This window comes from Streptomyces sp. NPDC002835 (genome assembly GCF_053591995.1).
This window is the reverse complement of sequence record NZ_JBSFUW010000004.1, coordinates 169,936-226,622: the sequence shown is the minus strand read 5'-3', so window position 1 is coordinate 226,622 and position 56,687 is coordinate 169,936. Positions and strand designations below refer to the sequence as shown.

At 71.4% G+C, this 56,687-nt stretch carries 50 protein-coding genes and 2 pseudogenes (2 of these 52 only partly in view); 15 read left to right on the top strand and 37 right to left on the bottom strand.

The genetic code is table 11. The features are described 5' to 3' along the window. The 5 genes from ACWD01_RS06625 to sigE form a co-directional block, all read right to left on the bottom strand. Positions 1-665, bottom strand: partial view of a hypothetical protein gene (locus ACWD01_RS06625; RefSeq protein ID WP_451158754.1) — the 5' portion only. 31 nt of this gene lie to the left of the window's left edge; 665 of the gene's 696 nt are visible here — the first part of the coding sequence; the start codon lies at positions 663-665; its stop codon lies off the left edge, out of view. Positions 666-783: 118 nt separating this feature from the next. After that, complete coding sequence (locus tag ACWD01_RS06620; RefSeq protein WP_451158752.1) at positions 784-1,245, bottom strand: sec-independent translocase; 462 nt, start codon at positions 1,243-1,245, stop codon at positions 784-786. A 154-nt stretch (positions 1,246-1,399) separates the two neighbouring features. Continuing rightward, positions 1,400-3,181: a trypsin-like peptidase domain-containing protein gene (locus ACWD01_RS06615; protein WP_451158750.1), complete on the bottom strand. Its 1,782-nt coding sequence runs from the start codon at positions 3,179-3,181 to the stop codon at positions 1,400-1,402. Positions 3,182-3,305: 124 nt separating this feature from the next. Then, positions 3,306-4,262 (bottom strand): anti-sigma factor family protein, encoded by a 957-nt coding sequence (locus tag ACWD01_RS06610; RefSeq protein ID WP_451158748.1) that lies wholly within the window; start codon positions 4,260-4,262, stop codon positions 3,306-3,308. After that, positions 4,259-5,029, bottom strand: a complete 771-nt coding sequence (sigE, locus tag ACWD01_RS06605) for an RNA polymerase sigma factor SigE (protein WP_451158746.1) — start codon at positions 5,027-5,029, stop codon at positions 4,259-4,261. The genes ACWD01_RS06610 and sigE overlap by 4 nt, the downstream gene beginning before the upstream one ends. A 174-nt stretch (positions 5,030-5,203) precedes the next feature. Between sigE and ACWD01_RS06600 the strand changes: the two genes are divergently transcribed. Beyond that, a complete protein-coding gene (locus ACWD01_RS06600; RefSeq protein ID WP_451158877.1) occupies positions 5,204-5,839 on the top strand; it encodes an O-methyltransferase in 636 nt (211 codons plus the stop codon). A gap of 321 nt (positions 5,840-6,160) precedes the next feature. Here the strand turns inward: ACWD01_RS06600 and ACWD01_RS06595 are convergent, their stop codons facing one another. Further along, positions 6,161-6,328, bottom strand: coding sequence for a DUF3117 domain-containing protein (locus ACWD01_RS06595; protein WP_003966491.1), 168 nt, complete (start codon positions 6,326-6,328; stop codon positions 6,161-6,163). 334 nt (positions 6,329-6,662) lie between these two features. Between ACWD01_RS06595 and chcB the strand changes: the two genes are divergently transcribed. Then, entirely contained in the window at positions 6,663-7,466 is an 804-nt protein-coding gene (gene chcB, locus ACWD01_RS06590) for a 2-cyclohexenylcarbonyl CoA isomerase (protein ID WP_451158744.1), read from the top strand. Here the strand turns inward: chcB and ACWD01_RS06585 are convergent. Both ACWD01_RS06585 and ACWD01_RS06580 read right to left on the bottom strand, forming a co-directional pair. Continuing rightward, positions 7,463-8,074, bottom strand: coding sequence for a DNA-3-methyladenine glycosylase I (locus ACWD01_RS06585; protein WP_451158875.1), 612 nt, complete (start codon positions 8,072-8,074; stop codon positions 7,463-7,465). The two genes, chcB and ACWD01_RS06585, sit on opposite strands and share 4 nt — an antisense overlap. Before the next feature lie 5 nt (positions 8,075-8,079). After that, positions 8,080-8,433 (bottom strand): DivIVA domain-containing protein, encoded by a 354-nt coding sequence (locus ACWD01_RS06580; protein ID WP_451158742.1) that lies wholly within the window; start codon positions 8,431-8,433, stop codon positions 8,080-8,082. A gap of 161 nt (positions 8,434-8,594) precedes the next feature. On the opposite strand from ACWD01_RS06580, the gene folP reads away from it, so the two are divergent. Continuing rightward, positions 8,595-9,455: a dihydropteroate synthase gene (folP, locus tag ACWD01_RS06575; protein ID WP_451158740.1), complete on the top strand. Its 861-nt coding sequence runs from the start codon at positions 8,595-8,597 to the stop codon at positions 9,453-9,455. A 63-nt stretch (positions 9,456-9,518) separates the two neighbouring features. Here the strand turns inward: folP and ACWD01_RS06570 are convergent, their stop codons facing one another. Beyond that, positions 9,519-10,268, bottom strand: coding sequence for an LOG family protein (locus tag ACWD01_RS06570; protein WP_451158738.1), 750 nt, complete (start codon positions 10,266-10,268; stop codon positions 9,519-9,521). Positions 10,269-10,365: 97 nt separating this feature from the next. Beyond that, on the bottom strand, positions 10,366-11,445 hold the full coding sequence (gene dapE / locus ACWD01_RS06565) for a succinyl-diaminopimelate desuccinylase (RefSeq protein WP_451158736.1): 1,080 nt from the start codon (positions 11,443-11,445) through the stop codon (positions 10,366-10,368). 82 nt (positions 11,446-11,527) lie between these two features. Here dapE and ACWD01_RS06560 point away from each other — a divergent pair, with 82 nt between their 5' ends. Together ACWD01_RS06560 and ACWD01_RS06555 are read left to right on the top strand one after the other, a co-directional pair. Next, positions 11,528-12,499, top strand: a complete 972-nt coding sequence (locus tag ACWD01_RS06560) for a hypothetical protein (RefSeq protein ID WP_451158734.1) — start codon at positions 11,528-11,530, stop codon at positions 12,497-12,499. 295 nt (positions 12,500-12,794) lie between these two features. Further along, the gene (locus ACWD01_RS06555) at positions 12,795-13,211 is read left to right on the top strand and encodes an ATP-binding protein (protein WP_451158732.1); all 417 of its coding nucleotides are present in this window, start codon (positions 12,795-12,797) and stop codon (positions 13,209-13,211) included. A gap of 86 nt (positions 13,212-13,297) precedes the next feature. Here the strand turns inward: ACWD01_RS06555 and ACWD01_RS06550 are convergent, their stop codons facing one another. Both ACWD01_RS06550 and fdxA read right to left on the bottom strand, forming a co-directional pair. Beyond that, the gene (locus tag ACWD01_RS06550; protein WP_451158730.1) at positions 13,298-14,404 is read right to left on the bottom strand and encodes a bifunctional succinyldiaminopimelate transaminase/glutamate-prephenate aminotransferase; all 1,107 of its coding nucleotides are present in this window, start codon (positions 14,402-14,404) and stop codon (positions 13,298-13,300) included. A gap of 159 nt (positions 14,405-14,563) precedes the next feature. Further along, on the bottom strand, positions 14,564-14,884 hold the full coding sequence (gene fdxA, locus ACWD01_RS06545; protein ID WP_003985062.1) for a ferredoxin: 321 nt from the start codon (positions 14,882-14,884) through the stop codon (positions 14,564-14,566). Positions 14,885-14,998: 114 nt separating this feature from the next. Here fdxA and ACWD01_RS06540 point away from each other — a divergent pair, with 114 nt between their 5' ends. After that, positions 14,999-16,006, top strand: a complete 1,008-nt coding sequence (locus tag ACWD01_RS06540) for a GNAT family N-acetyltransferase (protein ID WP_451158728.1) — start codon at positions 14,999-15,001, stop codon at positions 16,004-16,006. A gap of 199 nt (positions 16,007-16,205) precedes the next feature. Beyond that, a complete protein-coding gene (locus ACWD01_RS06535; protein ID WP_451158727.1) occupies positions 16,206-17,030 on the top strand; it encodes a transglutaminase family protein in 825 nt (274 codons plus the stop codon). A gap of 27 nt (positions 17,031-17,057) precedes the next feature. Here the strand turns inward: ACWD01_RS06535 and ACWD01_RS06530 are convergent, their stop codons facing one another. Then, positions 17,058-18,200: an isoafricanol synthase gene (locus ACWD01_RS06530; RefSeq protein WP_451158725.1), complete on the bottom strand. Its 1,143-nt coding sequence runs from the start codon at positions 18,198-18,200 to the stop codon at positions 17,058-17,060. A 296-nt stretch (positions 18,201-18,496) separates the two neighbouring features. On the opposite strand from ACWD01_RS06530, the gene ACWD01_RS06525 reads away from it, so the two are divergent. Then, positions 18,497-21,406, top strand: a complete 2,910-nt coding sequence (locus ACWD01_RS06525) for an ATP-binding protein (RefSeq protein ID WP_451158723.1) — start codon at positions 18,497-18,499, stop codon at positions 21,404-21,406. Positions 21,407-21,454: 48 nt separating this feature from the next. Here ACWD01_RS06525 and ACWD01_RS06520 read toward each other — a convergent pair. The 7 genes and pseudogenes from ACWD01_RS06520 to ACWD01_RS06490 all read right to left on the bottom strand — a co-directional run. Then, positions 21,455-21,562, bottom strand: a pseudogene (locus ACWD01_RS06520) (DUF397 domain-containing protein); the annotation flags it as partial. Beyond that, positions 21,544-21,627, bottom strand: a pseudogene (locus ACWD01_RS06515) (DUF397 domain-containing protein); the annotation flags it as partial. The pseudogenes ACWD01_RS06520 and ACWD01_RS06515, both read right to left, overlap by 19 nt. Further along, positions 21,614-21,814, bottom strand: a complete 201-nt coding sequence (locus ACWD01_RS06510) for a Scr1 family TA system antitoxin-like transcriptional regulator (RefSeq protein ID WP_451158721.1) — start codon at positions 21,812-21,814, stop codon at positions 21,614-21,616. The gene ACWD01_RS06510 and the pseudogene ACWD01_RS06515, both read right to left, overlap by 14 nt. Positions 21,815-21,990: 176 nt before the next feature. Beyond that, entirely contained in the window at positions 21,991-24,069 is a 2,079-nt protein-coding gene (locus ACWD01_RS06505; RefSeq protein WP_451158719.1) for a hypothetical protein, read from the bottom strand. 234 nt (positions 24,070-24,303) lie between these two features. Further along, positions 24,304-24,738, bottom strand: a complete 435-nt coding sequence (locus tag ACWD01_RS06500) for a DUF6113 family protein (protein ID WP_451158717.1) — start codon at positions 24,736-24,738, stop codon at positions 24,304-24,306. Positions 24,739-24,824: 86 nt separating this feature from the next. After that, entirely contained in the window at positions 24,825-25,712 is an 888-nt protein-coding gene (gene mshB / locus ACWD01_RS06495) for an N-acetyl-1-D-myo-inositol-2-amino-2-deoxy-alpha-D-glucopyranoside deacetylase (protein WP_451158715.1), read from the bottom strand. A gap of 38 nt (positions 25,713-25,750) precedes the next feature. Beyond that, positions 25,751-25,945, bottom strand: coding sequence for a hypothetical protein (locus ACWD01_RS06490; RefSeq protein WP_356892429.1), 195 nt, complete (start codon positions 25,943-25,945; stop codon positions 25,751-25,753). Between the two features lie 168 nt (positions 25,946-26,113). On the opposite strand from ACWD01_RS06490, the gene ACWD01_RS06485 reads away from it, so the two are divergent. Beyond that, the gene (locus ACWD01_RS06485; protein WP_451158713.1) at positions 26,114-28,276 is read left to right on the top strand and encodes a prolyl oligopeptidase family serine peptidase; all 2,163 of its coding nucleotides are present in this window, start codon (positions 26,114-26,116) and stop codon (positions 28,274-28,276) included. An 11-nt stretch (positions 28,277-28,287) separates the two neighbouring features. Here the strand turns inward: ACWD01_RS06485 and ACWD01_RS06480 are convergent, their stop codons facing one another. The 15 genes from ACWD01_RS06480 to ACWD01_RS06410 form a co-directional block, all read right to left on the bottom strand. Beyond that, a complete protein-coding gene (locus ACWD01_RS06480) occupies positions 28,288-29,334 on the bottom strand; it encodes a hypothetical protein (RefSeq protein WP_451158711.1) in 1,047 nt (348 codons plus the stop codon). A gap of 220 nt (positions 29,335-29,554) precedes the next feature. After that, entirely contained in the window at positions 29,555-30,643 is a 1,089-nt protein-coding gene (locus tag ACWD01_RS06475; RefSeq protein WP_451158709.1) for an ABC transporter ATP-binding protein, read from the bottom strand. Beyond that, positions 30,636-31,664, bottom strand: coding sequence for an ABC transporter ATP-binding protein (locus ACWD01_RS06470; protein WP_451158707.1), 1,029 nt, complete (start codon positions 31,662-31,664; stop codon positions 30,636-30,638). Before ACWD01_RS06470 ends, ACWD01_RS06475 begins: the two co-directional genes overlap by 8 nt. A 19-nt stretch (positions 31,665-31,683) precedes the next feature. Beyond that, complete coding sequence (locus tag ACWD01_RS06465) at positions 31,684-32,685, bottom strand: ABC transporter permease (RefSeq protein ID WP_451158705.1); 1,002 nt, start codon at positions 32,683-32,685, stop codon at positions 31,684-31,686. Continuing rightward, on the bottom strand, positions 32,678-33,601 hold the full coding sequence (locus ACWD01_RS06460) for an ABC transporter permease (RefSeq protein WP_451158703.1): 924 nt from the start codon (positions 33,599-33,601) through the stop codon (positions 32,678-32,680). Before ACWD01_RS06460 ends, ACWD01_RS06465 begins: the two co-directional genes overlap by 8 nt. A gap of 74 nt (positions 33,602-33,675) precedes the next feature. Beyond that, positions 33,676-35,304: a peptide ABC transporter substrate-binding protein gene (locus ACWD01_RS06455; protein WP_451158701.1), complete on the bottom strand. Its 1,629-nt coding sequence runs from the start codon at positions 35,302-35,304 to the stop codon at positions 33,676-33,678. Positions 35,305-35,371: 67 nt separating this feature from the next. Then, positions 35,372-36,316, bottom strand: coding sequence for a GNAT family N-acetyltransferase (locus ACWD01_RS06450; RefSeq protein WP_451158699.1), 945 nt, complete (start codon positions 36,314-36,316; stop codon positions 35,372-35,374). A 50-nt stretch (positions 36,317-36,366) separates the two neighbouring features. Continuing rightward, positions 36,367-36,882 (bottom strand): GNAT family N-acetyltransferase, encoded by a 516-nt coding sequence (locus tag ACWD01_RS06445; RefSeq protein WP_451158697.1) that lies wholly within the window; start codon positions 36,880-36,882, stop codon positions 36,367-36,369. A 106-nt stretch (positions 36,883-36,988) separates the two neighbouring features. Next, positions 36,989-38,137, bottom strand: a complete 1,149-nt coding sequence (locus tag ACWD01_RS06440) for an ABC transporter ATP-binding protein (protein ID WP_451158695.1) — start codon at positions 38,135-38,137, stop codon at positions 36,989-36,991. Further along, complete coding sequence (locus ACWD01_RS06435) at positions 38,130-39,185, bottom strand: ABC transporter ATP-binding protein (RefSeq protein WP_451158693.1); 1,056 nt, start codon at positions 39,183-39,185, stop codon at positions 38,130-38,132. Before ACWD01_RS06435 ends, ACWD01_RS06440 begins: the two co-directional genes overlap by 8 nt. An 11-nt stretch (positions 39,186-39,196) precedes the next feature. After that, the gene (locus ACWD01_RS06430) at positions 39,197-40,159 is read right to left on the bottom strand and encodes an ABC transporter permease (protein WP_451158691.1); all 963 of its coding nucleotides are present in this window, start codon (positions 40,157-40,159) and stop codon (positions 39,197-39,199) included. Beyond that, complete coding sequence (locus ACWD01_RS06425) at positions 40,152-41,078, bottom strand: ABC transporter permease (protein WP_451158689.1); 927 nt, start codon at positions 41,076-41,078, stop codon at positions 40,152-40,154. The genes ACWD01_RS06430 and ACWD01_RS06425 overlap by 8 nt, the downstream gene beginning before the upstream one ends. A gap of 89 nt (positions 41,079-41,167) precedes the next feature. Further along, complete coding sequence (locus ACWD01_RS06420; protein WP_451158687.1) at positions 41,168-42,799, bottom strand: peptide ABC transporter substrate-binding protein; 1,632 nt, start codon at positions 42,797-42,799, stop codon at positions 41,168-41,170. A gap of 556 nt (positions 42,800-43,355) precedes the next feature. Further along, positions 43,356-45,263 (bottom strand): translational GTPase TypA, encoded by a 1,908-nt coding sequence (typA, locus tag ACWD01_RS06415; RefSeq protein WP_451158685.1) that lies wholly within the window; start codon positions 45,261-45,263, stop codon positions 43,356-43,358. 325 nt (positions 45,264-45,588) lie between these two features. Next, the gene (locus ACWD01_RS06410) at positions 45,589-48,033 is read right to left on the bottom strand and encodes an ABC transporter substrate-binding protein (RefSeq protein ID WP_451158683.1); all 2,445 of its coding nucleotides are present in this window, start codon (positions 48,031-48,033) and stop codon (positions 45,589-45,591) included. A gap of 320 nt (positions 48,034-48,353) precedes the next feature. Here ACWD01_RS06410 and ACWD01_RS06405 point away from each other — a divergent pair, with 320 nt between their 5' ends. The 4 genes from ACWD01_RS06405 (at position 48,354) to ACWD01_RS06390 (ending at position 52,236) form a co-directional block, all read left to right on the top strand. Further along, on the top strand, positions 48,354-48,596 hold the full coding sequence (locus tag ACWD01_RS06405) for a hypothetical protein (RefSeq protein ID WP_451158681.1): 243 nt from the start codon (positions 48,354-48,356) through the stop codon (positions 48,594-48,596). Between the two features lie 93 nt (positions 48,597-48,689). After that, positions 48,690-49,511 (top strand): hypothetical protein, encoded by an 822-nt coding sequence (locus tag ACWD01_RS06400; RefSeq protein WP_451158679.1) that lies wholly within the window; start codon positions 48,690-48,692, stop codon positions 49,509-49,511. Between the two features lie 26 nt (positions 49,512-49,537). After that, positions 49,538-51,469, top strand: a complete 1,932-nt coding sequence (locus ACWD01_RS06395) for a fumarate reductase/succinate dehydrogenase flavoprotein subunit (RefSeq protein WP_451158677.1) — start codon at positions 49,538-49,540, stop codon at positions 51,467-51,469. Beyond that, a complete protein-coding gene (locus ACWD01_RS06390; RefSeq protein ID WP_451158675.1) occupies positions 51,466-52,236 on the top strand; it encodes a succinate dehydrogenase/fumarate reductase iron-sulfur subunit in 771 nt (256 codons plus the stop codon). The genes ACWD01_RS06395 and ACWD01_RS06390 overlap by 4 nt, the downstream gene beginning before the upstream one ends. A 36-nt stretch (positions 52,237-52,272) precedes the next feature. On the opposite strand, the gene ACWD01_RS06385 is transcribed toward ACWD01_RS06390, so the two are convergent. After that, positions 52,273-53,370: a hypothetical protein gene (locus ACWD01_RS06385; RefSeq protein ID WP_451158673.1), complete on the bottom strand. Its 1,098-nt coding sequence runs from the start codon at positions 53,368-53,370 to the stop codon at positions 52,273-52,275. Positions 53,371-53,458: 88 nt separating this feature from the next. On the opposite strand from ACWD01_RS06385, the gene ACWD01_RS06380 reads away from it, so the two are divergent. After that, positions 53,459-55,531 carry a TPM domain-containing protein gene (locus ACWD01_RS06380; protein ID WP_451158873.1) on the top strand — a complete coding sequence of 691 codons (2,073 nt, stop codon included), beginning with the start codon at positions 53,459-53,461 and terminating at the stop codon, positions 55,529-55,531. A gap of 55 nt (positions 55,532-55,586) precedes the next feature. Then, on the top strand, positions 55,587-56,297 hold the full coding sequence (locus ACWD01_RS06375; RefSeq protein WP_451158671.1) for a PspA/IM30 family protein: 711 nt from the start codon (positions 55,587-55,589) through the stop codon (positions 56,295-56,297). 313 nt (positions 56,298-56,610) lie between these two features. On the opposite strand, the gene ACWD01_RS06370 is transcribed toward ACWD01_RS06375, so the two are convergent. Next, positions 56,611-56,687, bottom strand: the end of a protein-coding gene (locus tag ACWD01_RS06370; RefSeq protein WP_451158669.1) for a SpoIIE family protein phosphatase. The gene runs 2,506 nt beyond the window's last position; only the last 77 of its 2,583 coding nucleotides appear in the window; its start codon lies off the right edge, out of view; the stop codon is at positions 56,611-56,613.

Sequence of the window (56,687 nt, the reverse complement as noted above, 5' to 3'; positions counted from 1 at the left end):
ACGGCGAAGCCCAGGCCGTACGCGCTCATCCCGCGCCCGTACGCCCCGATGTGGACGCCGGAGCCGGTCGTCCCGGCCAGTACCCAGCCGAACTCGGACTCGCGGTAGTGGAACGGCGTCGGCACCCCGTCGACCGGCAGCGAGAGGGCCGACCACGCGGGGCCCTCCAGGTCGTCGGCCAGCTCGAACGCGGTCTCCGTCTGCTGGTCCAGCCAGTCGTCGCGCAGCGCGTGGTCGAGCTTCTCCGGCCAGGTGTGGGCCAGCAGGCCCGAGCCGGCGAGCCACGCCGCCGAGGAGACCGTGGTGGCGTCCAGGACGCCGGTGCCGTCGCCGCTGCGTCTGACCGGGCTGGCCGCGACGGTGACCACGACGGCGAAACGCTCCTTCTCCGCGCCGGCCGTCTCGGACCGTATCGTCGGCTCGTCGCCGTGGCCGATGGCCCCGTGCTGCACCGTGCCGTCCGCGGCGGTCCCGACCTGCATCAGGCGGCGCGGGCCGGTGAAGGCCGCGTCCAGGGCGTACCAGGGGAAGGCGGCGTTCTTGAATCCCTCCACCGCACGTCGGGCCGCCGTGTCCCCCTGCGCCGTACGGGACCTGTAGCCGCTCTCGGCCGGCGAATCGCCCGCCGACTCCTGCTGCTCCGTCACCCGGCTCGTCGTCGACATGTGCCGACCGCCTCCTCTGTCTTTCACACCTGCAGCGGACCCGCCCCCCTCGGGCGTCCTCACTGCCGGACAGATGGAGAATAGCCACCCTGCCGCCGGTCTCCGGGCAGGACGGTCCTCAGGTGGCGTCTGCGTCGAAGGGCGGGCGCTCGTCGCGGGCGGGCTTGTCGGCCTTCTTGAGCAGGTCGGGGCCGCCTGTGGAGGAACCGTTCACCGCGGCGGGGACGGAAGTCTCCGACACACCGGAATGCTCCGTTCCGTTGACGGCGTCGGCGACCTCGGTGATCTCCTTCTTGAGGTCGAAGCTGCTGCGGAGGTCCTTGAGCTCCTTGAGATCGTCGTTCTCCGCGAGCTGCTTGCGGAGGTACGTCTTCGGGTTGAGGTCCTCGAACTCGAAGTCCTTGAACTCCGGCCCCAACTCGCTGCGGATGTCCTCCTTCGCGTTCTCGGAGAACGCGCGGACCTTCCGGATGAAGCGGGCGGCGTCCTGGATGACCTTCGGCAGCTTGTCCGGGCCGAAGATGAGCACAGCGAGAACCACGAGCACCACCAGCTCAAGTCCGCCTACGTCATTGAACACCCTGCTGCTCCTCGTGTTCTTTGTGCTCGCTGTGTTCTGCCTGCCCGGTGTTCTGCCTGCCCGCCAGGGACCGCTGTCCGGCCTGGGCGTGGGCCCGGTCCAAGGTACCTGGCGGAGCTGTCGGGCCGGTACCTTCCGGGCGGCCCGGAGATGGTCACGAGCTGTCCGCAGAGCCGAGGACCAGCGTCAGGGTCCGCTCGTCGCCGCCGCGCCGCAGGGTGAGCTCCAGCTCGTCCCCGGGACGGTGGGCACGGATCTTGACGATCAGCTCCTCGCCGCTGTGCACCCGTCGGCCGTCGACCTTCGTGATGACGTCGCCCGGCTTGACGCCCGCCTCGGCGGCGGGGCCGCCCGGGGTGACGGCGGGGCTGTCGTCCTGCCCCTTCTCGCCGACCCGGGCGCCGTCACCGGTGAAGCGCATGTCGAGGCTGACCCCGATCACCGGATGCGTGGCCCTGCCGGTGCTGATCAGCTCCTCGGCGACGCGCTTTCCCTGGTTGATGGGGATGGCGAAGCCCAGTCCGATGGAACCGGCCTGGCCCCCGTCCGGCCCCGCGCCGGTGTCGGCGGCCCGGATGGCGCTGTTGATGCCGATGACCCGGGCCTGGCTGTCCACCAGCGGGCCGCCCGAGTTCCCCGGGTTTATCGGCGCGTCGGTCTGCAGCGCGTCGACATAGCTGATGTCGCTGCCGTCGCCCTTCTCGCCGCCGGCGGTGATCGGTCGCTCCTTGGCGCTGATGATTCCCGACGTGACCGTGTTCTGGAGGTCGAACGGCGCGCCGATCGCGACGACCGGGTCGCCCACCCGGACGTTCTCCGAGTTGCCCAGCGGCAGCGGCTTCAGGCCGTCGACACCGGTGACCTTGACGACCGCCAGGTCGTAGCCGCTGTCCTTGCCGACCAGCGTGGCCTTGGCCGTTTCGCCGCCGCTGAAGGTGATGGAGATGTCCCCCGAGGTGCCCGCCGGGTCGACCACGTGGTTGTTGGTGAGGATGTGGCCCTGCTCGTCCAGCACGAAGCCGGTCCCGGTGCCCTGCTCGGTGTCGCCGCTGACGTGCAGGGTCACGACGCTGGGCAGAGCCCGGGCGGCGATGCCGGCGACGCTGTCGGGCGCGCGGTCGACGCTCTCCGGAGCGGCCTGCGGAAGCTCGATCCGGGTCACGCCGCCGTTGCGTTCCACGTACGCGCCGACGGCGCCGCCGACGCCGCCCGAGACGAGCGCGAGGACCAGGGCCCCGACGAGCAGCGGGCCGCGGCGGCGCTTACGGGGTGCGGGCGGCTCTCCCGGGTGCGTGAGCGGCTGCCCGGGGGCGCTCCAGGGGTCGTACCGGAGCCACACCGACGACAGCGGCTGCGGCCGCTCGTCGGCCGCGGCGAGCGCGGGCGCCGGAGGGACGGGGACGGCGGCGGGGTGGGCCTGCGGGTGCGAGCCGGGCTGATGCGGGTGCGGAGGCTGGGCGTGCTGGTGCGGGGAATACGGGTGCGGCTGCGGGTGGGGCGGGTGCTGGGCGTAGCCGCCGGCGGTCTCGGCCCCGGCCGCCGCGTACTGCGGGGGCAGCGGTGTGCCGTGGGCCGGCGTCGGCACCGGCCGCTGCACGGGCGGGGCGGGTGCCCAGGGTCCCGGCCCGCCGTACGGCGGGGTGCTGTAGGCGTCCGGCTCGTGCAGCGGCGTGGGCCTGGCCGGGGCGGGGGGCGCCTCGGGCGCCGGGGCCGCGACGGGAGCGGTACCGGTGGGGTCCGCCGGTTCGGGCAGCTCAGCGGTGGCCTCCGGCGGGCCCGCCGGCGCGGTGGGCGCCTCCTGGACCGTCGGCGCCGCGTCCGGCGCCGCAGGCATCACGTCGGAAGCGGGAGCCTCCGCCTCGGGAGGAGCCCCGCGTCCCGTGCCGGGGCGGCTCCACCACTTCGCCTTGGGTCCGGTGGGCTTCCCGTCGTCCATGCTCTCCCCGCAAACTGCCGGCCGATGCGGCGCCCACGCGGACGCCCGCTGAGATTCAACCAGGTTTGCGAATAACCGCGCAGGGCCCTGGTCAGCTCCCGCTCAGGCCCCGCCGGGCCGCCGGTCAGCGCGAGGGCGACAGCGGCGAGGCGGACTGCGTGGGAGCCGCCAGATGCATGGGCACGGGAGTGGCCGCCGGGCCGACCGCCGGGGCGGCGGCCGGCTGGAACACGGACGCCGACGGACGTATCAGCGGGGACGCCGACGAGGCATGGGCCAGCGGCGACACCCCGAGGGAGCGGTTCAGCGACTGACCGGCGGGCTCACCCGGCACAGCGGCGACGACCGGACCGGAACCCGGCCTGTCCTGGCCGTTTCCCGGCCCGCGACGGCGGTCGCCGTCCGTGCCGCGCAGGGACGTCGTGCCGCCGGCGGGTCCCGGCGTCGTGCCGTTCGCGGCGGTGGTCGGCGTCGCCGTACGCAGCGGCGTCACCTTGCTGCCGCCGCCCTGGCCACGGGAACCGGAGTCCGACACGACGTCCAGCGGGACCGCACCGCCCAGGGCGATGGCGGCGAAGGAGACGGCGCTGGCCGCCGCGAACGCGAAGCGTCTGCGGCGCCACGGCGAGCGCTCAGCCTCGGCGCGGCCCACCTCGTGGATCCGGAAGCCGCTCCCGCCACCGGGCAGGACGGCCGCGTGGGCGCCCCCGGGGACGTAGGCGAACGTCTCCGCGCGGGGGTCGCGCGGTCTTCCCGCGGACGGGTTCAGTCCTCCGAACATCCCGCCGCCCGCCATACGGCCGCCGCCGAACGGGCCGGGCTCGTCGTCGTCCCCGGCGCCGGGGCCCGCGGGCAGCCCTTGGAGCCGCGCGAGCAGCGCCTCGGAAAGGGGCGGCGGCGCGGACTGGGCAAAGGCGCTCTTCAGGCGACGCTGGGCGTCGGCCTCGGCCTTGCACCGTGGGCAGGTCGCCAGATGCGCCAGGACGCGGTCCCTGGCGTCGTGCTCGAGCTCACCGTCGACAAGCGCGGCGAGCCGGTCCCCCAGGTGCTGTTCCGCGGGGGTCGGGCCTGTACCGCTCACGCCGGTCCGCCCTCCCCCGCCACAGCGACGGCGCCCGCGAGCGAGCGCTGCTGCTCCGCGCGGGCCTCCGGGGAACGGTGCGACAGGGCCTTGCGCAGGTGGGAGCGGCCGCGGTGGATCCGGCTGCGCACGGTCCCGAGCTTCACGCCCAGGGTCGCGGCGATCTCCTCGTACGACAGGCCCTCGATGTCACAGAGCACGACCGCGGCACGGAACTCGGGCGCGAGGGTGTCCAGCGCCTGCTGCACGTCCGCGTCGAAGTGGCTGTCGTTGAAGACCTGCTGCGGCGACGGCTCACGGCTGGGCAGCCGCTCGGCCGCGTCGTCGCCGAGGGCGTCGAAACGGATGCGCTGCTTGCGGCGGACCATGTCCAGGAAGAGATTCGTGGTGATCCGGTGGAGCCAGCCCTCGAAGGTGCCGGGCGTGTACGTCGACAGGGAACGGAAGACGCGGACGAAGACCTCTTGCGTGAGGTCCTCCGCGTCGTGCTGGTTCCCCGTGAGGCGATACGCGAGGCGATAGACCCGTGCGCTGTGCGTGCTGACGATCTCCTCCCAGGTGGGGGGAGTCCACGCCTGCGATTCCGCATCCGATGCGAAGGTCGCGGTGGTGACGGAGTCGGAGGGCACGGAACGGTCAGCAGTGTTGGTCACGGATTTCGGCTCACCCACCGACCTGAGAAGGCGCCTCAGCACTCCTCCCCGATCCGCAGGTGCAGCCGCACCTCCCCTATCGGCTCTGGTGGTGTCCAGCGGAGCCCCTACCATAGCCACCTCGCCCGTTAGCTCCGGATAAGAATCTTTACGTGGATTTGGGTCCGGCTTCCGGCCCCGCTCCACGTGCTTCCTTCTGCCCTGAACAACGGCCGGTCCCATCTGCGGGTTCCCGCGCGCAGCGGATACAGTCAGCGTCGCGCCAATCTACGGGGACGGGAGAGGGTCATAACCGCCAACCAGCAGACCAGCTGGGCGTTCGCCGACGCCTTCGTCGCCGAGGACGACGCTCTGCACTGGGCCCGGGACCGGGCCCGGGAGTCAGGGCTGCCCTCGGTGTCGCCGGGCACCGGCGCCGCGCTGCGACTGCTGGCGGCCACGGCGGACGCGAAGGCGGTCGCCGAGATCGGCACGGGGACCGGGGTCTCCGGGATCTACCTGCTGGACGGTATGCGCCCCGACGGCGTCCTGACCACGGTGGACCTGGAGCCGCAGCGCCAGCAGTTCGCCAAGGAGGCGTTCCGGGCGGCCGGCTTCGCCGCGAACCGGGCGCGCTTCATCCCGGGGCGGGCGCTGGACGTCCTGCCGCGGCTCGCCGACGGCGGCTACGACCTCGTCTTCTGCGACGGCGACCGCACCGAGTCCCTCGACTACCTCGCTGAATCGTTGCGCCTGCTGCGGCCGGGCGGGCTCGTCTGCTTCGAGGGCGTCTTCGCCGACGGCCGTACGGTCGACTCGGCGGCGCAGCCGGCGGAGGTCCTGCGGGTGCGTGAGCTGCTGCGGGCGGTGCGCGAGAGCGCGGAGCTCCTGCCGACGCTGCTGCCGGTCGGCGACGGGCTTCTCTGCGCGGTGCGCAGGGCCTGACGGGGTCGCGGGGCGGGGACGGTCACGCTGCGCGGGGCCGTTCCCCACCCCGCCCCTTCCCGAACCTGGCTCTGCCCGGACCCGCGCCTCAATCGCCGGCGAGGCTGACACAGCCCGGCCGGCGATTGAGGCCACCGCGCGGAGCGCGGTACGGGGGTCCGGGGCTTGCCCCGGTTCGGGAAGGTGGGGGTCCCCCCGCGGCCGCCAGACCGTAGGGGGAGGGTAGGGGAACAGCCCGCCGCAGGCGAGCGGCCCAACGGGACCGGAACGCGCAGCGCCCCCGGCATTCGCATGCCGGGGGCGCTGGAGACTCAGGATGCGTCAGCCGACGACCTTCTTCAGGGCGTCGCCGAGTGCGTCGGCTTCGTCCGGAGTCAGTTCGACGACAAGACGACCGCCGCCTTCGAGCGGAACGCGCATGACGATGCCCCGCCCCTCCTTGGTCACCTCGAGCGGGCCGTCGCCCGTCCGCGGCTTCATGGCCGCCATGCTCGTTCCCCTTCCTGAAACCAGCTCATCGCAGCCGGCGGCCCCATGAGAGGTGCTGTGTCACCGGCATCGAACACATTGCTTCCAGGCCATTATCCCGCATGGCGGGACCCAAAGACCAACATCAGTCGGCATCGCTTGCGCAACGCGCTCTCTCAAAACCACCCAATTCGGCGATGTGCCTGCGATACTTCGCCGCCGCTTGCCAGGCGGCACACGGGGATTCTTTGACGCAGGTCACATGTGCAGGCTCAATGATCTCCGTCATGCTGGCTCCGATACTGACGTCAGAACGACGCAGAACCACCAGCCGAACCACCTAAGGGGACCCGCCATGGCCGACTCCGTGCTGTACGACGTGACCGACGGACTCGCGACGATCACGATCAACCGGCCCGAGGCCATGAACGCGATGAACGTCGACGCCAAGGTCGCCCTGCGGGACGCGGTGCGGGCCGCGGCCGACGACGGCGCCGTGCGTGCGGTGCTGCTGACGGCTGCGGGCGGCAAGGCGTTCTGCGTGGGCCAGGACCTCAAGGAGCATGTGTCGCTGCTCGCCGCGGACCGGGAGTCCGGCAGCGGGGGGACGATGAGCACGGTCCGCGAGCACTACAACCCGATCGTCCGCGCCCTGACCGGCATGGCGAAGCCGGTCGTCGCCGGCGTCAACGGCGTCGCCGCCGGAGCCGGTCTCGGTTTCGCGCTGGCGGCGGACTACCGCGTCGTCGCCGACACGGCCAAGTTCACGACGTCGTTCGCGGGCGTGGCGCTCACCGCCGACTCGGGAGTGTCGTGGACGCTGCCGCGGCTGATCGGGCAGAGCCGCGCCGCGGACCTGCTGCTGTTCCCGCGCTCGTTCTCCGCGCAGGAGGCGTACGAGTGGGGCATCGCGAACAGGCTCGTCCCGGCGGAGGCGTTGGCCGCCGAGGCCGCCGCCGTGGCGCGCGCCCTGGCCGACGGCCCCACGGTCGCGTACGCGGCGCTGAAGGAGTCCATGGCGTACGGCGCGGACCGTTCGCTGAGCGAGGCGCTGGACAAGGAGGACGAGCTGCAGACGAAGGCCGGCGCCTCCGAGGACCACGCGATCGCGGTGCAGGCGTTCCTGTCCAAGGAAGCGCCCAAGTACCTGGGCCGTTAGGGCCGCTGCGGCCGTACGCGGCCCGTGCCGCCGCCCCGGAAGACGCAGTCGGCCAGGTGGTCGTCCACGAGCCCGCAGGCCTGCATGAGGGCGTACGCCGTCGTCGGGCCGATGAAGCGCAGGCCGCGCTTCTTGAGCTCCTTGGCCAGCGCCGTGGACCCGTCGGTGACGGCCGGCACGTCGGCCACGGTGCGCGGCGCGGGCCGGCGCGCGGCGTCGGGCGCGTACGACCAGATCAGGCTGTCCAGGTCGCCGGAGGGCCAGTCGGCGAGCACGCGCGCGTTGGCCACGGTCGCCCGGATCTTGGCGCGGTTGCGGATGATGCCGGGGTCGGCGAGGAGCCGCTCCTCGTCGGCGTCGGTGAACGCGGCCACCGAGGCGATCTTGAAGCCGTCGAAGGCGCCGCGGAACCCCTCGCGGCGGCGCAGGATCGTGATCCAGGACAGGCCGGACTGGAACGCCTCGAGGCAGAGCCGTTCGAACAGGGCGTCGTCGCCGTGGACCGGGCGGCCCCACTCGTCGTCGTGGTAGGCGACGTAGTCCTCGGTGGACAGGCCCCAGGGGCAGCGCAGTCCGCCGTCCGGGCCCGGTGCGGCGGCACCCGTCACGGCGGTCACCGGCCCGGCTCCTGTCCCGGCTCGGTGAACATGTCGGGCCGACCGGCGGCGGTGGCCTGCGCCCCCGCGAGCGCCGACTCCAGTTCGGCGATGCGCGCGTCCCGCTCGGCGAGCTCCGCGCCGAGGCGGCCGAGCACCTCGTCCACGTCGGCCATCCGGTAGCCGCGCATGCCGACGGGCAGCCGCAGCGCGTCGACGTCGCCGCGGCCGACGGGCCGGTCCAGCGGCAGCGGGTCGACCAGCTGCTCGGGCGCGGTCTCGGGCAGTGCCGCGCTGTCGCTGCCGCCGAGCACGACGAGGGTGACCGCCGCGACGACCACGACCATCGCGATCAGCAAGAACCAGAACACGAACGACCCTCTCCCCGGACTTCCCGCAGCTTCCCGTACGACCGCTTCCCGTACGTCCCCGGGGGAACCTACCCGAGCGGGAAACCGTCCTGTGCTGATCGTGCCACGGGACACTGACAGCTAGGGTCGCAGGCGTACGAGCACTGAGGAGGAAACAGCGGATGCTGCGGCTGGGACGGCGCGAGTTCGACGCGCACGAGCCGGTGATCATGGCCATCGTGAACCGGACGCCGGACTCGTTCTACGACCAGGGGGCGACGTTCCGCGACGAGCCCGCGCTCGCCCGGGTGGAGCAGGCCGTGGCGGAGGGCGCCGCGATCATCGACATAGGCGGTGTGAAGGCCGGTCCCGGCGAGGAGGTCACCGCCGAGGAGGAGGCGCGGCGCACGGTCGGTTTCGTGGCCGAGGTGCGGCGGCGCCATCCGGACGTGGTGATCAGCGTCGACACCTGGCGCCACGACGTGGGCGCGGCGGTCTGCGAGGCGGGCGCCGACGTGCTGAACGACGCCTGGGGCGGCGCGGACCCGAAGCTGGCGGAGGTCGCCGCGCGGTACGGCGCCGGTCTGGTCTGCACGCACGCGGGCGGCGCCCGGCCGCGTACGCGTCCGCACCGGGTCGCGTACGACGACGTGATGGCGGACGTCCTGCGGGTGACGCTGGGGCTGGCGGAGCGGGCGGTCGAGCTCGGTGTCCGCCGGGACGGGATCATGATCGATCCCGGTCATGACTTCGGCAAGAACACCCGGCACAGCCTGGAGGCCACGCGCCGGCTCGACGAGATGACGGCGACGGGCTGGCCGGTGCTGGTCTCCCTGTCGAACAAGGACTTCGTCGGCGAGACGCTCGACAAGCCGGTCAAGGAGCGGGTGCTCGGCACGCTGGCGACGACCGCGGTCTCCGCGTGGCTCGGCGCGCAGGTCTACCGCGTGCACGAGGTGGCGGAGACGAAGCAGGTGCTGGACATGGTGGCCTCGATCGCGGGCCACCGTCCGCCGGCGGTCGCGCGCCGCGGCCTCGCCTGAGCCACCGGCGGGCCGGTGCGGCCCCGGAAGCGCCGGGGTCCGCACCGGGCGGCGCGGGGACGGTTACCTGCCCGTCTCCTTGGAGACCAGTGCGACCGCCTCTTCCACGTCGTCGGTGACGTGGAAGAGCATCAGGTCCCTCTCGGACGCCTTGCCCTGGGCGATCACGGTGTTCCGCAGCCAGTCGACCAGGCCGCTCCAGTACTCCGTGCCGAAGAGCACGATCGGGAACCGCGTCACCTTGCGCGTCTGGACGAGGGTGAGCGCCTCGAAGAGCTCGTCGAGGGTGCCCAGTCCGCCGGGCAGGACGACGAAGCCCTGCGCGTACTTCACGAACATCGTCTTGCGGACGAAGAAGTAGCGGAAGTTCACCCCGATGTCGACGTGCGCGTTGATGCCCTGCTCGAAGGGCAGCTCGATGCCGAGGCCGACGGAGATGCCCTCGGCCTCGCGCGCGCCCTTGTTCGCGGCCTCCATCACGCCCGGGCCGCCGCCCGTGATCACCGCGAAGCCGGCGCGGGCGAGGGCCTTGCCCAACTCGACGCCGACTTCGTACTCGGGAGTGCCGGCCGGGGTGCGGGCGGAGCCGAAGACGCTGATGGCGCCGGGCAGTTCGGCGAGCGCGCCGAAGCCCTCGACGAACTCGGACTGAATGCGCATGACCCGCCACGGGTCGGTGTGCACCCACTGGGAGTCGCCCTCGGTGTCGAGCAGCCGCTGGTCCGTGGTGCCCGGCCTGATCTGGTCCCTGCGGCGCAGTACCGGTCCCAGCCGCTGCTCCTCCAGCGCCCGCAATCCCTCGGGGTTGCTCATGACCTGCTCCCTCCGCCGAACATCATTTGCTTTGGCTCAGGGTAGGTCGGCCAACGTTACGAATGGCGAAATCGGGGTGATCAACCAGTATGCGGCGTCAGGAAGTCAGCCACTCGCGCAGCCGCCGCTCGCAGTGCGTGATCCTGTCCACGGCGACGTGCTCGTCCCGCTTGTGGGCGAGGAGCGCGTCGCCCGGGCCGTAATTGACCGCGGGCACGCCGAGCGCGCTGAAGCGCGAGACGTCGGTCCAGCCGAACTTGGGCTGCGCGGTCCCGCCGACCGCCTTCATGAAGGCGGCGGCCGCCGGGTGCGAAAGTCCGGGCAGGGCGCCGCCCGTGTGGTCGTCCACCACGATCTCGCTCAGACCGCAGTCGGCGAAGACCTCGCGGACATGTGCCTCGGCCTCGGCCATGCTGCGGTCGGGGGCGTAGCGGTAGTTGACCACCACAGTGCACTCGTCGGGGATGACATTGGTGGCCACGCCTCCCTCGATGCCGACGGCGTTCAGGCCCTCGCGGTACTCGAGTCCGTCGATGACCGGGCGGCGCGGCTCGTAGGAGGCGAGGCGGTCGAGGATCGGGCCGACGGCGTGGATGGCGTTGGACCCCATCCAGCTGCGGGCGGAGTGCGCGCGCTCCCCCTTGGTCCGCAGATGGACCCGGAGCGTGCCCTGGCAGCCGCCCTCGACCTGGGCGTCGGAGGGCTCCAGGAGGACCGCGAAGTCGCCGTCCAGCCAGTCGGGGTGGGCGTCCGCCACATGCCCCAGACCGTTGAGGTGTGCGGCGACCTCTTCGTTGTCGTAGAAGACGAAGGTGAGGTCGCGGTTGGGCTCGGGAACGGTGGCGGCGATCCGGAGCTGGACCGCGACGCCCGACTTCATGTCGCTGGTGCCGCAGCCCCACAGGATGCCGTTCTCGTCGAGCCGCGACGGCACGTTGTCCGCGATCGGCACGGTGTCGATGTGCCCGGCGAGCACCACGCGCTCGGTGCGGCCGAGGTGCGTCCGGGCCACGACGTTGTTGCCGTGCCGGTCGACGGTCAGGTGCGGCAGCTCGCGCAGGGCCTCCTCGACGGCGTCGGCGAGGGGCTTCTCGCTGCCGCTGACCGACGGGAAGTCGACCAGGGCGGCGGTGAGCGCGGGGGCGTCGAGGGTGAGGTCAAGCGCGGTCGGATGCATGGTTTCGACGATAAGCGGTCCACCCGGGCCGTTGTCCGGCACACCCCCTGGAGCCGTCCGGGGGCTCCAGTACGGTGGGCGGGTGTCCGAGACCGCCTCTCCCGTCCGGCGCGGCCGCTCCTTGCGCTTCGCGGCCGCGCTCCTCGTGCTGCTGGCCCTCATCGGTTACGTCGCGGTGCAGTACGTCACCGGCGGCGGCGCTCCGCGCTGTGTCGTGCGCACCGCCGAGGGCGACGGTCCTTCGTACGAGCTGTCGCCCGAGATGGCGGGGAACGCCGCGACGATCGCCGCGGTCGGCACGACCCGCGGGATGCCGGAGCGGGCGGTCACCATCGCGCTGGCGACCGCCCTCCAGGAGTCGGCGCTGCGCAACATCAGCCATGGCGACCGGGACTCGCTCGGCCTCTTCCAGCAGCGCCCGTCCCAGGGTTGGGGCACCCCGGAGCAGATCCTCGATCCCGTCTACTCGTCGCGGAAGTTCTACGAGGGCCTGGCCGAGGTGCCCGGCTATTCACGGCTGCCGCTGACCGTCGCCGCGCAGCGCGTGCAGCGCAGCGGTTTCCCGCAGGCGTACGCGAAGCACGAGCCGGACGCCACGCTGCTGGCCGCGGCGCTCACCGGGCGGGCCTCCGCGACCCTGACGTGCGAGACCAAGGACGGCGGCGGACCGGGCGACCCGGTCCAGGTGCGGACCGAACTGACCCGGGCGTTCGGGCCCGGGGTGCTGCCGAAGGCCGGCAGCGGGCGGGGGCGCGCGGGCGACGCGGACGCCCGGGAGCTGACCGTCCCGGTGCAGACGCCCGTGGGCGCGGAGGAGGCGGCCGGCGCGGTCGGCGGCGAGCCGGGGCCCGAGGGGCGGGGCCCCGGCGGAGCGGGCGGCAAGCATGGCTGGGAGCTCGCGCACTGGGCGGTCGCGCGGGCGGACGAGCTGCGCATCCAGGAGGTCGCCTACGGCGGCCGGGTGTGGAGCGCCGAGGAGTCGGCGGACGGCTGGCGTACGGCCGGCAGCGCCGAGGACGGCCCGGACGAGGTCCGGATCCGTATCGCACGCTAGCGCGGCACCCCCCTCGAACGAGTCACTCCGTTCACCTCCTTCACGGCCAATTCCTGCGGCCGCGGCCCATTGCCTCCGGCGGCTCCAATTCCCTTGGAGGCGACGGGAAGTGACGGTTCGCCAGGCGGTCACACATGGCCGCGTTCGCCCGTTTTCATCCGAGGACGATAATGCGACGCATTACCAACTCTTTACCTCGGTCCACCGCAACTTCCCCCCGCCTCCGCCCGGTTGTCAGGACGTCCGTACGCCGGACACGCATCATTCCGAACGTCGTCTCGTCCCAAGGAGCATCATGTCCCTCCCCCTGACCCGTCGGATCGCCCGTGCCGCGCTGCTCTTCGCGGCGGGAGCAGCCCCCGTGGTCGGTGCGGCCGGCTCCGCAGGCGCCATGGAACTCCCGCAGGCCCCGGTCGGCGGACTCTCGGCGCTCGACGCGGACAACGTCGGCAACACGGTCGACGACGTCTCCAGGGAGACCACCAAGGCGGCCGGCCACGTCGGTGGCAAGACGGCGGACAAGGCCGCCCCCGGGGCGACCAAGACCGTCGGCAAGGCGGCCAAGGCGACGAAGCCGATCGCCAAGAAGGCCACCGCCGGTCCGGCGGGCGGCCTGGTCGGCGGCGCGACCAAGGGCGGCCTGCCGACCGACGCGCTGACCGGCGGCGGCCTGCCCACCAGCTCCCTCGGCGGCCTGCCGCTCGGCGGCTGACGCCACGGCGCCACGCCGCGGAAGGGGCCCCGGGAGATCCCGGGGCCCCTTCCGCGTGCCTGTTCCGCCTGCGTGGCCTGTACGACTCAGACGTCCGCCCGGCCGAGGCGCTTCACGGCGGCCTGGACGCGCTCGTCGGTCGCGGTCAGCGCCACCCGTACGAAACGCTCCCCCGCCTCCCCGTAGAAGTCGCCGGGCGCCACCAGGATGCCCAGGGCGGCCAGGTGGGCCACCGTGTCCCAGCAGGGCTCGTCGCGGGTCGCCCACAGGTAGAGGCTGGCCTCGCTGTGCTCGATCCGGAAGCCGTGCGACTCGAGCGCCGTGCGCAGGGCCGTGCGGCGGGCCGCGTACCTGGCGCGCTGCTCGGTGACGTGCGCGTCGTCGCCGAGTGCCGCGACGGTGGCCGCCTGCACGGGGGCGGGCGTCATCATGCCGCCGTGCTTGCGGATCTGGAGCAGCTCGCCCAGCACGTCCGGGTCGCCCGCGACGAACGCCGCGCGGTAGCCGGCCAGGTTGGAGCGCTTGGAGAGCGAGTGGACGGCCACCACGCCCGCGTACGAGCCGCCGCAGACGTCCGGGTGGAGGACCGAGACGGGCTCCGCCTCCCAGCCGAGCTCCAGATAGCACTCGTCGCTGAAGACCAGCACGCCGTGCTCGCGCGCCCAGGCGACGATCCGCGTGAGCTCCTCCTTGGGCAGCACCCGGCCGGTCGGGTTGGACGGCGAGTTGAGCCAGAGCAGCTTCAGCCCGGCCGGGTCGAGCTCGGTCGGGTCGTCGTAGACGACCGGCGTCGCGCCGCACAGCCGCGCGCCCACCTCGTACGTCGGGTAGGCGAGGCGCGGGTAGGCGATCCGGTCGCCCGCGCCGAGACCGAGCTGCGTCGGCAGCCAGGCCACCAGCTCCTTGGAGCCGACGACGGGCAGGACGTTGGTGTGCACCACGCCCACCGCGCCCAGCCGGCGCTCGACCCAGGAGGCGAGCGCGTCGCGCAGCTCCGCCGTGCCCCAGACCGTCGGGTAGCCGGGCGAGTCGGCGGCCTCCGTGAGCGCCTTCCTGATCACCCCGGGGACGGGATCGACCGGGGTGCCCACCGACAGGTCCACGATGCCGTCCGGGTGCGCGGCGGCCGTGGCCTTGTAGGGCTCGAGCCTGTCCCAGGGGAAGACGGGGAGTCGCGAGGAGACTGCGGGCACGGCGGCGCTCACTTTCGGGTCGCGGGACGCTTGTCGGTGGGGCGTTTCTCGGTACGGGACCGTCGTTGCGGACACCGCCGGAATGTCCGGCGGCGGCGTCAAACGCCTCGGTCCCGTACGGACGACGAGCCGTACGGGACCGGGGACATGCGGATCGGATCAGCCGTTCTGCGGCGGCAGGGCGGCGATGAAGGGGTGGTCCCGCTCGATCAGGCCGAGCTTGGAGGCACCGCCGGGCGAACCGAGCTCGTCGAAGAACTCGACGTTCGCCTTGTAGTAGTCCTTCCACTCCTCCGGGGTGTCGTCCTCGTAGAAGATGGCCTCGACCGGGCAGACCGGCTCACAAGCACCACAGTCGACGCATTCGTCCGGGTGGATGTACAAGGACCGGGAGCCCTCGTAGATGCAGTCGACGGGGCACTCCTCGATGCACGCCTTGTCCTTGACGTCGACACAAGGCTGCGCGATGACGTAGGTCACGCTGTCGTTCCTCCTCGATAAGGGCTGGCTTGCGCGGGAGCGCGGCGTCGTCGATGCCCGCCTCTAGTATCTCCGTTCTTGGTAACGATCCGAACAGGAGGGGCTCACAGAGCTGTGGAATTCACTGCGGGCGGACGGCTCGAAATCCGCATCACACCCGCTGACGTGGGCAAACGAGTCTCAGTACGCCGCTTGAGCGAGGCTGGAGCGCCGGGAGCGAAGTTCACCGACACGGTCGGCGTTCTCGCATCCTGGACCGATGATGTGCTGGTGATCACACGCCGGACCGGTGAATGCGTCCACATCCCGGAATCCTCCCTCGTGGCGGGCAAGGTCGTACCGGCCGCGCCCGCCCGGCGCAGGGGGGTTCCCGCGGCGGACTTCCGCGAGCTCGCCGAGGTCACGGCGCGCGCCTGGCGGCCGGTGGAGAGCGAGCGGCTCGGCGACTGGGAGCTGCGGGCCGCCGCCGGATTCACCCGGCGCGCCAACTCCGTACTGCCCCTCGGCAGCCCCGGCCTGCCGCTGGACGACGCGCTGGCGCGGGTGCGCGACTGGTACGCGGCCCGCGGCCTTCCGGCGTACGTCCAGACGGCGACGGGCGCGGCGGGCACCCAGGAGGAGCTGTGCACCGGGCTGGAGACACGCGGCTGGGAGCGCGAGATCTCCGCACAGGTGCAGGTCGGCGGACTGGCGGCGGTGGGAGACCTGGACGCCGACGTCGCACGGGTCGTGCTCGCCCGCTCCGTCGACGAGGCATGGCTACGGCGCTACCAGCGGACCGGTGTGCCCGGACCACATGTGCTCCAGGTCCTGAACAGCGGGCCCTCGGTGTGGTTCGCCTCTGTACCGGGCGCCGAAGGGACCGGGAGCCCACCGGCCGCGATCGGCCGCTGTGTGGTCGACGGACGCTGGGCCGGCTTCATGGCGGTGGAGGTGGACCCGGAACAGCGGCGCCAGGGGCTCGCGTCGGCTGTCATGGCCGGCCTGGCCCGCCGGGCCCTGGACGGGGGCGCGTCGGCGGCCTGGCTCCAGGTGGAGTCCGACAACGCCGGCGGACGTGCGCTCTACGCGGGCATGGGATTCTCGGTCCATCACCACTACCACCACTACCGGGCCCCGTAGGCCCGGGGTTGCAGCTGTTTACCGGGAAGCGTGTACAGGGGCGGTTGCACTCGATCGTGTGATGGTCGGCTTTTGGGCTTGCGGAGTCCTGAGCCGTCCGGGTCGAGTACGCCGGGGACCAGTGCGCGCAAGACCGTTCGGGGCGTGCGGCCGAGCGGACTCACTCCCGCTCAGTCCAAAGGAACGGTACGAGTCAGTCATGGATGAGAACGACCGGCGGTCCCGCTTCGCCGAGGAGGCCCGCTCCGAGCGCCCCGACCTGGCCCTGCTCTGCCTGCTCATCGGCGCGGAGGCGGACCCGTCGCTGGACGAGAAGGGCATGGACGCGGCCCAGATCGAGCTGGACCGGCTGGCCGGGATGCTCCCGTACGGGCTGCGCGGCCCGCACGCCTGGGCGGCGGCCCTCGCCGACCTGCTCGGCGGCCGCGAGGGCTTCCACGGCTCCCCCGGCGACTACCAGCACCTGGAGTCCTCGCTCCTCCACCAGGTCCTGCGCCGCCGCCGCGGCCTGCCGATCCTGCTCTCCGTCGTCTGGACGGAGGTCGCCCGCCGCGCGGGCGGGCATGTGTACGGAGTGGCCCTGCCGGGCCACTTCGTCGTCGGCTTCGGCGACCCGGAGGAACAGGTGCGGGCCGACCCCTTCGCGGCCGGCCGCGTCCTGTCGGGCACCGACGCCGAACTCCTCGTCACAGGCGCCACGGGCACCTCCCTGTCCCCGTCGATGCTGACGCCCGCCGATCCGCTCGCCGTGGTGTCGCGCATCCTCAACAACGTCCGCGCCTGGGCGGCGCTGCGCCCCGAGCACTCCGCGGTCGCCCTGTGGGCGCTCGACCTCCTGCTCCTCCTCCCCTCGCACCCGGCGCGCCTCCGCTTCGAGCGGGCCCAGCTGCTCGTGCAGCGCGGCGACTTCCTGACGGGCGCGGCGGAGATGGAGGCGTACGCGGAGGTCGTGGACGCGGTCGAGCCGGCGGCGGCGGAGACGATCAGGGGGCACGCCCGCTCGGCCCGGGCCCGCCTGAACTGAGCGCACCGCCGCGCCCGGACTTGCCCGTCAGGCCTTCATCCGTACGCCCTCGTCGGCCTCCTTCGGAACCGCGGCGAGATGCGCCCAGGGCCGTTGCCGCCCGCCGCTCACCGCGGCGACGCCCCGTTCGTCGTAGCGGGAGGTGGCCAGCGACCAGGCGAGGTTGCCCGCCATCAGATGCCCCATGCCCTCCACGTAGTGGTCGACCGGCCCCCGCAGCACGGCCGGCACGCCCAGGTCGTCCAGCAGCCCGGGCAGGGCTGCGGCGAGTTCGCCGAAGCGGGCCGTACGGGAGTTGGCGAGCTCCGCGATGTGCTCGACCGCCTCGTCCAGGGAGCAGCCCCGCTGCTCGCTCAGGACGACGACGCTGTTGTTCACGTCGCCCGCCGCGAGTTCCTTGACCAGGGAGACGATGTCGTTGACGAAGATCACCACGTCGCCGGTGATCTCGCGCATCAGGCGCAGCGGGAAGGAGCCGTGGAGTTCGTCCGGCAGTGCGTAGCCGCCGCACCGTTCGGTGAAGTCGAGGCACGGCTGCACGCCTATGGAGTCCCGCCTGAGGGCGAGGAACTGCTCCAGCGTGGGGAGGCGGTCCGCGTTCCGATTGGCCGCCTCGCCCTGGTAGGCGGCCATGTACGCCTGCCAGTGCGCGCGGAAGCGGCGCTGCCAGCCCGGCGGTCTTCCCGCGGTGGCGCGGTGCCAGATGTCCCGAAACCCGACGACGAGCGGTTGGCCGGACACCCCGGCCTCCTCCCGTGCCGCAGGCACCTCGGGCACCCCGGCCGCCTCGGGCGTGCCGGTGATCGTCATGGTCCGCCCGAGGGTGTCCACCAGGCGCTCGATGGCCTCGGGCCGCGTCCCCAGCCCGCCGTCGAACTGGTCGTCGAAGATGAAGAACCAGGCGTTGAAGTCGGCCGCGAGTTCGAGGTCGCCGCCCGTCGCGTCGGGGTAGAAATAGGCCATCAGCCGCTCGAGGCGCAGCGCGTCGTACTCCTCGACGGCGGCGTCCCCGGCCAGCAGGTCCGTCTTCTGCAGCCACTGGAGCGTGTGCCGCCGGGCGCGCTCCGCGTGCGGGCTGAGGCGGGCGGAGTACGGAATCCTGACGGCCGCCGCGCGCCGGGTCGGGTCCGAAAGCGCCTTCGTGTGGCCGGAGTTCGTCGTGTCCGTCATGCCTGCCCCTCGGTGTCGCGGCGCGTCGCACGGGACAGTGGCACAGGTCCGACGCCCTCCGCAGGGATACGAGGCTAGGTCTCTTTTCGCCGTGAGCGAAGACCACCTGCGGGAGCAACGTGGCGCGAAACAGCGCCAGTTCACCGGTGCGCGCCTCTTCCGGCGCCCCCTACCAGAAGGCGGCGTCTCCCTGGCCGAAAAATCCCCAAAGGGTTACAGTCCGTCGCCCTGGGCATACGCTTCGCGGTATTCAGCACTCATCACGACTCACGACGCCTCATGTCGAAGGATCAGATGTGGCCCACATCGGAAACCGGCCGGAACGACAGCGCCGACCGCTGCTGGAACGCGACACCGAGCTCGCCGCGGTGGACGCGCTGCTGACCGATCTCTCGGCAGCGCCCGCGGGATCGGCCGCGCCCGGCGCCGGCGGGCTGCTCGCCTTCGCCGCACCTGCGGGCATGGGCAAGACCACCCTGCTCACCGAGGTCCGCCGCAGGGCGGTCGCCCGCGGCTGCACGGTGCTCTACGCGCGGGGCGGCGAGCAGGAACAGGGCGTGGCGTTCCACGTCGTACGACAGCTCGTCCAGCCGCTCCTGGCGACGGCAACCGAGGAGGAACACCGCGAGCTGCTGGGCAGTTGGTACGACATCGTCGCCCCCGCGATGGGCCTGGTCGCCGGCGCCGGCAACGGCGTCCCCGACCCGCAGGGCGTACGGGACGGCCTGGACTGGTTCGCCACCCGCATCGCCGTGCAGCACGCGCCGCTGGTGGTCATGCTCGACGACGCCCACTGGGCCGACGCCGAGTCGCTGACCTGGCTGACCGGCTTCGCACCGAGGGTCAACGAACTGCCGATGCTGCTCGTCGTGGCCTACCGGCCGGACGAACTGCCCTTGGACGCCGCCGCGTTCGCGGGCCTCGCCGAACGCCACGGCTCGCACCCGTTCGACCTCGTGCCCCTCACGCCCGCCGCGGTGGGCCGCCTCGTCCGGGACACCCTGGGTGAGGACGCGGACGACGGTTTCTGCCGCGAGACCTGGGCGGTCACCGGCGGCAACCCCTTCGAGGCCGTCGAACTGGCCGCCAAGGTCGCCGACCGCGGGCTCAAGCCGCAGGTGGCGCACATCGCCGAACTGCGGGAGCTCGCGTCCGCGGTGAAGGGCAGCGGACTCGTCGAACGGCTGGAGCGGCTCGGCACCTCCGTCGTCCGGTTCGCCTGGAGCGCCGCCGTGCTCGGCTCCGAGGCGTCCCGGAGTCTGGCCGCGAGCGTGGGCGGCCTGGGCGAGGCGGAGTCGGCCGTGGCCGTGAGCCGGCTGCGGGAGGCCCGTATCCTCGCCCTGCCGCCGGCCGACGCCCCCGACGACGACCGGCTGGAGTTCTTCCACCCGCTGGTCGCCACCGCCGTCTACCGCGCCATACCGGCGGCGTTCCGCGTCGCCCTGCACGGCCAGGCCGCGGCCATCGTCGCCGGCGCGGGGCTGGGCGTCACCACGACGGCCCGGCACCTGCTGGAGATGCATCCCGAGAGCGACCCCTGGGCCGTGCGGGAGCTGCGCAAGGCCGCCCGCGAGTATCTGCGGGCAGGCGCTCCCGACGCCGCCCGGCGCTGCCTCGCCCGGGCGCTCCGCGAGCCTCCGGCCCTGGACGAACGGGCCGACGTCCTCTTCGAACTGGGCTGCTCCGCCCTGCTGACCGAACCGGCGACCACGGTCAACCACCTGCGGGCCGCCCTGGACGAGCCCGTCCTCGACCCCGCGCTGCGTGAGGCGATCGTCTACCGGCTGGCGCAGGCCCTCGGTCACTCGGACCGGATGGCCGAGGCCGCGGAGACCGTCGCGGAGGCGGCCCGGGACGCCACCGACGCCAGGACTCGGCTGCGTATGCAGGCCGAGCAGTTCATGTGGAACGCCTTCCGGGCGGACGAACAGGACTCGCCGGCCCGCTCACGGCGGCTGACCAAGCTCGCCGAGCACATCAAGGGCCGCGGCATCACGGAGCGGTACATCCTGGGGCTGCGCGCCTGGGACGCCATGGTGCGCGGCGAGCCCGCCGCCACGGCGCTGCACTACGCGGAGGAGGCGCTGGGCGACGGCCTCGCCTGGACCGACGACGAGTGGGGGTTCGAGGTCCCGGTCGTCGTCGCCCTCACCTTCATGTACTGCGACCAGCCGGGGCGGGCGGAGGAGCTCTTCGCCAAGGGCATCGCCGAGTGCGAGAGCAAAGGCTGGCGCGGCGCCCATCTGTCGTTCGGATTCACGCTCCTCGGCTACATCCGCCATCGCCGCGGCCGTCTCGACGAGGCGGAGACCCTGGTCCGCGCCGGACTGGGGATCGCGGACCGGGTCGGGCACCAGGTGCCCGCGCAGTACTTCGCCATCGGCATCCTCATCGAGATCCTGCTGGCCCGCGGGCGCGTCCAGGACGCCCGGGCGCTGGCCGCGAAGTACGGCTACGGCAACGTGGCGCCCAGCGCCGTCGTGTACCCCGACTCCCAGACCGTCCTCAGCGAGCTGCTGCTCGCCCAGGGCAGGCGCCGTGAGGCCGAGCAGCAGCTCATACAGGTCGGCCGCCGGCTCGAACCGCGCGGCATGCGCAACCCGGCGTGGTGCCCGTGGCGGCTGCACCTCGCCCAGGCCACGGACGACCCCGAGCGGGCCCGCGAGCTGGCCGTGGAGGGCCTCGAACTCGCGCGCCGGTTCGGCACCCAGTCGGCCATCGGCCAGGCGCTCCACGCCATGGCCGCGGTCACCGAGGGCGCGGAACGCCTCCGTCTCCTGACCGAGGCCGTCGAACACCTGGAGCGCTCCCCCGCCGGCTACGACCTGGCCGCCGCCCTCGTCGACCACGGCGTCGCCCTGCGCCGCGCCGGCCTCCGGCAACAGGCCGGCGAGCAGCTCCACCGCGGCCTGGAGGGCGCCACCCAGTGCGGTGCGGACGCCCTCGCGGCCCGCGCCCGCGAGGAACTGGACGCCACGGGCCTGTGGCCGCTCCGCCTCAGCACCGCGGCCAAGGAGTCGCTCACCACCCAGGAACGCAAGGTCGCCGAATGGGCCGCCCACGGCTGGTCGCACGCCCGCATAGCGGAAGAACTCGGCGCACAGGCCCCGATCGTCACCCGCCTCCTCTCCGACATCTACCGCAAGGTCGGCTCCGACCACGCGGGCCTGTCCCGCCTGATCGGCGACCGGCCGGGGCCGGACTGAGGGGACGGGTGAGGGTGCCTGGCCGAGGTCGCCGGTCCGGACGGCGGTGGTGAAGGAGGTCCAGGCCGGCTGGGCGAAGGTCACCGCCGGGGCCGCCGGGCGCCTGCTCTCGCGGACCGGGACGGCGGACGGTGGGCGGCGTCGACCTCCACGCAGTCGCCGCTGCTGCCGCCGCTGTGGCTGGACTTGCGCCAGAGGGGCGTGTGCTCACTGCGCTTCATCCTCGTAGTCCTCCGCGACGGACCTGATCAGCGCCAGGGACTTCCGGTGCGACAACGCGTCGCCCAAGGCCACGATGTGACGGAGCTGTTCGCACATGACGGCCGGGCTGCCGACCGGGCGTCGCAGCACCGACTCGTCGAGGATCGTCCGCACCGCGGGTGAGTCGAAGTGGTCGAGGATGCGCACCCGTTCCAGACGCGTGACGAGCAGTCTGTCCCGCTCTCCCTGTCCAGCGCCTCGAAGAACCTCGCCTTCAACACCTCGAAATCCACGATCCCCGCAACTCCCTGAACTCCAGGGTGTTGCGGGGATCAATAGAACCCGCCCGGCTCGGGCAAGGGGCTCCGTCGGAGAGGCCTGGCTCAGCTCGGGTTCAGGTCGATGACCGCCGTGCGTTCCGCCGGGGTCTTGCCGCGCAGGGCCGGGCCCATCGCCTGGGCCACGTCGTCGGCGGAGACCTCGTGGAGCTTGCCGTCACCCTTGGTGATCATGATGCCGTCGAAAACGCCCTCGAGCAGGGTGTCGATGGCCTTCTTGTCGTAGACCTCGACCAGCCTGCCGTCGATCGCCTTCATCGACAGGATCTGCGGCAGCGACCTCGCCGGGCCGAACTGGATCGACTTCTCGCCCGCCTTGATCGTGATCAGGCCGGACATCGCGGGCTCCGCGAACTCCCTCATCGCCCGGTCGAGCTCGGCCTGGGTGATGGTCGGCGCGCTGGTGGTCATCGGCAGTTCGACCAGGTTCGGCCGGCCGGTCTGCACCTGGGTGCGGTACGCGTCCTTGACCGAGATCATCGAGCGGCCGATGTCCAGCGTCTTGCCCGGCTTGCCCGGGACGGCGACCGCCTTGTCCGGCTCGAATCTGATCGTGCCGTCGGTGGACGGCCCGGCGGTGCCCGCCAGGTCGGCGAGGGCGACGCTCAGCTTCTCCTCGTCGACGACGATCACCGGGGGCGCGACCCGCTCGCCGCCGAAGAGGGAGCCGATGACGGAGACCGGGTTGTAGTCGCTGCCGGCGGCCCCGCGCACGGTGGCCTGGCTGTCCAGGGACAGACCGGCCTTGTCCGGCAGGAGTTCCGCCTTCTTCCCGTCGAGCGAGAGCTGCAGCGGGGCCTTGGCCTGCTCCCCGAACGCGGCCTCCAGCTTGTTGACCGCCTCGTCCTTCGTGCCGCCGCCGATGTCGACGCCGAGGACCGTGGTGCTCTTGGGCACGTCGGAGTGGTTGAGCAGCAGCCCCGCCCCGTACGCGATGCCCAGCAGGCCGACCACGCCCGCTCCGGCCAGGACCAGCTTGGAGCGGCCCTTCTTGGCCGGGGGCGGCGTCGGCGCCGGCCGGGGGGCGGGACGGTCCGCGGCGCCGGGCGCCTCGGGTCCGCCGCCGGGGCCGGCCGGGAACTCCGGTACGGAGAAGTCCCCGTCCTCCACCTGCGGACCGGGCCGCTGGGTCAGGATCGGGTTGGGGCCGGTGCCGGGACCGGTGTCCGGTCCGCCGAGCGGCGGGAACGGCGAGCGCTGCGCACCCGGAACCACCGGCATGCCGCCGGTCAGCGTGTCGCCGGAGACATGCCCGCGGCCGTCGCCGCCTCCGGGCACGGGGCGCTGCGGAGTGAGTACGGCGGTGTCGTCGGACATCCGGGGCACGGGCGCGCCGACGCCGGGCGCCGGGGTACCGGTACGCGGACCGAGCGGCATGTCTCCGGTGGCCGGCCCGGCCGTCGGGCCTACGGGACCGCCGTTGCGGTCCGGTGCGCCGGGCGGGGGCGCGGTGCGCCCGGGCGGCGGCGCGAAGCCGTTGCCGTTGCCTGGTCCAGGTCCGCCGGGGCCACCAGGGCCGGGGCCGGAGGGCGCCGCGGGAGGACCGGCCTGCTCCGCGAGAGCCGCCAGCCCGGACCGCGGACCACCGGCTCCAGGACCGCCAGGACCACCGGGCGCGCCGGCACCCGCGCCCGGCCCCGGCGTCGCCGGCCCCCCGGACGTCGCCGGTTTGCGCGGCGCGAACCAGTCGCTGGCGGGGGGCTTCTCCTCGGCCGCCGGCGCCGACGGGGCACCGGCCGGAGCTCCGGGCCGCGGCGTACTGCCCGTCCGCTCACTGTCCCGCTCGGACGCTGCGCCCGCGCCCCCGGAAGGCCCGCCGGGCGCCTTGGACGCGCCGGACGTGCCGGTGTCCGGCTTCGCGTCCATGTCGCTCATCGGCGTGCGCATCACGACCGGCGGGATCGGCCGCGAACCCGGGATGTTGATCCGGATGCGCGTCGTCAGCGTCGTCTCGGTCTTCTTCTCTTCCGGCTGCTCGGGCGCCGCGTCCCCGGCCTCGTCGGGGGCGTCCTGCGGGTGCAGCGACGGATACTGGCGCGATCCGTACGGCGGTGTCCCGGAGGGGTACGCGGCTCCACCGCGCCCCTGGGGGCCGGAGGACGAACTGTCAGTTTCACGACTCAAAGCAGGTTCTCCCGGTTGGCTTCGCCGCCCGTTTCTTACTGGATAGCTACTGCTGCGGGCGGCTCGGCGGCGCGCACCACCATACTGGCCACCGCCGACGGACACCCCGGGACTGCGAGAAGCGGCCTTCCGCCGACCGTACGGGCATGGTCAGTTCGGCGGCTTCCCACCCCGTGGGTCGACCCACCCTAGGGGGCGGGCCGCACCGGCTGCTTGCTGGGGTCCTGTCCGTGCTCATCGTCCAAGTCGGCCCGGCCCGCCACCGGGTTGCGGCAACCGCGACATCGTGGCACACATCACAGCCGTCGCCATGCCGCCGAGCATGAAGACGAGGGGCCCGATCCCGGCGCCGAACATGGCGTCACCCTCCGGGCGTCCGACGCTGAGCACGACGATCGCGGCGAGCCAGCCGACCGCCGAGGCGATCACTCCGGCCTGGCTGCCCGTCGCCCGTACGGAGCCGAGGAACAGGCCCGCGGAGGCCAGCAGCGCCAGCAGCAACCCCCCGGGAAACCAGGCCGCCTGGACGAGCGAGCCCGCCGCGCCGACGGCCGCGCCGAGGACCAGCAGCACGCAGTACGCGAGGAACCGGCCGGGCCGGGGAAGCCGCGGGGGCCGGGTGAGCCAGGAACCGGGCTCGTCCCGGCCGCCGCCCCCGCTCCTCGCCACGCTCGCCCCTGCGCCGCGAGCCACGCTCCCGCCCGCGCCGCCCGCCCTGCTCCTGCCCGCGTCACGACTGCCGCCGCCACCGCCGCTCACGGCGAAACCCCCGCGAAAAGGTCGTACTCCCGTTCGCCGGGCGCCGCGCCGGACTCGCCGGCCACCAACTGGTAGTACTCCGTGGTGAACAGGGGCTGTCCCAGATCGTTGGAGAGCGCGAAGAACGGGCCGTCCACCGCGATCTGGGTGGCGTGCGCGCGCATCGCGGCCGCCTTCCGCTCCGCGTACGCGGTGCCGTCGATCTCGGCGGTGATGTCCGAATCGTCCACCACGCCGGGGACGTCACCGATCTCGGCGATGCCCGGGAAGTCCGTCCCGGCGGCGCGCAGCCGCGCGAAGCCCTCTTCCGCCGCCGACCGCGCGACCCGGTTCCAGTAGATCTTCGCGATCCGGTGCGGCGTCCCGAGGTCCGGCCGGAAGCCGGCGTCCGCGGCGAGTTCGGCGGCGCGCATGGCCACGCGGTGGGTCTGGATGTGGTCGGGGTGCCCGTACCCGCCGTCGGGGTCGTAGGTCACGAGCACCTGCGGGCGCACCGAGCGGACGACCTCCACGAGATACGCGGCCGCCTCGTCGACGTCCGCGTTCCAGAACGCCCCTTCGCGGTGGTTCTGCTCGAGGCCCATCATCCCGGAGTCGCGGAAGCGGCCCTGCCCGCCGAGGAAGCGGTGGTCGGTGACGCCCAGCTCCTTCATCGCGGCGGCCAGTTCCCCGACGCGGTACGGCCCCAGCCGGTCCTCCCGGTCCGGTGCGAGATGGGCGAGATCGTCCGGAATGACCTCACCCTCCTCGCCGAGTGTGCACGTCACCAACGTGACGTGGGCGCCGGCGGCCGCGTACATGGCCATCGTGGCGCCGTTGTTGATCGACTCGTCGTCCGGGTGCGCGTGCACCAGGAGCAGACGGCGGGCGGGGAGATCCTTCATACGGACACCCTAGAACGGGCGCCGACGCGCCGCCCGTGTCAGAACTTGAAGCTCCCGATCATCCCTGCCACATTCGTCGTCAGCTCCGAGATGGTCGGCGCGATCGAAGAGCTGGCGAGGTAGAACCCGAGCAACACGCAGACCGCCGCATGTCCACCCTTGAGACCGGATTTCCGGATCAGCAGGAAGACGACGATCGCCAGCAGCACCACCGCCGAAATCGAGAGTGCCACGGCGGTTCACCTCCACAGATATTCGGTCGGGACGGGCCAGTTGCATGTGCCAGGACATGTGCAGGAGGTTCATACCCACCTTGCGCTACGGATCATAACTATCCGTGCCCAGGCATCGATCGGTGCACGGCAGCACACGGGGGCGCACACCGCTTAAGGTTCGGACCCATGACGTCGACGCAGCCGCTCTCCTTTCCGCGTCAGTCCGCGCGGACCCAGCGCTTCAGCCTGGGCGCCCCCCGCGCCTTCACCGTGTCTCCGGACGGGTCGCGCCTGGTGTTCCTGCGCTCGGCCTCCGGGACGGACCGGTCGGGACTGCTGTGGGTGCTCGACCTGGACGGCCACGGCCCGCCGCAGGAGCGTCTCGCCGCCGATCCGCGGGAGTTGCTGGGCGGCTCCGAGGAGGAGCTGTCCGCCGAGGAGCGCGCCCGGCGGGAGCGCAGCAGGGAGGGCTCCGCCGGGATCGTCGGCTACGCGGTCGACCAGGCGGCCGAGTTGGCGGCCTTCACCCTGTCCGGGCGGCTGTTCACCGCGGAGCTGCGGGCCGGTACGGCGCGCGAACTCCCCGTGCCGGGGCCGGTGCTGGACCCCCGGCCCTCCCCGGACGGCCGTCTCGTCGCCTATGCGGCCGGCGGCGCGCTGCGGGTGACGGGCGCGGAGGGCGAGGGGGACCGGGCGCTGGCCGAGCCGGAGGACGAGCACACCGCCTACGGCCTCGCGGAGTTCATCGCCGCCGAGGAGATGGACCGCTCGCGCGGCTTCTGGTGGGCGCCGGACTCGGACAGGCTGCTCGTCGCCCGCACCGACGAGCGCGAGGTGCGGCGCTGGTGGATCCCCGACCCGGCGCATCCGGAGCGGGAACCGGCGGAGGTCGCCTATCCGGCCGCCGGGACGCCCAACGCCGACGTACGGCTGTTCTTCGTCACCCTCGACGGGGAGCGCACGGAGGTGAGCTGGGACCGGGACCGCTATCCGTACCTGGCGCGCGTGCACTGGTCGGCGGCCGGTGCTCCGCTGCTGCTCGTACAGTCGCGGGACCAGCGCACGCAGTTGCACCTGGCGGCCGACCCGGATTCGGGCCGGACCCGGACCGTGCATGTGGACGAGGACGCCGCCTGGCTGGAACTCTTCCCCGGGGTGCCCGCCTGGGCCCCCGAGTCGTCGCACGCGCGCGGTTTCGGCGCCGGCCGGCTGGTGCGGATCGCGGACGAGGGCGGGGCCCGGGTGCTCGCCGTCGGCGACCGGGTGCTGACCGGACCGCAGCTGCAGCTGCGCGCGGTGCTGGACATCGGCGAGAACGACGTGCTGGTCTCGGCGGCGGCGGGCGAGGGGGCCGCGCGGCCGGAGACCGGCGAGATCCATGTGTACCGGGTGAACGAGCTGGGCGTCGAACGCGTCTCCGAAGGCCCCGGCGTCCATGCGGCGGTCCGCGCGGGCGGGGTGACCGTCCTCGCCTCCTCCCGTACGGACACGAGCGGCGCCACGGTCCAGGTGCTCAGGGACGGCAAGCAGATCGCGGTCGTCGCCTCGTACGCCGAGCAGCCGGTGCTGCGCGCCCGGCCGGTGCTCACCGAGGCCGGCGAGCGGCGGATTCCGTGCGCGGTGCTGCTGCCGTCGCACCACCGGGACTCGGACGGCCCGCTGCCGGTGCTGATGGACCCGTACGGGGGTCCGCACGGTCAGCGCGTGCTGGCCGCGCACAATCCGTATCTGACCTCGCAGTGGTTCGCCGACCAGGGGTTCGCCGTCGTCGTCGCGGACGGCCGCGGCACCCCCGGCCGCTCCCCCGGCTGGGAGAAGGCGATCGCGGGGGACTTCGGCGCGACGCTGGACGACCAGATCGAGGCGCTGCACGTGTTGGCCGGGTCCTTCCCGCTCGACCTGTCGCGGGTGGCCGTCCGCGGCTGGTCGTACGGCGGCTATCTGGCGGCGATGGCGGTGCTGCGCCGCCCCGACGTCTTCCACGCGGCGGTGGCGGGCGCCCCGGTGACCGACTGGCGGCTCTACGACACCCACTACACCGAGCGCTATCTGGGCGACCCCGGCGAGCAGTCCGCCGCGTACGCCGCGAACTCGCTGGTCACCGACGCCGGTCTGACGGCCGCGGCGGACCCGGCACGGCCGCTGATGATCGTCCACGGGCTGGCGGACGACAACGTGGTGGTGGCCCACGCACTGCGGCTGTCCTCCGCGCTGCTGGCGGCGGGCCGCCCGCACGAGGTGCTGCCGCTGACCGGGGTGACCCATATGACGCCGCAGGAGCAGATCGCGGAGAATCTGCTGCTGCTCCAGGTCGACTTCCTCAAGCGGTCCCTCGGGCTCGGCGCCTGAGGGGCGGCCGGTCACCAGTTCGGCGGCGGTGACGAGGGCGGCGGCGGGCCTCCGGCGGGCGGCGGGTATCCGTACCCTCCCGGCGCCGGTGGGTACCCGTACCCCGGTGGTGGCCGGTTCGCGCCGCCGGACCACGGGTCGTCCGCCGGGTCGCTCTCGCCGCGCCGCGCCAGCAGGACGATCAGCGCGGTCCCCGCGACCAGTTCGAAGAACGCGGTCACGACGATGAGCTGGTACTCCGGCGGCACCGCCCCGAAGTGCTCCAGGGCCCGCAGCCGCAGCACGAAGTCGAGGTCCACCGCGCCGGACGCCAGGATGCCCGCCGCGAGCACGGCGCCCAGCGGGCGGGCGAAGACGGCCCTGGTGAGCAGGCCGACGCCCGCCGTCAGGCAGAGGATCACGACGGTGGCCGCCAGCCAGCCCGGCGGCGGCGCGAGCAGCCCGTGCGCGAACGGCCCGCCGCCCGCCACGGTGTCGAAATAGACCGCGGGCCCGATCTGGTAACCGAGGTGGATCTGCCACGCCGTGGTGACGGCCGCGGCCAGCAGCAGCAGCGGGCCGGCCAGCCAGGCCACCGAAGCGGTCGGCCGCAGCGGCGCCGGGACCGGCGCGGCGGCTTCCGGGGGCCGTCGGCCGGCCACCGCCGTGATGGCGAGCCCGACGGCCAGGCCGAGCACGGCGAAGACGGTCAGCAGGGCACGTGTCCGCACCGGGTCCCCGGGCTCCGGATACGCGGACGAGGCGGTCACGACCCACAGGCTCGGCAGCCGGACGGCGAAGGTGAACACGGCCGTCGCCAGCAGCGCGGAGGCCGCGACGGAGGAGCGCAGCACGGCGACCGCCGTACCCGCGTACACCGCCAGCAGCGCTCCGTCGAGAGGTGCGGTGGCCTGCACGGGCGGTCCGAAGCCCAGCCTGGGGCCGGACGCCCAGCGGTGCCAGAAGCCGGCGAGCCCGTCGGCCGCCGAGATGTCCCGGACGATCCACGCCCCGGTGATCAGCGCGAGCACGCCGCACAGCACCGCTCCGGTGATTCTTGCCCCCCGCGTAAGAGTCACGCGAACGATCCTGCCGGGGGCGGCACGGCGCCAACAAGACGATGACCGGACAGTTCCGGACAACCGGCGCGCGGCGGCGCGTGACGACCGGCCGGGTCCGCAGAAGCGGTCCCGGCCGGCCTACGGCACCCGCACGGCCGTACGCTCCTCAGCGTGGAGCGTCCGTATATCGGACCGGCGTCGCCCGAGTTGCCTGCGTGTTAACAGATGTGACGGCGCCTCACAGGCTGGTGGCGGCCCCGCCGTCACCGTTCTCCGGCGCGCTCGGCACCACGTGCAGCTCCTCCGCGAAGTGGCAGGCCGACGGGTGCTGCACGGGCCCCTCGGCCGTCCGCAGATGCGACGGCACCGCCAGCAGCGGCACCTCCACCGCGCACCGCTCCTGCGCCTTCCAGCAGCGGGTCCGGAAGCGGCAGCCGGACGGGATGTTCGTCGGCGAGGGCACGTCACCGGTGAGGATGATCCTCCCCCTGGCTTCGCCGGGGGGACCCCCACGCCGCTCACGCGCCTCCGGGTCGGGCACCGGCACGGCGGAGAGCAGGGCCTGCGTGTACGGGTGGGTGGGGTGGTCGTAGATCTCCGCGTCCCTGCCGAGCTCCACGATCCGGCCGAGGTACATCACACCGACGCGGTCCGAGATGTGCCGGACGATCGACAGGTCGTGCGCGATGAACACATAGCTGAGCGAGAACTCGTCCTGGAGCCTGTCCAGCAGGTTGATGACCTGCGCCTGCACCGACACGTCGAGCGCGGACACCGGCTCGTCGGCCACGATGACCTCGGGTCGCAGGGCGAGCCCGCGGGCGATCCCGATGCGCTGGCGCTGGCCGCCGGAGAACTGGTGCGGATAGCGGTTGATGTACTCGGGGTTGAGCCCGACGACGTCCAGCAGCTCCTGCACCCTCTGCCGGCGCGACCCCTTGGGGGCGACCTCCGGATGGATCTCGTACGGCTCGCCGATGATGTCGCCGACCGTCATCCGCGGGTTGAGCGAGGTGTACGGGTCCTGGAACACCATCTGGATGTTGCGCCGCACGGCCTTGAGCGCACGGCCCGACAGCCTGGTGATGTCCTCGCCCTTGTACCGGATCGTGCCCGACGTCGGCCGCTCCAGATGGACCAGCATCCTGGCAAGCGTGGATTTGCCGCAGCCCGACTCCCCCACGATGCCGAGGGTCTCGCCCGCGAACAGGTCCACGTCCACGCCGTCGACCGCCTTGACCGCGCCCACCTGCTTCTTGAAGAGAATGCCCCTGGTGAGCGGGTAGTGCTTGTACAGGTCGCGGACCTCGAGGATCGCCTCAGCCATGGAGCGTCGCCTCCCAGAAGTGGCAGGCGCTCCCGCGCCGCTCGTCCACCTCGTACAGCGGTGGGACATCGGTCCGGCACACGTCCTGCGCCATCGGGCAGCGCGGGTGGAAGGGGCAGCCCGGCGGGATGTGCATCAGATTCGGCGGCAGGCCCTTGATCGCGTACAGCTCCTGCCCCTTCTGGTCCACGCGCGGGATCGATTCGAGCAGGCCCTTGGTGTACGGGTGGGCGGGCGCCCGGTAGATGTCGTGGACGGGGGAGGTCTCGACGATCCGGCCCGCGTACATCACGGCGATCTTGTCGGCGACGTCGGCGACGACGCCGAGGTCGTGGGTGATCAGGATCAGCCCCATGTCCAGCTCGCGCTGGAGCTCGGCCAGCAGGTCCATGACCTGGGCCTGCACGGTGACGTCGAGCGCGGTGGTCGGCTCGTCGGCGATGATCAGGTCCGGCTCCAGCGAGAGGGCCATCGCGATCATGATGCGCTGGCGCATACCGCCGGAGAACTGGTGCGGGTACTGGCCGACGCGCTCCTTGGCGGCGGGGATGCGGACCCGGTCCATCAGCTCGACCGCCCTGGCCTTCGCGTCCTTGCGCGACAGCCCCCGGTGGACGGTGAACATCTCGCCGAGCTGGTCGCCGACGCTCAGGACCGGGTTGAGGGAGGAGAGGGCGTCCTGGAAGATCATGGCCATTCCGGCGCCTCTGATCTTCCGCCGTTCCTCCTCCCGCATCGTCAGCAGGTCCTGCCCCTTGAAGAGGATCTGCCCGCCGGTGATCCGGCCGGGCGGCATGTCGAGGATGCCCATGACGGCCTGCGCGGTGACGGACTTGCCGGACCCGGACTCGCCCAGCACGGCGAGCGTCTCGCCCGCGTCCACGGTGTAGTCGACCCCGTTGACGGCCTTGGCGACCCCGTCCCGGGTGCGGAACTCGACGTGCAGACCGCGCACGTCGAGCAGGCTGCCGGACGCGTCCGGTTCCGCGGACGTCACGGCCTCGTAGGACGTGGCGGGCATGGCGGCTCCTCAGCTTCGGTCAGCGCAGCTTGGGGTCGAGGGCGTCGCGCACCGCGTCGCCGAGCATGATGAAGGCGAGCACCGTGATCGCCAGCGCACCGGCGGGCCACAGCAGCATGTGCGGCGCGTTGCGGACGTACGGGGAGGCCGACGAGATGTCGATGCCCCAGGAGACGGTCGGCGGCTTGAGACCGACGCCCAGGAAGGACAGCGTCGCCTCCAACGAGATGTAGGTGCCGAGCGCGATGGTCGCCACCACGATCACTGGGGCGACGGCGTTGGGCGCGATGTGCCGCAGCAGCATCCGCGAACTGGAGGCGCCGAGCGCCCGGGCGGCCTGCACGTAGTCGTTCTGCTTGGCGGTGATGACGGCGCCGCGGGCGATTCGGGAGATCTGCGGCCAGCCCAGCAGCACCATGAAGCCGACCACCGGCCAGACCGTGGTGCTGGTGATGACGGAGAGCAGAACGAGGCCGCCGAGGACCACCGGGATGCCGAAGAAGACGTCGGTGAGCCGGGACAGGACGGCGTCCCAGAAGCCGCCGAAGAAGCCGGCCAGTCCGCCGAGCACCGAGCCGAGCAGCGCCACCCCGAGGGTGGCGCACACGCCGACGGTCACGGAGGCGCGCGCGCCGTAGACGGTACGGGTGTAGACGTCACAGCCCTGGCCGTTGAAGCCGAACGGATGGCCCGGCTGGGAGCCCTCCTGGGCCCTGGCGAGATCGCACGAGAGCGGGTTGCCGGAGGCGATCGCCGACGGCCACAGCGAGATGAAGATCAGAAAGAGGATCACCAGGGCCGAGACGATGAAGACCGGGTTGCGCCGCAGATCGCGCCAGGCGTCCGACCAGAGGCTGCGCGGTTTCGCCGCCGGGCCGGTGCCCTCGGGCCCGTCGGGAGTCTGCTCCAGCGTCTCTCCCTCGCTCATCGCGAGGTTGGTCCCGCCGCCCGATCCCGCGGCGCCGGACACGGCCTGATGACCGGGGTCTTCGAAGTGCGGGTTCTGGTACGGCTCAGGCATAGCGGATCCTCGGATCCAGAACGGCGTACAACAGGTCCACCAGCAGGTTCGCCACCAGGAAGACGATGACGAGGACGCTGACGAAGCCGACGACGGTCTGCGTGTTCTGCCGCAGGATGCCCTGGAAGAGCTGATAGCCGACCCCGTGGATGTTGAAGATCCGCTCGGTGACGATCGCGCCGCCCATCAGCGCGCCGACGTCGGTGCCGATGAAGGTGACGACCGGGATCAGGGAGTTGCGCAGCAGATGCTTGCGGATCACCCGGCTCCGCGGCAGGCCCTTGGCCTTGGCGGTGCGGACGTAGTCGGCGCGGCTGTTCTCCGCGATGGACGTGCGGGTCAGCCGGGTCACATAGGCGAGCGAGACGGAGGCGAGCACCAGTCCGGGGACGATCAGCTCGTCGAGCCTGGGGTCGGTGGAGACGGACGGGTCGATGATGTCCCACTTGTAGCCGAGGAGCAGTTGGAGCAGCAGGCCGGTGACGAACGTCGGCACCGAGATGACGACGAGCGTGAACAGGAGCACCCCGCTGTCGACGGGGCGGCCGCGGCGCAGTCCGGTGACGACGCCGAGGACGATGCCGATGACGATCTCGAAGGCGACGGCGACCAGGGTGAGCCTGATCGTGACCGGGAAGGCCTCGCCCATCAGCTCGGTGACCTCCTGGCCGTTGAAGGCGGTGCCGAAGTCCCCGGTGAAGACGTTGCCCATGTAGGTCGCGTACTGCTGCCAGAGGGGCTTGTCGAGGCCGAACTCCCTGCGGAGCTGGGCGGCTGTCGCCGGGTCGCACCGCCGCTCCCCGCACAGTCCCGCGATGGGGTCTCCCATCACGTTGACCATGAGGAAGATCAGCAGCGTGGCGCCGAAGAAGACGGGGATCATCTGCAGCAGACGCCGGATCACATAACGTCCCATGAAGGGCTCCGGGGGTCGTGGAACGGGTCACGGCCCGGGCGCTCACGGCGCGCCGGGCCGGGGGCCTTCCGCCGTCAGTCGACCTTGATCTCGTCGTAGACGGGGACGCTGAACGGGTTGAGCGCGACGTTCGAGACGCGCTCGGAGTAGCCCGCGCTGCCGTTCTGGTACCAGAGCGGGATGGCGGCCATCTCGTCCCGCAGGACCCTCTCCGCCTCCTTGAAGGTCTCGACGGCCTCCGCGGGGTCGGTCTGCGCGTTGGCCTCGTCGACCAGGTCGTCGAACTTCTGGTTGCTCCACTTGCCGTCGTTGGACGAGGCGTTGGTGTAGTAGAGCGGCTGGAGGAAGTTCTGGATCAACGGGTAGTCCATCTGCCAGCCGGCCCGGAAGGGACCGGACATCTTGGACTGGGTGATCTGGTTGCGGAAGTCGGCGAAGGTGCCGATGGGGTTGCCGACGCAGGCCCGGTCGTCGCCGAGGGCGTTCTTGATGGAGTTGCAGACGGCGTCGACCCAGTCCTTGTGGGAGCCGGTGTCCGAGTTGTACGAGATGGAGATCCGGCCGCCCGGCAGCCCGCCGGCCTCGGCGATCAGCCTCTTCGCCTCTGCGGGGTCGTACTCGCAGGCCGCGCCGCAGAGCGAGGGATCGTAGCCGCCGTCCTCGCCGAGCACCGGTGAGGTCCAGTCCTTCGCCGGGGTGCGGGTCTGCTGGAAGATGGTGTCGGTGATCTGCTTGCGGTTGATCGCCATGGAGAGCCCGGTGCGGAGCTTCGCGCCGTCGGGGGTGTTCCAGTCGTCGTCGTAGAACGGGAAGGCGAGGGTCTGGATGATGCCGGCGGGGCTGTTGATGTACCGGTCCCCGAGGTCGGCCTCCACGTTCTTGAGCTGGGACGCGGGCACGTCGTCGACGAGGTCGAGGTTGCCGGCGATCAGGTCGGTGTAGGCGGTGTTGTTGTCGGTGTAGACCTTGAGGTCGATGCCGCCGTTCTGCGCCTTGTCGGGCCCGTTGTAGCCGTCCCAGCGGCGCAGCGACATCTGGGAGCCCCTGGCGTACGAGTCGACGGTGTACGGACCGTTGCCGACGGGCTTGGCGAGCCAGGCGTCGTGGTCGTCGAAGAAGGCCCGGGGCAGCGGGGCGAAGGCGGCGTAGCCGAGGGTGTCGGGCCAGGTGGAGAACTTCTGCGAGAGCCGCACGGTGAAGGTCAGCGGGCCGGTGACCTTCAGGCCCTTCATGTTCTGGGCCCGCGGCTCCCCGGACTCGGGGTGGACGTCGGCGTACCCGTCGATCTGGCCGAAGAAGAACGCGTTCCGCTGGTTGTTCTTCAGGTTCGCGCCGTAGTTCCAGGCGTCCACGAAGGACCGCGCGGTGACCTTCTCGCCGTTGGAGAAGGTCCAGCCGTCCTTGAGGGTGATGGTGAAGTTCGTGGCGTCGGTCGTCTCGATCTTCTCGGCGACCATGTTCTCGGCCTCGCCGGTCTTCGGGTCGTACCGCTTGAGGCCGCGGAAGATCATGTCGAGCACCTTGCCGCCCTGCACCTCGTTGGTGTTGGCCGGCTCCAGCGGATTCTGCGGGTCGCCCCACGAGGAGCTCACGATGCCGTCGGCCCCGCCGCCGCCGCTGTCGCTCCCGCCGCCGCAGGCCGCCGCCGCGAGGACGACGGCGACCGCGCATGCGGCCCACTTCACGTGGGTGGCTCCGCGCATGGAGTGCCTCCTAGATCCCAAGTCGACTTGGGGCCCAATATCACTCCATAAGGGACCTAACGCATTTTCAGGTCGCCCGTGTGGTGGGTGCGGGTACCGGCAGGACGAGTTCCCAGGTGTTGATCGCGTAGTGCAGGCTCATCCCGTGGGCCTCGTAGAGCGCGAGCGCCCGGCTCTCGTTGCCGGTGTCCACCGCGAGTCCGATGGTGTCCCGGCCCCGGGCCGCGTACACGGCGAAGGCGTGGCGCAGCAGATGGCCGCCGAGACCGCGGCCGCGTGCCGCCTTCCGGACCCCCAGGTTCCTGATCCAGCCCATGGTCTCCTTGTCGTTCCGGGTCAGCAGTACGGCCACATCGCCCTCGCCCTCGACGGAGGCGATCCACATGAGCGACCGGTCGCGGGGGCCGCCGTCCGCCAGCCACTGCTCGTACGTACGGGGGTGGTGGTCGAAGTGCTCGGCGAAGGTCTCCTCCACCAGAGCGTGGGCGGCCCGGTGGTCGGCGTCGGCGGTGCAGTCGCGCAGTGACACTCCCGGGGGCGGCTGCGGCGGGCGGTCGTCGGAGGTCAGCGGACGGGTCATCACCTGGTAGCGGCGGACGGTGCGCCAGCCGCGGGCCTCGAGCAGCGCGGTGTCGAGCGTGGTCCGTACGGTCAGGTTCAGATGCAGTACGGCCTTCTCGGCGCCGCCCGCCGCGGCCATCCGTACGGCGCGTTCCTCGATCCGCTCGAGGACCGGCAGGGCGGCGTCCGGCCGGCCGGGGAGGACGTAGTGGTCGACGCCGATGTCGCCCTTGCCGGAGTCGGTCCACAGGATTCCGTACGCCACCAGGTCGCCGGCCTCGTGCACCAGCCACGAGTCCTGGGCGAGGTCGACCTCGGGGTGGGCCAGGTCGGTCTCGACCGTGTGCAGCTCGGTGTCGGCGTGGCCGATCTCGGCGATGTCGACGGCGTTCAGCAGAGCGCAGATGACGGGTGCGTCCGCGAGCGTCGCGGGCCGGACGGTGAGAGACATACGGCCACTGTTCGCGCCCCGGCCCGGGGCCCGCAACGGGTTTTCGGCCCTCAGGCCGCCGGGACCCCGGTGACCGGCAGGGCGACCACCACCTCGTCGTCCTCGAAGTCGCCGGTCGGGGTGAACCCGAGCGCCGCGTAGAGCTTGGCCGCGCCGCCGTTGTCCGGGTGGTAGGAGAGCCGTATCTCCCGGCAGTCCGGGCGCCGGGACAGCAGCCGGATCAGCTCGCGCATGGCGGCTCGCCCCACACCGCGGCCCTGCTCGTCGGCGTCGACGACCAGGCCCCCGATCCAGTGGGCCCCGCCCTCGTCGTCGTACGCCCACATGACATGGCCGACGACGGTGTCGTCCGCGAGGACACCGAGCGAGGTCCAGAGGCCGCCGCGCATCGAGAGCAGCAGATAGCGGGCGGCGAGGGCGGCGACGAAGCCGCGCTGCTCGTCGCGCGGGGCGACGTCGGCGACGGCCCGCCAGTTGCCGTCGTCGACGGCGCACAGCGCGATCCGGCGGCCGGTCCGGTCGGTCGAGCCGGTCCGGCCCGTCGAGTCGGTCGATGGGTCATCCATCCTGACACCTTCGGGTGCCGACGCCGTCTCGCGCAATGCCTTTCCACGACGCGCAGGGCGCCCGCCCCCCGGGTGGGGACAGGCGCCCTGCGTGTGAGAGAGGGGACTACGCCGCGTGGACGACGTCCTTCTCCTCGGCGAAGTGGCACGCCGACTCGTGCGCGGCCTCGGTCTCCTGGCCCCTGAAGCGCTCCGGAATGGCGAGCAGCGGCACCTCGGTGGCGCACTTCTCCTCGGCCTTCCAGCAGCGGGTGCGGAAACGGCAGCCCGACGGCGGGTTCGCCGGCGACGGCACGTCACCGGTGAGGATGATCCGCTCACGGCCCTCGCGCAGGGCCGGGTCGGGGACCGGGACCGCGGAGAGCAGCGCCTGCGTGTACGGGTGGGTGGGGTGGTCGTAGATCTGCACGTCCGTGCCGATCTCCGCCATCTTGCCCAGGTACATGACGCCGACGCGGTCCGAGATGTGCCGGACGATAGACAGGTCGTGCGCGATGAAGAGGTAGGACAGGTCGAACTCGTCCTGCAGCTTCTCCATCAGGTTGACGACCTGCGCCTGCACCGACACGTCGAGCGCGGACACCGGCTCGTCGCAGATGATGATCTCCGGGTTGAGCGCCAGGCCGCGCGCGATGCCGATGCGCTGGCGCTGACCGCCGGAGAACTGGTGGGGATACCGGTGGATGTACTCGGGGTTGAGCCCGACGACGTCCAGCAGGTCCTTCACCTTGCGGTGCCGGTCACCCTTCGGGGCCACCTCGGGGTGGATGTCGAAGGGCTCGCCGATGATGTCGCCGACCGTCATCCGCGGGTTGAGCGAGGTGTACGGGTCCTGGAACACCATCTGGATGTTGCGCCGCACGGCCTTGAGCGCACGGCCCGACAGCCTGGTGATGTCCTGGCCCTTGTAGAAGACCTCGCCGGCGGTCGCCCTCTCCAGCGTCATCAGGAGCTTGGCGACGGTGGACTTGCCACAGCCGGACTCGCCCACGATGCCGAGCGTCTCGCCCTTGTAGAGGTCGAAGGAGATCCCGTCCACGGCCTTGACCGCGCCGATCTGCTTCTTGAAGAGGATGCCCTGGGTCAGCGGGAAGTGCTTGACCAGGTTGCGCACCTGAAGGATCGGCTCACCGCGGTCGGCCGGAGCCTCGATCGCCTGGACCGCCGCCGCCTCGGTGGCGGCCCCGGCCTTCTCCACCTCGGCGACGTTCGGGGTCGTGTCCACGGCCTCGTTCGTCTTCTTGAGCTCAGCCATGGATCGTCTCCTTCCAGAAGTGACACGCGCTGCCGCGGCCGGGCAGGTCGCTGCCGTCCTGCTCGGTCACCGGGACCAGCGCCGGGATCTCCGTACGGCAGACGTCGTCCGCCTTGGGGCAGCGCGGGTTGAAGGCGCAACCGCTCGGGATCTTCAGCAGGTTGGGCGGCAGGCCCTTGATCGCGTAGAGCTCCTGGCCCTTCTGGTCCAGGCGCGGGATCGAGTCGAGCAGACCCCGGGTGTACGGGTGCGCGGGCCGCTTGTACAGCTCGTGCACGGGGGCGGTCTCGACGATCCGGCCCGCGTACATCACGGCGATCTTGTCCGCGACGTCGGCGACGACGCCGAGGTCGTGGGTGATCAGGATCAGACCCATGTTGTACTCGCGCTGGAGCTCCGCGAGCAGGTCCATGACCTGGGCCTGCACGGTCACGTCGAGCGCCGTGGTCGGCTCGTCGGCAATGATCAGGTCCGGCTCGAGGGCCAGGGCCATGGCGATCATGATGCGCTGGCGCATACCGCCGGAGAACTGGTGCGGGTAGTCGCCCACTCGGGCCTTGGCGCCCGGGATCTTCACCCGGTCCATCAGTTCGATGCTCTTGGCCTTGGCCTCCTTCTTGGAGAGGCCCTGGTGGACGCGGAACATCTCGCCGAGCTGGTAGCCCACGGTGAGTACCGGGTTGAGCGAGGAGAGCGCGTCCTGGAAGATCATCGCGATCTTCCGGCCGCGGATCTTCCGCCGGTCCTCCTCGGGCATGGCGAGCATGTCCTGACCGCGGAAGAGGATCTCGCCCTGCGGGATCCTCCCCGGCGGCATGTCCAGAATGCCCATGATCGCCTGCGCGGTCACGGACTTGCCGGAGCCGGACTCACCGAGAACGGCAAGGGTTTCGCCGGCGTCGACGCTGTAGTTGACGCCGTTGACGGCCTTGGCCACACCCTCGCGGGTGTGGAACTCGACGTGCAGGTCGCGGACTTCGAGGAGCGGTCCGGTGTGGTCGTCCCCAGGCTGGGCGTGGACGTCCGTGGTTCGGTCGATGAGTTTCACGTACGCCTCCCTCAGCGCAATTTGGGATCGAGGGCGTCGCGTACCGCGTCGCCGAGCATGATGAACGCCAGCACGGTGATGCTGACGAAGCCTGCCGGGAAGAGCAGCGGATGCAGGGCCTCACGCATCCGCCCCAGGGACTGATTGATCATCACGCCCCAGGAGATGGTCGGCTCCTGGATGCCGACGCCGAGGAAGCTCAGCGTCGCCTCGACGGAGATGATCACGCCCAGCGAGATCGTCGCGAGGACGATCAGCGGGGTGAGCGCGTTGGGCAGGACGTGACGGAACATCAGCCGGCTGGTGGACGCCCCGAGCGAGCGAGCCGCGGTGACGTAGTCCGCCTCCTTGGTCTGGATCACGGTGGACCGCATGATGCGGGCCATGCTCATCCACCCCAGAACCATGAGCGCGGTGAGCACGCCCCAGATTCCACCGGTGCGGAAGCCGTCCTCGTCGCGGAAGCTGTTGAGGATGACGATGGCGCCGACCAGGAAGGGGATGCCCATCACGATGTCGATGCCGCGGGAGATCAGCGCGTCCAGCCAGCCGCCGTAGAACCCGGCCGCGAGGCCGAGCAGCAGGGCGATGAGCGCGGATCCCAGCGTGGCCAGCACACCGACGGTGATGGAGGTGCGGGCACCGTGGATGGTGCGGGCGTACACGTCGCAGCCACGGGCGTCGTAACCGAACCAGGCGTCCATGCTGGGCTTCTGAAGCGAGCGCGAGAGCTCGCAGAGCTGCGGGTCGGCGCTGGCGAACAGCGTCGGGAAGGCCGCCATGGCCACGAACAGCAGGATGATGCCCGAGGCGACGAGGAACAACGGGCGGCGGATCAGGTCGCGCACCGCGTCCTGCAGGAGGCTTCGCGACTTGGTGCTGCCACCACCGCGGGCGTCGGGGCCCGGGGCCGCGGCTTTCGCCGTCTGCTCGGCGGGCTCGTTGGCGACAGAGGTCGTCGTTGCGTCAGGCATAGCGAATCCTCGGGTCAAGCACGGCGTACAGAAGGTCCACGACAAGGGCCATCACCACGTACACGATGACCAGCAGGGTGACGAAGCCGACCAGTGCGGGACCGTCCTCGATCTGGATCGCCTTGAAGAGGTTGTAGCCGACACCGGGGATGTTGAAGATCCGCTCGGTGACGATCGCCCCGCCCATCAGCGTGCCGAGGTCGGCGCCGAGGTAGGTGACCACCGGGATCAGCGAGTTCCGCAGTACGTGGACTCCGGTGATACGGGAGGGCGAGAGCCCCTTGGCCTTGGCCGTACGCACGTAGTCCATGCGCAGGTTCTCCGCCACGGACGCCCGTGCGAGACGGGCGATGTACGCGAGCGAGACCGAACCCAGGACCAGGCCCGGCAGCAGATAGCTGAAGAAGCCCTCGTTGGTACCCGCGATGGGGAAGATCCCGGCCTTGACGCCCAGGAAGATCTGCGCCGCGACACCGAGGACGAAGATGGGCACTGCGATAACGGTCAAAGTGGACAGCAGTACGAGGTTGTCCAGGAACTTTCCGCGCCGCATACCGGCCATGACACCGGCCGCCACACCGATGATCATTTCGAAGGCGAAGGCGATGCCGGCCACACGCAGTGTCTCCGGCCAGGCATCGGCGATCATCTCGCTGATGGGCCGGGAACCGCTGAGGCTGGTTCCGAAGTCGCCCTGCAGGAGACCCCCGAGGTAATAGCCGTAGCGAACCGGCAGGGGGTCGTCCAGGTGGTACTGCGCCGTCAACGCAGCTCTGATGCTCTCGGGTACGGGTCGCTCACCGTACAGGTTTTGTACCGGGTCACCACCCATGGCCGTGACGAGAGCGAAGACAAGAAAGGTGGTCCCGATGATGACCGGGAGCATCTGGAGCAGCCGTCTCGCGACGTAGCGGCCCATTGTTCCTCCTCGTGGGAACGACGGGGGGCGGGATACCGCCCCCCGTCGTCAGGCCCTGATTTTCCTTACGGCGAAGAAACTCTCGCCGGTCAGGCCTTCTCGACCTTGATGAGTTCAACCTGGTTGAACAGGTTCATCTCGACGTTCTTCACGTTGGTCGAGTGGCCGAAGACGTTCTTGCCGAAGCGCAGCGGGATCACCGGCATGTCCTTGACGAGAATGTCCTCAGCGGCCTGCCACTTGGCGATTGCCTCTTCCTCGGTCTTCGCTTCGCGGCCCTCCTGGACCAGCTTGTCGAAGTCCTTGTTGCTGTAGCCGTAGTAGTTGGAGGAACCGTTGGAGCTGTACAGCGGGCCGAGGTAGTTCTCCATGGACGGGTAGTCCATGATCCAGCCGAGGCGGAACATGCCGGAGAACTTCTTCTTCTCGACCTGCGTCAGCAGCTCGGCGAACTTCGGCACCGCCTGGCTCACGCACTCGATGCCGAGGTTCTTCTTGAGCTGGTCACAGGTGGCGTTGATCCACTGCTCGTGGCCACCGTCCGCGTTGTGACCGATGTTGATCTTGTTGCCGTCGATGCCGCCGGCCTCCGCCAGCAGCTTCTTGGCCGCGGCCGGGTCGAACTTGCACGCGTCGCCGCACGCGCCCTCGCGGTAGCCGCCCACGACGGGGGAGACGAACGCGTCCGCGGAGGACTGCGAGTTCTGGAAGACGACCTTGATGATCTCGTCACGGTCGATGGCCATGGAGATGGCCTTGCGGACGCGCGGGTCGCTGAACTTCTTGTCGTACGTCGGGAAGGCGACGAACTGGAAGGTGGAGGCCGTCGACGTCTTGAAGCGGTCGCCCAGCTCGGACGGAGCGGTGCCCATGACCTCGGTCGGGATCTGGTCCACGATGTCGAGGTTGTTGCCCAGCAGGTCGTTGTAGGCGGTGTTCTGGTCCTGGTAGATCCGGAACTCGACCGCGTCGACCTTCGGCTTGTCACCGAGCTTGTAGTCCTTGAAGGCCTTGACCTTCACGGACTTGTCGTGGTTCCACTTGCCGTCCATCTGGAACGGACCCTGGCCGATCGGGGCCTCTTCGTACGCCTTGAGGTCGGAGATCGCCGACGCGGGCATCGGGTAGAAGACCGTGTAGCCCAGCACCGACTTGTAGCCGGCGAACGGGGCCTTGAGGGTGACCTCGATGGTCTTGTCGTCGACCGCCTTGAGGCCCGACAGCTCCTTCGCCTTGGGCTCGGGGGCCTTCTTCGGGCCCTCCTCGCCGTCGGGGTCCACCGGGTTCATCTCGTCATAACCCTGGATGGTGTCGAAGAAGTAGTTGCCGTCGGCGGCGTTGGGGCCGAAGGCACCCCAGTTCCACGCGGCGACGTAGTCCTTGGCGGTGACGGGCTTGCCGTCGTGCCAGTTGGCGTCCTTGAGCTTGATCGTCCAGACCTTGTTGTCCGGGCTCTCGATGGACTCCGCTGCCGCCAGAACCGGCTGGTTCTCGGCATCGAACTCGACCAGCGGCGTGAACAGACCCGAAAGGACCTGCGATCCGGCCGACTCCGTCGCGGACTGCGGAATCAGACGCTTCGGCTCAGCAATGTTCATGCTGAAGCTGTTGCTGCCGCCGTCCTTGCCCTTACCTTCATCGCTGCTGCCACCGCAGGCGGTCGCAGTCAGGGCGACGACTATCGCGCCCGCGACCCACTTGGCGCTGTTGGCACCACGCATGGGTTCTCCTCCTCATGAGTCCACTGTCGCTACAAGAGGGGCACCGAAAGACGTCGCCGACACCCCTGACGGTGACGCAGCAGCACCCCGAGTGTGCTCGTGAGCCGACGCTCCCCACAGCGCATAACCCATTGACCCGAGCTCAGTGGGGCCAACTATTGAGTACGAACGGCCCGTAAACCACACCTAAAGGGTCTCGTTTTGACAACATCATCAGGCCCCTTAGGTTCGAAATCCGGACAAAGCGATCGCAGACAGACACCCGCGAAACGGACTGTTAACGCAACTTCCGGTGGAAGATGTCCGCTGACCGGACGCCAGGGTCTCCCTCTCCCGCACAAAGGAGTGGCACCCCTGGGGCGTTTGTGTCAGTGATCACGGGGGCCGGCGGTCCGCCACGCGCCGCCGTGTACTGCCGCACCGGCTGACAGGCCGTCACTGGCGAGCGCAGGCGCCGGCTGCGGGCGTGGCGGCAGCACGAGACGGCCCGGCCCCCCGCAATGTCTGCGGGGGGCCGGGCCGTTCGCTCAGCGGCTCTGCCGGGGCTTCGGCGGCCCTAGCCGTGCTTGGCGCGCGAGGCCGCGCGGCCGCGCTCCTTCTGGTCCAGGACGACCTTGCGGATGCGGACGGCCTCCGGGGTCACCTCGACGCACTCGTCGTCGCGGCAGAACTCCAGCGACTGCTCCAGGGAGAGCTTGCGCGGCGGGACGATCGCCTCGAACGAATCGGCCGAGGACGACCGCATGTTGGTGAGCTTCTTCTCCTTGGTGATGTTCACGTCCATGTCGTCGGAGCGCGAGTTCTCGCCGACGATCATGCCCTCGTACACCTCGGTGCCGGGCTCGGTGAACAGCACGCCGCGCTCCTGAAGGTTCGTCATCGCGAACGCGGTGACGGCGCCGGAGCGGTCGGCGACCAGCGAACCGTTGTTACGGGTCTGCAGCGGCCCGAACCACGGCTCGTGGCCCTCGTGGATGGAGTGCGCGATGCCGGTGCCGCGGGTGTTCGTCAGGAACTCCGTACGGAAGCCGATCAGGCCGCGGGACGGGACCACGAACTCCATGCGGACCCAGCCGGAGCCGTGGTTCGACATGTTGTCCATGCGGCCCTTGCGGATGCCCATGAGCTGCGTCACAGCGCCCATGTGCTCCTCGGGCACGTCGATCGTCATCCGCTCGACCGGCTCGTGGACCTTGCCGTCGACCTCCTTGGTGACGACCTGCGGCTTGCCGATGGTCAGCTCGAAGCCCTCACGGCGCATCTGCTCGACCAGGATCGCCAGGGCCAGCTCGCCACGGCCCTGCACCTCCCAGGCGTCGGGGCGCTCGGTGTCCAGCACGCGCAGCGACACGTTACCGATCAGCTCGCGCTCCAGGCGGTCCTTCACCTGACGGGCCGTGACCTTGCGGTCCTTGACCGCAGCCTTCGCGTCGGCGCCCTTGCCGGTGCCGCCGCGGCCGACCAGCGGCGAGGTGTTGGTGCCGACGGTCATCGAGATCGCGGGCTCGTCGACCGTGATCAGCGGCAGCGCGATCGGGTTCTCCGGGTCGGCCAGGGTCTCGCCGATCATGATGTCCGGGATACCGGCGACGGCGCAGATGTCACCGGGGCCGGCGACCTCCGCCGGCTTGCGGGTGAGCGCCTCGGTCATCATCAGCTCGGAGATGCGGACGTTCGAGATCGTGCCGTCGCGCTTGATCCAGGCGACGGTCTGTCCCTTGCGCAGCTCGCCCTGCTCGACGCGGAGCAGCGCGATACGGCCGAGGAAGTTGTCGGCGTCCAGGTTGGTGACGTGAGCCTGCAGCGGGGCGGACTCGTCGTACTCCGGCGCGGGGACCGTGTCGAGCAGCGTGGTGAAGAACGGCTCCAGGCTGTCGCTGTCCGTCGGGACGGTGCCGTCCTCGGGCTTGGTCAGCGAGGCGACGCCGTCACGCGCGCAGGCGTAGACGATCGGGAACTCGATCTGCTCCTCGGTCGCGTCCAGGTCCAGGAACAGGTCGTACGTCTCGTCGACGACCTCGGCGATCCGGGAGTCGGGGCGGTCCGTCTTGTTGATGCAGAGGATCACCGGCATCTTCGCGGCGAGCGCCTTGCGCAGCACGAAACGCGTCTGCGGCAGCGGGCCCTCGGAGGCGTCGACGAGAAGGACGACCGCGTCCACCATCGACAGACCGCGCTCGACCTCGCCACCGAAGTCGGCGTGGCCGGGGGTGTCGATGATGTTGATGGTGATCGGGGCCCCGCCGTCCTTGGGGTGGTACTTGACGGCGGTGTTCTTGGCCAGGATCGTGATGCCCTTCTCACGCTCCAGGTCGTTCGAGTCCATCATGCGGTCGTCGAGGTGCTCGGCGGCGTGCGCGGCGAAGGCGCCGGCCTGCTTGAGCATGGCGTCGACCAGCGTGGTCTTGCCGTGGTCGACGTGGGCGACGATGGCTACGTTACGGATGTCGTGGCGCGTGGGCATGCGTGCAGGCGCTTCTCTCGATCGTGGGATCAGGCGTTGGATGGGATTTCCCCCGTCCGCCCGCCGGGCGGACACGCCACGGCTTGTCCCATGGTACGGGGCCGCCGGGACAGGGGCCTCCCGGAACGATCGGGTCCCAGGCGAACGAGGCGGGGATCACGCCGTGGCAGGGGCGTGCCGGTGCGGCGGGCGAGCGGGACACACAGGGAAGGCCCGGGTCGGGGCGTCGGCACGAGCTTGCCCGCCGGCAGGGCCGGCGGGCAAGGAAGTTGAGCCAGTTCTGAGGTTGTGACCTGGTGTTTTCTACTTCTTGGCGGGCTGTTCCCTAATTCTTGGCGGCGGCGCCGGGCTTTTTGAACCCGATGTCCTGATACCGGGGATCCGCGAACCCGAACGCTCCCGCGTTGACCACGTTCTTGCGCGCCGCGACCAGCTCGGGGCGCTGGTAGAGCGGGATGGAACCCGCCGCGGCCCAGATCCTGGCGTCGGCCCTGCGCATCAGATCGCGGGCGGCGTCCTTGTCGAGCTCGCCGGCGGCCTGGGTGAAGAGCTGGTCGATGTAGTCCGTGCCGACCCGTGTGTAGTTCTGCTCGACCAGGAGCGAGCCGTCGGAGGCCGGCTTCGGCTTGGCGTAGATCGGCCGGGCGTCGGTCGCCGGGTAGGGGCTGGACGGCCAGGAGTAGAGGGCCAGGTCGTAGTCGCCCGAGGCGATGTGGTCCTTGAAGAAACTTGAGTCGTCGACCTTGACGATCTCCGTCCGCACCCCGATCCGGTCGAGCATCTCCGCGATCTTGTCGCCGACGGTGCGCAGGACCTCGGAGCCGGTCCCGGACGGCAGGACGAAGCGGAGGCTGAGCGGCTTCCCGTCCTTGCCGAGGGCGCCGCCCGCGGCGGCCCCGTCGGGCGCCGCGGTGCCGCGCGGGGCGTAGGCGCCGGGCGGGCCGCCCTGCTCCTGGGCGTTCTTGCCGGTCTTCTCGGTCGCGCCCGCCTTCCCGGTCTTCTCACCGGCGGCCGCGGCGTCCGCCGTCTCGTCGCGGACCGATGCGGCCTGGCGGCTCAGGGCGATGCTCTGGACGGCCGCGGCGGGCGCCGGGGCGAGGATGTGCGTGGCGCGGGAGCCGGTGCGGGGGTCGCGGCCGGCGGGCTTGTCGTCGCCGACGATGTAGAGGCCCTCGTCCGAGGCGACGTTCTTCTTCTCCTCGGCCTTCTTCTCCCCGGTCTTCTTCTCGCCGCCCTTCTCCGACGCCGCCTCCGCGGGCTGGAGCTTCGCGGAGGACACCGGGGACGGCTCGGCAAAGGTCTTGTCCTTGCCCTTCTCCCCCGCCTCGTCCTTGTTCTTCTCCTTGTTCTTGTCCCCGGCCTCGCCGCCCGCCTTGGCCGGCTCCTCGCGCAGCCCGTCGGGCGTCCAGCCGGCGTCGGCGAGCAGCGCCTGCGCCTCCTGGGTGTCCTGCTCCCCGAGGGCGGCGCTGTTGTCCGAGTAGGCGGCCTGGCCGGCGAGTGCCAGATGGCTGCCGGGCGGCTCCGCGGGCAGGCCGAGCGGGGTGAGCACGGCCTCGGCCAGCTCCTTGCGGTTCAGCGCGCGGGCGATGGCCCGGCGTACCCGGTCGTCGGCGAGCGGCCCGGACTCGCCGTTGAGCGCGAGCTGGGTGTAGGCGGGCTCCAGCGACTTGCGGACCTCGTACTTGCTGAGGGCCGACTGCTCCTTCGCGTACTTCTTCTCGGCCTCCGCCGCCCGCTTCCGGGCCTCCTGCGCGACCTCGGCCAGCTCCTCGTCGGAGCCGTTGGCCAGTGCCCAGGACTTCAGCGCGGCGGACGGGGTGGTGGCGGCGGCGGCGGCCGGACCGTAGGCGAGCGGGCGGCCGCCGCGGCCGGCGTCCTTGACCGCGTAGGCGATACGTTCCGCCGCCGACGGGTCGATGTCGGCCAGGTCGATCTTCCCGGCGGCGAGCGCGGCGACGCGCTTGTCGCGCTCGACCGCCGTCAGGACCAGCTTGTCGAGCTTCGGGCGGGCCCCCCACCAGCGGGGATTGCGCACCAGGGTCGTCGTTTTCGCCTTGCGGTCGATCTTGGAGATCCGGAACGGGCCGGCCGTCGCCTTGAGCTTGGTGCGGGCGCCGTCGTTGAAGGAGTCCGGGGTCCCCGTCACGTCCTTGGGGTAGAGCGGTGTGAACAGGGACGGCCAGTCCGCGTAGGGCTTGGTGAAGGTCACCTTGACCTCGAGGTCACTGTCGCCGCGCTCGATCGTCTGGATCCTGTCGTACCCGGCGTTGCGGGCCGTCCAGTACGAAGAATCCTTTCCGCTCAGCGCGCGCCACTGCGCCAGGAAGTCGGGGGCGCCGATCTCGCGGCCGTCGCTCCACACCGCCTGCTGGTTGAGCTTGTAGAGCACGACCTGCTTGGGCTCGCGGTCGACGACCTCGGCCGATTCCAGATAGTCCGGATTGCGCTGCGGCCGGCCGTTCTCGTCGAGGACGAAGAGGGCCGGCAGCACGGCGCCGGCGATCCGGCTCGTGGTGGCGTCCGCGTCCGCCTGGAAGGTGTTGAGGGTGGCGGGCACCGTGTCGACGGCCCAGCGCAGCGTGCCTCCGTCCGCGACGAGGTCGCGGTCGGCGGACGAGATGTCCTGAGCCGGGGGCTTCCCCCGGTCCTGCTCGTCACCCGAGCTGCAGCCGGCGAGAACGGGGAGTACGAGCACTCCGCTCGCGAGCAGTGCGACGGGGCGGAGCCTTCGGGAGCATGTCCGCCCTCGGAGGGCTTCGACCTGGGACATGGCTTGTACCTCTTCGTCCTGTTTCGTCGAATTTAGAGATGATCACACCGATTCCACTCACTGAAGTGGACAGAGCACCGCGCCGGACGCAGACACGGCGACGCCGCCACCAAGGCCACCCGTGCGGGCGAACCCGGAACGCCCCACATCCGGGCACAAGGGGCGAATATGGGGGGAGTGAGACAACGGCCACAAGGGGCGCGCCGGCGACTCATGCGCCGGGAATGCCCGTACGTCCCCTTCACAAGGGGGGATGTGACGCGCGACACTCGCAGGCGCATGAACGACGCCACCGCACCCTGCGGAAGTGAGGGCAAGTCATGTCACACCAGGAAGAGCTGGCGGCGGTCCAGAGCCGCCTCGACGAGCTGGTCCGACGTGTCGGACAGCTGGAGCAGACCGTCGACCGGCTGCATGCCTCGGGCCCGGCCGCGGCGCCCGCCGCTCCGGCCGCCCCGGTCCGTACCGAGCTGGTCACCATCCCCGACGCCCCGTACGACAACGCCCTGTGGACGGACTCGGACGACGAGGGGCTGGGAGTCCGCGACCGGCACGCGCCCTGACCCGCGCGGACGGCAGGACCGGCCCGCAGCAGCGGGCCGGTGAGGCCGCCGGCCGCGTCCACACTCCCGATCCCACGCCACCCGGAGCCTTCGTTGGCCACTGGTACGGAACCACCACACGTCAGTACGGGCGTGCACGAGGCCACGCGCGCCGCCATCGGCCCCCGCCATCTGCGGACGGACCGCTGGTGGCTGGCCCCGGCCCTGACCGCCGCCGGTCTGCTCGCCTTCATCGTCTACTCGACGTGGCGCGCCTTCGCGAACGCCCACTACTACGCGGCGCCCTACGTCTCCCCGTTCTACTCGCCCTGCCTGGCGGAGAACTGCGAACCGATGCGCTCAGGCCCCAACTGGGAGATCTTCGGGAGCTGGTGGGGCCTGTCCCCCGCGCTGCTGATCCTGATCTTCCCGCTCGGTTTCCGGCTGACCTGCTACTACTACCGCAAGGCCTACTACCGGGGCTTCTGGGCCTCTCCCCCGGCCTGCGCCGTCGCCGAGCCGCACAAGAAGTACACCGGTGAGACCCGCTTCCCGCTGATCCTGCAGAACATCCACCGGTACTTCTTCTACGCGGCCGTGCCGGTCGCCCTGATCCTCACCTACGACACGGTGCTGGGCTTCCGCGACGAGAACTACGAGTGGGGCCACATGGGTCTCGGCACCCTCGTCCTCCTGGTCAACATCGTCCTGATCTGGGCGTACACCCTGTCGTGCCACTCCTGCCGGCACATCATCGGCGGCAGGCTGCGGCACTTCTCCAAACATCCGGTGCGCTACCGCCTCTGGGGCTGGGTCAGCAGGCTGAACGCCCGCCACATGCAGCTCGCGTGGGCGTCCCTGTTCAGCGTCGCGCTCGCCGACTTCTACGTCTATCTCGTCGCGTCCGGCGCCTTCGACGATCCGAGGCTGTTCTAGATGGCTGTTGCAGAGGGAAGGACCCGATGACCGAACTCGAACGGCAGCAGTGGGACGTCGTCGTGGTGGGGGCGGGCGGCGCGGGCCTGCGCGCCGCGATCGAGGCGCGTGAGCGGGGCGCCCGTACGGCGGTGATCTGCAAGTCCCTGTTCGGCAAGGCGCACACGGTGATGGCCGAGGGCGGCATCGCCGCCTCCATGGGCAACGTCAACGCGGGCGACAGCTGGAAGGTCCACTTCCGCGACACCATGCGCGGCGGGAAGTTCCTCAACCAGTGGCGGATGGCGGAGCTGCACGCCCAGGAGGCGCCCGACCGGGTGTGGGAGCTGGAGACCTGGGGCGCGCTCTTCGACCGCACCAAGGACGGCCGGATCTCGCAGCGCAACTTCGGCGGCCACGAGTACCCGCGCCTCGCCCACGTCGGCGACCGCACCGGGCTCGAACTGATCCGCACCCTCCAGCAGAAGATCGTCTCGCTCCAGCAGCAGGACAAACGCGAACTCGGCGACTACGAGGCCGGGCTCAAGGTCTTCCAGGAGTGCACGGTCACCCAGGTTTTGAAAGATCGCAGTCTGAAGGACGACGGCAGGGTGTCCGGGGTCTTCTGCTACGACCGGGAGACGGGCCGCTTCTTCGTCCTCGAGGCCCCTTCCGTCATCGTGGCGACGGGTGGCATCGGCAAGTCCTTCAAGGTGACCTCCAACTCCTGGGAGTACACCGGCGACGGGCACGCCCTGGCGCTGCTGGCGGGCGCCCCGCTGCTCAACATGGAGTTCGTGCAGTTCCACCCGACGGGCATGGTCTGGCCGCCGTCGGTGAAGGGCATCCTGGTGACCGAGTCGGTCCGCGGCGACGGCGGGGTGCTGCGGAACTCCGAGGGCAAACGGTTCATGTTCGACTACGTGCCCGACGTCTTCAAGGAGAAGTACGCGCAGTCGGAGGAGGAGGGCGACCGCTGGTACGAGGACCCGGACAACAACCGCCGTCCTCCCGAGCTGCTGCCCCGTGACGAGGTGGCACGGGCCATCAACTCCGAGGTCAAGGCGGGCCGCGGCTCCCCGCACGGCGGGGTGTTCCTCGACGTCTCCACCCGGATGCCGGCCGACGTCATCCGGCGCCGGCTGCCGTCGATGTACCACCAGTTCAAGGAGCTGGCGGACGTGGACATCACGGCGGAGGCCATGGAGGTCGGCCCCACCTGCCACTACGTGATGGGCGGCATCGCCGTCGAGTCCGACACCGCCGCCGCCCTCGGCGTACCCGGGCTGTTCGCCGCCGGTGAGGTCGCCGGCGGGATGCACGGCTCCAACCGCCTCGGCGGCAACTCCCTGTCCGACCTGCTCGTCTTCGGCCGCCGCGCCGGCCTGCACGCCGCCGAGTACGCCCAGCGGCTCCCCGCGCGCCCGGTCGCCGACGAGACCCAGATCGACGCGGCGGCGGCGGAGGCGCTGCGCCCGTTCAGCGCGGAGGCCCCGGAGGAGGGACGGACCCCGGAGAACCCGTACACCCTGCACCAGGAGCTCCAGCAGACGATGAACGACCTGGTCGGCATCATCCGCCGGGCGGGCGAGATGGAGCAGGCGCTGGAGAAGCTGGCCGAACTGCGGGTCCGGGCGATCCGCGCGGGCGTCGAGGGCCACCGGCAGTTCAACCCCGGCTGGCACCTCTCCCTGGACCTGCGGAACATGCTGCTGGTCAGCGAGTGCATCGCACGGGCGGCGCTGGAGCGCACCGAGAGCCGCGGCGGTCACACCCGCGAGGACTTCCCCGGCATGGAGCGCGAATGGCGCCGCACCAACCTGGTGTGCCGGCTGGCCCCCACGGCCGGCGACGACCCGGCGAGCGCCCGGATCCAGCTGGAACGGAAGACGACAGAGCCCATCCGTGCCGACCTGCTCGCCCTCTTCGAGAAGGAAGAGCTGGTCAAGTACCTCGCCGAAGAGGAGCTGACCGAGTGAGTGCGTACCGAGCCCACTTCAGGGTCTGGCGGGGTGACCAGGACGGCGGCGGCCTCGAGGACTTCACCGTCGAGGTGAACGAGGGAGAGGTCGTCCTCGACATCATCCACCGCCTCCAGGCCACCCAGGTGTCCGATCTCGCCGTCCGCTGGAACTGCAAGGCCGGCAAGTGCGGATCGTGCAGCGCCGAGATCAACGGCCGGCCGCGGCTGCTCTGCATGACCCGTATGTCGGTCTTCTCGCGGGAGGAGACGATCACGGTCACCCCGTTGCGCGCCTTCCCCGTGGTGCGGGACCTGGTCACCGACGTCTCCTTCAACTACGCCAAGGCCAGGGAGATCCCGTCGTTCGTGCCGCCCCCGGGGGTGGCGGCCGGTGAGTACCGGATGCAGCAGATGGATGTCGAGCGGTCGCAGGAGTTCCGCAAGTGCATCGAGTGCTTCCTGTGCCAGGACACCTGCCATGTGGTGCGCGACCACGAGGAGAACAAGCAGTCCTTCGCCGGTCCGCGCTTCCTGATGCGGGTGGCCGAACTGGACATGCATCCGCTGGACTCCGCCGCCGAGACCGGCATCGACCGCAGGACGACGGCGCAGGACGACCACGGGCTCGGCTACTGCAACATCACCAAGTGCTGTACGGAGGTCTGCCCGGAAGGCATCAAGATCACGGACAACGCGCTGATCCCGCTGAAGGAACGGGCCGCGGACCGCAAGTACGACCCGCTGGTGTGGCTGGGCAGCAAGATCGGGCGCCGGGAGGGCTGACCGCTCGGGCCTACCCCCGGCCGGCGGGACGGCGCGTCAGCACCATCCTTCGCGGTAGGCCCGCCAGTCGCCCTCCTCCGCCGCGAAGTCCACGTACAGCGCGACGCCGAAGCGTTTCCGGTCGCGGTCCGTGCGCCCGAGTCCCAGCCGGGTGCCGCGGACCGCGGCCGCGACCGTCTCCGCGTTCTCGTGGTGGCCCAGGTCGTCCTCGTGGAAGAACGGCAGCCCCATCAGCAGATCGGTGCTCTCCGGCGTGACCTCGAGCGCCAGCTCCGTCTGGTGCGCCACATAGCCGCCGTACATGAACTCCAGCGGCATCCAGGTGTCGTACGACATGACCGCGATCTGGTCGACCCGCCGCGCCACCTCGCCGAAGAACTCCTGCGACCACCACTTCTCGCGTCCCGTGACGGCCGCGTTCACGCTGTGGGCGGCGGGCAGCGGGTCGATCTGGTGGGCGGCGATCGACAGCTGGACGTTGCGGCCCAGCGTCAGGGCGCGCAGCGCGTCGAGCAGCGTCAGATAGTCACGGTCGTCGGAGAGCAGCGGCTCGAGGTCGAAGTGGACGCCCTCGAAACCGGCGTCGAGGATCTGTCCGGCGGAGACCACAATCTCCTCGCGCGACTTCTTGTCGTCGAGACGCAGCCCGTCCGGGCCGTCGTTGGCGAGTACGTCGCCGAGCCACGCCTGGACCCGTATGCCCGGCATCTCGCGGTGCACGGCGTCGATGAACCACCGGGCGCGGGGGTAGCGGTCGGCGGGCAGCGTGCCGTCGTGCTCCAGGGGGCCGGCGTGCACATAGAGATCCTTGATGCCGGTGCCGCGGATCCGCTCCGCGAAGTCCTTCACGTCCGCGTCCTTCTTGCGGCCGTCCACCCACGCGTGGCCGAGCCAGATCGCGTCCTTGCCGCGGGTACGGGTGCCGTCCTGGAGGTCGCCGGCGTAGCTGCCGCGCAGCGCGACGGCCGCGGCGGCGGGCGGGACGAGCAGGACCAGCGCGAGGGCGAGGGCGATCCTCTTGGGCCACTTCAGCCGCGGGCTCCGCCGGCGGCGCCGCAGAGCCGCGGTCCGCCCGTCCGTTTTTCCTCCCGCTCCGTTCCCTGTCTCTGTTCCTGTGCCGTCGTTGATCTCCATGCGGTGCAGGACTGCTGACGGGGTGGCCGCGGTTCCGGACGGCGCCGGGTCGCGGCGGGACAGAGCGCGACTTAGCCTCCAAAATGTGATGCGAACAGCCGCCCGGATCCTCCTCGCCGTGCTGACGGCGGCCTGGTGGCTGGTCGTGCCCGCCGCCGGCACCGTCGCCGCCGACGATCCCCTGGACCTCTCCAGGCAGGGTCAGATCACCGACCGTGTGGGCGCGCTCGGCGACCGCGAGGCGCAGGTGTCCCAGGCCCTCGACCGCCTCTACGCCGAGCAGCGGCTGCAGCTCTTCGTCGTCTATGTGACCGACTTCTCCGGGCGCTCCGCCCAGGAGTGGACCGCCGCGACGGCCACCAGGAACGGTCTGGGGCAGCAGGACGCCCTGCTCGCCGTCGCCACCCGCGACCGGCAGTACGCGTACTGGGTCGACAACGCCTCACGCCTGACCGACGCCCAGCTGGCGGAGGTCGCGGCGACGGCCGTGGAGCCCGCGCTGCGGCAGAACGACTGGGCGGGCGCCGCGATCGGCGCCGCCGACGGCTACGGCGCGGTGCTGGCCGGCGAGCCCGTACCGAGGGTGGACATCACCCCCGGCGAGGCCGACCCGGGCGGCGGCGCCGGTACGGGCGCGGGCGACCTGGTGCTGCCCATCGCGCTGCTCGGCGGCGCCGGCGCGTTCGCCGCGTACGCGTACACGAAGCGCAGGCGGCGCACGGCCACCCGCACCACTCCCCGGGGCGGCCAGGAGGGCTGGGGCGCGCCGGAGCATCCGCCGCTCCCCGAACTGGACGCCAAGTCCCGGCAGGCGCTGGTGGACACCGACGACGCCGTACGTACGAGCCAGGAGGAACTCGGGTTCGCCTCGGCGCAGTTCGGGGACGAGGCGGCACGGCCGTTCCAGGAGGCGGTGGCGCACGCGCAGCAGGAGCTGACCGCCGCCTTCCGGCTGCGTCAGCAGCTCGACGACGCCTACCCCGAGGACGACGCCACCCGGCGCAGGATGCTCGAGGAGATCGTCGCCCGCTGCTCGGAGGCGAATCGCCGGCTGGACGCCGAGTCCGAGGAATTCGACCGGCTGCGGGACCTGGAACGGAACGCCCCGCAGGCCCTGGCCGCCGCCGAGGCCGCCCGCCGGGACGCCGACGGCCGCGTCGTCAGCGCCGAGGCCACCCTCGGCGTGATGCGCGAGCGGTACGCGCCCTCCGCGGCGGCGCCCGTCGCGGACGACGTCGAGCAGGCCAAGGACCGGCTGGAGTTCGCGACGAGCAGCCTCGGCCGGGCCCGGGAGGCCGTTGACGCCGGCGACAACGGCCGGGCCGCCGTACGGGTACGGGCGGCGGAGGCGGCCGTCGCCCAGGCCACCCGGCTCATCGAGGCCGTCGACCGCCGGGCGCGGGAACTGGCGGAAGCGGCCGGGAAGCTGCCGGGCGCGCTGACCGAGACGGAGGCCGACCTGGCAGAGGCACGCGGGCTGGTCGAGGGGACGAAGGAAGGCGCGTCGACGGCCACGCTCCAGGGCCGGATCGCCCGCGCCGAGTCGGTCGTCGCGGAGGTGCGCGGCGCGACGGAGGCCGGTCCGTACGACCCGATCGACGCGCTGCGCCGGGTGGAGGAGGCCGACGCCGGGCTGGACGAGGCCCTCGCCGGCGTCCGGGAACAGGAGCAGGGGACGCGGCGCGCCCGGGCGCTGCTGGAGCGGGCGATGCTCGGCGCACGCTCCGGCATCGGCGCGGCGGCCGACTACATCACCACCCACCGCGGCGCCGTCGGCAGCGAGGCCCGGACCCGGCTGGCGGAGGCCCAGCGGCGGCTGGAACGGGCGGAGGCGCTCGCCGGGGACGACGACGCGAAGGGCGGCGATCCGCAGACCGCGCTGGCGGAGGCGCAGCGCGCGGACTGGCTGGCGCAGCAGGCGCAGAGCCTGGCGGAACACGACGTACGCGGATTCGGGAACCCGTACGGGCCGGGCGGTGTATCAGGAGTGGGCAGGCCGGGAGGCGGACTCGGGGGCGCGGTGCTCGGCGGGATCCTGCTCGGCGGAGTGCTGGGCGGGGGGCGGGGGCGTGGCGGGTTCGGTGGCGGGGGGTTCGGCGGTGGTCCCGGCAGTTTCGGCGGGGGCGGCACCCGGGGGCGGATGGGCGGAGGGCGGTTCTGAGGCGTTTCCGTGTGGTCTTTCCGTATGGCGTTCACATCCTCCAAGGAGCAGTGGCATGACCAAGCAGACCGTTCTCGGGCGGGTGGCCCAGTTGGCGAAGGCCAACATCAACGCGTTGCTCGACCAGGCCGAGGATCCGCAGAAGATGCTCGACCAGCTGATCCGCGACTACACGAACAACATCGTGGCGGCGGAGCAGGCCGTGGCGAGCACCATCGGCAATCTGCGCCTCATGGAGCAGGACCACGAGGAGGACGTGGAGGCGGCCCGCGAATGGGGCACGAAGGCGCTGGCCGCCAGCAGGAAGGCGGACGAGCTGCGGGGCTCGGGGCAGCCGGCGGAGGCGGACAGGTTCGACAACCTGGCGAGGGTGGCGCTGGGCAGACAGGTGCAGGCCGAGCAGGAGGCGAAGACCGCGGAGCCGACGATCGCCTCCCAGACGGCGGTCGTCGACAAGCTCAAGTCGGGGCTGGAGCAGATGAGGGCGAAGCTGGGCCAGTTGCAGGCGAAGCGGGACGAGCTGGTGGCGAGAGCGAAGTCCGCGGAGGCGCAGAACCGGATGATGGACGCCGTGAAGAGCGTCGACGTCCTCGACCCGACGAGCGAGCTGCACCGCTTCGAGGACAAGGTCCGGCGGGAGGAGGCGAGGGCGCTGGGGAAACAGGAACTGGCGGCGTCTTCGCTGGACGCGCAGTTCGAACAGCTGGAGGGGATGGGGGACGCGGCGGAGATCGAGGCGAGGTTCGCTGCGCTCAAGGGGGCGTAGGGGTGGGTCCGGGTGGCGCCTGCGGCGGGCTTGTCCCCAACCCTCCCCTTCCCGAGACCGGGGCAGGCCCCGGACCCCGGTGACCGCCCTCCGGGCGGCGGGCCGGGCTCCGCCCGGGCCCGGTACCGCGCTCCGCGCGGTGGCCTCAAACTCCCCCTACGGCCTGGCGGCCGTGGGTGGGGGCACCTCCCACGCCGCCAGGCGTAGGGGGAGTACCCCCAGGCCGGGCTGACTGCGACAGCCTCGCCGGCGATTGAGGCCCGGGTCCGGGCAGAGCCCGGTTCGGGAAGGGGCGGGTAGGGGAACTCCCCCCTCAGAACATGCTGAGCAGCTGCTCCACCGTCGGCTCCGCCGACCCCTCCCCGTCCGGCAGCGCCAGCTCGAACCACA

Excerpts from the sequence above, each read along its gene's own strand:
- chcB (WP_451158744.1), top strand. The coding sequence starts at position 6,663 with ATGGCCGACTCCGTGCTGTACGACGTGACCGACGGACTCGCGACGATC.
- ACWD01_RS06410 (WP_451158683.1), bottom strand. The coding sequence starts at position 48,033 with ATGTCCCAGGTCGAAGCCCTCCGAGGGCGGACATGCTCCCGAAGGCTC.
- ACWD01_RS06430 (WP_451158691.1), bottom strand. The coding sequence starts at position 40,159 with ATGCCTGACGCAACGACGACCTCTGTCGCCAACGAGCCCGCCGAGCAG.
- dapE (WP_451158736.1), bottom strand. The coding sequence starts at position 11,445 with ATGCATCCGACCGCGCTTGACCTCACCCTCGACGCCCCCGCGCTCACC.
- ACWD01_RS06455 (WP_451158701.1), bottom strand. The coding sequence starts at position 35,304 with ATGCGCGGAGCCACCCACGTGAAGTGGGCCGCATGCGCGGTCGCCGTC.
- ACWD01_RS06440 (WP_451158695.1), bottom strand. The coding sequence starts at position 38,137 with ATGGCTGAGCTCAAGAAGACGAACGAGGCCGTGGACACGACCCCGAAC.
- ACWD01_RS06595 (WP_003966491.1), bottom strand. The coding sequence starts at position 6,328 with ATGGCGGCCATGAAGCCGCGGACGGGCGACGGCCCGCTCGAGGTGACC.
- ACWD01_RS06460 (WP_451158703.1), bottom strand. The coding sequence starts at position 33,601 with ATGGGACGTTATGTGATCCGGCGTCTGCTGCAGATGATCCCCGTCTTC.
- ACWD01_RS06470 (WP_451158707.1), bottom strand. The coding sequence starts at position 31,664 with ATGCCCGCCACGTCCTACGAGGCCGTGACGTCCGCGGAACCGGACGCG.
- ACWD01_RS06485 (WP_451158713.1), top strand. The coding sequence starts at position 26,114 with ATGACGTCGACGCAGCCGCTCTCCTTTCCGCGTCAGTCCGCGCGGACC.
- ACWD01_RS06420 (WP_451158687.1), bottom strand. The coding sequence starts at position 42,799 with ATGCGTGGTGCCAACAGCGCCAAGTGGGTCGCGGGCGCGATAGTCGTC.
- ACWD01_RS06450 (WP_451158699.1), bottom strand. The coding sequence starts at position 36,316 with ATGTCTCTCACCGTCCGGCCCGCGACGCTCGCGGACGCACCCGTCATC.
- ACWD01_RS06385 (WP_451158673.1), bottom strand. The coding sequence starts at position 53,370 with ATGGAGATCAACGACGGCACAGGAACAGAGACAGGGAACGGAGCGGGA.
- ACWD01_RS06555 (WP_451158732.1), top strand. The coding sequence starts at position 12,795 with ATGTCCCTCCCCCTGACCCGTCGGATCGCCCGTGCCGCGCTGCTCTTC.
- ACWD01_RS06615 (WP_451158750.1), bottom strand. The coding sequence starts at position 3,181 with ATGGACGACGGGAAGCCCACCGGACCCAAGGCGAAGTGGTGGAGCCGC.
- ACWD01_RS06475 (WP_451158709.1), bottom strand. The coding sequence starts at position 30,643 with ATGGCTGAGGCGATCCTCGAGGTCCGCGACCTGTACAAGCACTACCCG.
- ACWD01_RS06375 (WP_451158671.1), top strand. The coding sequence starts at position 55,587 with ATGACCAAGCAGACCGTTCTCGGGCGGGTGGCCCAGTTGGCGAAGGCC.
- sigE (WP_451158746.1), bottom strand. The coding sequence starts at position 5,029 with ATGGTAGGGGCTCCGCTGGACACCACCAGAGCCGATAGGGGAGGTGCG.
- ACWD01_RS06445 (WP_451158697.1), bottom strand. The coding sequence starts at position 36,882 with ATGGATGACCCATCGACCGACTCGACGGGCCGGACCGGCTCGACCGAC.
- ACWD01_RS06530 (WP_451158725.1), bottom strand. The coding sequence starts at position 18,200 with ATGACGGACACGACGAACTCCGGCCACACGAAGGCGCTTTCGGACCCG.
- ACWD01_RS06395 (WP_451158677.1), top strand. The coding sequence starts at position 49,538 with ATGACCGAACTCGAACGGCAGCAGTGGGACGTCGTCGTGGTGGGGGCG.
- ACWD01_RS06380 (WP_451158873.1), top strand. The coding sequence starts at position 53,459 with ATGCGAACAGCCGCCCGGATCCTCCTCGCCGTGCTGACGGCGGCCTGG.
- ACWD01_RS06405 (WP_451158681.1), top strand. The coding sequence starts at position 48,354 with ATGTCACACCAGGAAGAGCTGGCGGCGGTCCAGAGCCGCCTCGACGAG.
- ACWD01_RS06535 (WP_451158727.1), top strand. The coding sequence starts at position 16,206 with ATGGATGAGAACGACCGGCGGTCCCGCTTCGCCGAGGAGGCCCGCTCC.
- mshB (WP_451158715.1), bottom strand. The coding sequence starts at position 25,712 with ATGAAGGATCTCCCCGCCCGCCGTCTGCTCCTGGTGCACGCGCACCCG.
- ACWD01_RS06425 (WP_451158689.1), bottom strand. The coding sequence starts at position 41,078 with ATGGGCCGCTACGTCGCGAGACGGCTGCTCCAGATGCTCCCGGTCATC.
- ACWD01_RS06570 (WP_451158738.1), bottom strand. The coding sequence starts at position 10,268 with ATGAGCAACCCCGAGGGATTGCGGGCGCTGGAGGAGCAGCGGCTGGGA.
- folP (WP_451158740.1), top strand. The coding sequence starts at position 8,595 with ATGCTGCGGCTGGGACGGCGCGAGTTCGACGCGCACGAGCCGGTGATC.
- typA (WP_451158685.1), bottom strand. The coding sequence starts at position 45,263 with ATGCCCACGCGCCACGACATCCGTAACGTAGCCATCGTCGCCCACGTC.
- ACWD01_RS06465 (WP_451158705.1), bottom strand. The coding sequence starts at position 32,685 with ATGCCTGAGCCGTACCAGAACCCGCACTTCGAAGACCCCGGTCATCAG.